This window comes from Microbacterium sp. CFBP 8801 (genome assembly GCF_014839455.1).
Lineage (GTDB): Bacteria > Actinomycetota > Actinomycetes > Actinomycetales > Microbacteriaceae > Microbacterium.
The window spans coordinates 114,075-171,029 of sequence record NZ_JACYNU010000001.1 but is presented as its reverse complement, the minus strand read 5'-3'; the positions used below and the strand labels follow the sequence as shown (position 1 = coordinate 171,029).

50 protein-coding genes, 3 tRNA genes, 1 other RNA gene and 1 pseudogene (2 of these 55 running past the window's edge) are annotated in these 56,955 nt (G+C 71.1%); 28 read left to right on the top strand and 27 right to left on the bottom strand.

Annotation, left to right across the window (positions count from 1 at the left end; all coding sequences use genetic code 11):
* Together IFR11_RS00795 and IFR11_RS00790 are read right to left on the bottom strand one after the other, a co-directional pair.
* A protein-coding gene (locus IFR11_RS00795) for an NUDIX domain-containing protein (RefSeq protein ID WP_191914915.1) crosses the window boundary here: on the bottom strand, nucleotides 1-469 show its 5' portion. 101 nt of this gene lie to the left of the window's left edge; the window shows 469 of its 570 coding nt (coding positions 1-469); its start codon is at nucleotides 467-469; its stop codon lies off the left edge, out of view.
* Nucleotides 470-580: 111 nt separating this feature from the next.
* A tRNA-Lys gene (locus IFR11_RS00790) sits at nucleotides 581-656 on the bottom strand.
* Between the two features lie 102 nt (nucleotides 657-758).
* Here IFR11_RS00790 and IFR11_RS00785 point away from each other — a divergent pair.
* Entirely contained in the window at nucleotides 759-1,580 is an 822-nt protein-coding gene (locus IFR11_RS00785; RefSeq protein ID WP_191914914.1) for an inositol monophosphatase family protein, read from the top strand.
* The gene (locus IFR11_RS00780; protein ID WP_191914913.1) at nucleotides 1,577-2,155 is read left to right on the top strand and encodes a hypothetical protein; all 579 of its coding nucleotides are present in this window, start codon (nucleotides 1,577-1,579) and stop codon (nucleotides 2,153-2,155) included. Before IFR11_RS00785 ends, IFR11_RS00780 begins: the two co-directional genes overlap by 4 nt.
* Nucleotides 2,156-2,203: 48 nt before the next feature.
* Here the strand turns inward: IFR11_RS00780 and IFR11_RS00775 are convergent, their stop codons facing one another.
* Entirely contained in the window at nucleotides 2,204-2,572 is a 369-nt protein-coding gene (locus IFR11_RS00775) for a hypothetical protein (protein WP_191914912.1), read from the bottom strand.
* 125 nt (nucleotides 2,573-2,697) lie between these two features.
* On the opposite strand from IFR11_RS00775, the gene IFR11_RS00770 reads away from it, so the two are divergent.
* Complete coding sequence (locus IFR11_RS00770) at nucleotides 2,698-3,237, top strand: YaeQ family protein (RefSeq protein WP_191914911.1); 540 nt, start codon at nucleotides 2,698-2,700, stop codon at nucleotides 3,235-3,237.
* 97 nt (nucleotides 3,238-3,334) lie between these two features.
* Here the strand turns inward: IFR11_RS00770 and ssrA are convergent.
* Nucleotides 3,335-3,698: a transfer-messenger RNA gene (gene ssrA / locus IFR11_RS00765) on the bottom strand.
* 326 nt (nucleotides 3,699-4,024) lie between these two features.
* Here ssrA and IFR11_RS00760 point away from each other — a divergent pair.
* Nucleotides 4,025-4,681, top strand: coding sequence for an SIMPL domain-containing protein (locus IFR11_RS00760; protein ID WP_191914910.1), 657 nt, complete (start codon nucleotides 4,025-4,027; stop codon nucleotides 4,679-4,681).
* A 183-nt stretch (nucleotides 4,682-4,864) separates the two neighbouring features.
* Here IFR11_RS00760 and smpB read toward each other — a convergent pair whose 3' ends face one another.
* The 4 genes from smpB to prfB form a co-directional block, all read right to left on the bottom strand.
* The gene (smpB, locus tag IFR11_RS00755) at nucleotides 4,865-5,341 is read right to left on the bottom strand and encodes an SsrA-binding protein SmpB (protein ID WP_055836395.1); all 477 of its coding nucleotides are present in this window, start codon (nucleotides 5,339-5,341) and stop codon (nucleotides 4,865-4,867) included.
* A 99-nt stretch (nucleotides 5,342-5,440) separates the two neighbouring features.
* Nucleotides 5,441-6,358 carry a permease-like cell division protein FtsX gene (gene ftsX, locus IFR11_RS00750; protein ID WP_055836391.1) on the bottom strand — a complete coding sequence of 306 codons (918 nt, stop codon included), beginning with the start codon at nucleotides 6,356-6,358 and terminating at the stop codon, nucleotides 5,441-5,443.
* Entirely contained in the window at nucleotides 6,355-7,386 is a 1,032-nt protein-coding gene (gene ftsE / locus IFR11_RS00745; protein ID WP_055939721.1) for a cell division ATP-binding protein FtsE, read from the bottom strand. Before ftsE ends, ftsX begins: the two co-directional genes overlap by 4 nt.
* A gap of 127 nt (nucleotides 7,387-7,513) precedes the next feature.
* Nucleotides 7,514-8,623 (bottom strand): peptide chain release factor 2, encoded by a 1,110-nt coding sequence (gene prfB / locus IFR11_RS00740; RefSeq protein WP_055939718.1) that lies wholly within the window; start codon nucleotides 8,621-8,623, stop codon nucleotides 7,514-7,516.
* 70 nt (nucleotides 8,624-8,693) lie between these two features.
* Here prfB and IFR11_RS00735 point away from each other — a divergent pair, with 70 nt between their 5' ends.
* Both IFR11_RS00735 and IFR11_RS00730 read left to right on the top strand, forming a co-directional pair.
* Nucleotides 8,694-9,965, top strand: coding sequence for an MFS transporter (locus IFR11_RS00735; protein WP_191915158.1), 1,272 nt, complete (start codon nucleotides 8,694-8,696; stop codon nucleotides 9,963-9,965).
* A gap of 203 nt (nucleotides 9,966-10,168) precedes the next feature.
* Complete coding sequence (locus IFR11_RS00730; RefSeq protein WP_191914909.1) at nucleotides 10,169-11,965, top strand: M20/M25/M40 family metallo-hydrolase; 1,797 nt, start codon at nucleotides 10,169-10,171, stop codon at nucleotides 11,963-11,965.
* A 141-nt stretch (nucleotides 11,966-12,106) separates the two neighbouring features.
* Here the strand turns inward: IFR11_RS00730 and IFR11_RS00725 are convergent, their stop codons facing one another.
* Nucleotides 12,107-13,132 (bottom strand): NADPH:quinone reductase, encoded by a 1,026-nt coding sequence (locus IFR11_RS00725; RefSeq protein ID WP_191914908.1) that lies wholly within the window; start codon nucleotides 13,130-13,132, stop codon nucleotides 12,107-12,109.
* A gap of 137 nt (nucleotides 13,133-13,269) precedes the next feature.
* Here IFR11_RS00725 and IFR11_RS00720 point away from each other — a divergent pair.
* Nucleotides 13,270-13,351: transfer RNA gene (locus IFR11_RS00720), tRNA-Leu, on the top strand.
* A gap of 48 nt (nucleotides 13,352-13,399) precedes the next feature.
* A complete protein-coding gene (locus tag IFR11_RS00715; RefSeq protein WP_055837845.1) occupies nucleotides 13,400-14,164 on the top strand; it encodes a DedA family protein in 765 nt (254 codons plus the stop codon).
* Here the strand turns inward: IFR11_RS00715 and ku are convergent, their stop codons facing one another.
* The gene (gene ku, locus IFR11_RS00710; RefSeq protein ID WP_055836375.1) at nucleotides 14,165-15,025 is read right to left on the bottom strand and encodes a non-homologous end joining protein Ku; all 861 of its coding nucleotides are present in this window, start codon (nucleotides 15,023-15,025) and stop codon (nucleotides 14,165-14,167) included. It abuts the gene before it with no gap.
* A gap of 81 nt (nucleotides 15,026-15,106) precedes the next feature.
* On the opposite strand from ku, the gene IFR11_RS00705 reads away from it, so the two are divergent.
* Nucleotides 15,107-17,602: an ATP-dependent DNA ligase gene (locus IFR11_RS00705; RefSeq protein WP_191914907.1), complete on the top strand. Its 2,496-nt coding sequence runs from the start codon at nucleotides 15,107-15,109 to the stop codon at nucleotides 17,600-17,602.
* A 79-nt stretch (nucleotides 17,603-17,681) separates the two neighbouring features.
* Here IFR11_RS00705 and IFR11_RS00700 read toward each other — a convergent pair whose 3' ends face one another.
* The 5 genes from IFR11_RS00700 to murI form a co-directional block, all read right to left on the bottom strand.
* A complete protein-coding gene (locus tag IFR11_RS00700; RefSeq protein ID WP_191914906.1) occupies nucleotides 17,682-18,599 on the bottom strand; it encodes a cation diffusion facilitator family transporter in 918 nt (305 codons plus the stop codon).
* Nucleotides 18,600-18,734: 135 nt separating this feature from the next.
* Entirely contained in the window at nucleotides 18,735-19,553 is an 819-nt protein-coding gene (locus IFR11_RS00695) for a glycosyltransferase (protein ID WP_191914905.1), read from the bottom strand.
* A gap of 16 nt (nucleotides 19,554-19,569) precedes the next feature.
* Entirely contained in the window at nucleotides 19,570-20,166 is a 597-nt protein-coding gene (rdgB, locus tag IFR11_RS00690) for an RdgB/HAM1 family non-canonical purine NTP pyrophosphatase (protein ID WP_191914904.1), read from the bottom strand.
* A gap of 2 nt (nucleotides 20,167-20,168) precedes the next feature.
* Complete coding sequence (gene rph / locus IFR11_RS00685) at nucleotides 20,169-20,894, bottom strand: ribonuclease PH (RefSeq protein WP_191914903.1); 726 nt, start codon at nucleotides 20,892-20,894, stop codon at nucleotides 20,169-20,171.
* On the bottom strand, nucleotides 20,891-21,745 hold the full coding sequence (murI, locus tag IFR11_RS00680) for a glutamate racemase (RefSeq protein WP_191914902.1): 855 nt from the start codon (nucleotides 21,743-21,745) through the stop codon (nucleotides 20,891-20,893). Before murI ends, rph begins: the two co-directional genes overlap by 4 nt.
* A gap of 447 nt (nucleotides 21,746-22,192) precedes the next feature.
* On the opposite strand from murI, the gene IFR11_RS00675 reads away from it, so the two are divergent.
* A complete protein-coding gene (locus IFR11_RS00675) occupies nucleotides 22,193-23,518 on the top strand; it encodes a nicotinate phosphoribosyltransferase (protein ID WP_191914901.1) in 1,326 nt (441 codons plus the stop codon).
* Between the two features lie 136 nt (nucleotides 23,519-23,654).
* On the opposite strand, the gene IFR11_RS00670 is transcribed toward IFR11_RS00675, so the two are convergent.
* The 3 genes from IFR11_RS00670 to IFR11_RS16235 are packed head-to-tail and all read right to left on the bottom strand — an operon-like array spanning nucleotide 23,655 to nucleotide 26,955.
* Nucleotides 23,655-23,921, bottom strand: a complete 267-nt coding sequence (locus tag IFR11_RS00670; RefSeq protein WP_055836348.1) for a DUF3039 domain-containing protein — start codon at nucleotides 23,919-23,921, stop codon at nucleotides 23,655-23,657.
* A 50-nt stretch (nucleotides 23,922-23,971) separates the two neighbouring features.
* Entirely contained in the window at nucleotides 23,972-25,534 is a 1,563-nt protein-coding gene (locus IFR11_RS00665) for a hypothetical protein (RefSeq protein WP_191914900.1), read from the bottom strand.
* Nucleotides 25,510-26,955, bottom strand: a complete 1,446-nt coding sequence (locus IFR11_RS16235; RefSeq protein WP_342030228.1) for an ABC transporter ATP-binding protein — start codon at nucleotides 26,953-26,955, stop codon at nucleotides 25,510-25,512. The genes IFR11_RS00665 and IFR11_RS16235 overlap by 25 nt, the downstream gene beginning before the upstream one ends.
* A gap of 88 nt (nucleotides 26,956-27,043) precedes the next feature.
* Between IFR11_RS16235 and IFR11_RS16705 the strand changes: the two genes are divergently transcribed.
* From IFR11_RS16705 to IFR11_RS00640, 4 genes are all read left to right on the top strand, one after another.
* Nucleotides 27,044-27,607, top strand: coding sequence for a hypothetical protein (locus tag IFR11_RS16705; protein WP_191914899.1), 564 nt, complete (start codon nucleotides 27,044-27,046; stop codon nucleotides 27,605-27,607).
* 184 nt (nucleotides 27,608-27,791) lie between these two features.
* Nucleotides 27,792-28,484 carry a phosphocholine cytidylyltransferase family protein gene (locus IFR11_RS00650; RefSeq protein WP_055836338.1) on the top strand — a complete coding sequence of 231 codons (693 nt, stop codon included), beginning with the start codon at nucleotides 27,792-27,794 and terminating at the stop codon, nucleotides 28,482-28,484.
* 157 nt (nucleotides 28,485-28,641) lie between these two features.
* Nucleotides 28,642-29,610: a hypothetical protein gene (locus tag IFR11_RS00645; RefSeq protein WP_191914898.1), complete on the top strand. Its 969-nt coding sequence runs from the start codon at nucleotides 28,642-28,644 to the stop codon at nucleotides 29,608-29,610.
* 70 nt (nucleotides 29,611-29,680) lie between these two features.
* Entirely contained in the window at nucleotides 29,681-31,018 is a 1,338-nt protein-coding gene (locus IFR11_RS00640; RefSeq protein WP_191914897.1) for a maltokinase N-terminal cap-like domain-containing protein, read from the top strand.
* Between the two features lie 12 nt (nucleotides 31,019-31,030).
* On the opposite strand, the gene IFR11_RS00635 is transcribed toward IFR11_RS00640, so the two are convergent.
* On the bottom strand, nucleotides 31,031-32,284 hold the full coding sequence (locus tag IFR11_RS00635) for a hypothetical protein (protein ID WP_191914896.1): 1,254 nt from the start codon (nucleotides 32,282-32,284) through the stop codon (nucleotides 31,031-31,033).
* A 42-nt stretch (nucleotides 32,285-32,326) separates the two neighbouring features.
* Here IFR11_RS00635 and IFR11_RS00630 point away from each other — a divergent pair, with 42 nt between their 5' ends.
* A complete protein-coding gene (locus tag IFR11_RS00630; RefSeq protein WP_191914895.1) occupies nucleotides 32,327-33,409 on the top strand; it encodes a glycosyltransferase family 2 protein in 1,083 nt (360 codons plus the stop codon).
* 61 nt (nucleotides 33,410-33,470) lie between these two features.
* On the opposite strand, the gene IFR11_RS00625 is transcribed toward IFR11_RS00630, so the two are convergent.
* From IFR11_RS00625 to IFR11_RS00615, 3 genes are all read right to left on the bottom strand, one after another.
* Nucleotides 33,471-34,928, bottom strand: coding sequence for a CDP-glycerol glycerophosphotransferase family protein (locus IFR11_RS00625; RefSeq protein WP_191914894.1), 1,458 nt, complete (start codon nucleotides 34,926-34,928; stop codon nucleotides 33,471-33,473).
* The gene (locus tag IFR11_RS00620; RefSeq protein ID WP_342030236.1) at nucleotides 34,925-36,130 is read right to left on the bottom strand and encodes a CDP-glycerol glycerophosphotransferase family protein; all 1,206 of its coding nucleotides are present in this window, start codon (nucleotides 36,128-36,130) and stop codon (nucleotides 34,925-34,927) included. Before IFR11_RS00620 ends, IFR11_RS00625 begins: the two co-directional genes overlap by 4 nt.
* A 95-nt stretch (nucleotides 36,131-36,225) precedes the next feature.
* On the bottom strand, nucleotides 36,226-37,767 hold the full coding sequence (locus tag IFR11_RS00615; protein ID WP_191914893.1) for a trypsin-like peptidase domain-containing protein: 1,542 nt from the start codon (nucleotides 37,765-37,767) through the stop codon (nucleotides 36,226-36,228).
* A gap of 276 nt (nucleotides 37,768-38,043) precedes the next feature.
* Here IFR11_RS00615 and IFR11_RS00610 point away from each other — a divergent pair, with 276 nt between their 5' ends.
* On the top strand, nucleotides 38,044-39,249 hold the full coding sequence (locus IFR11_RS00610; protein WP_055836316.1) for an aminotransferase class I/II-fold pyridoxal phosphate-dependent enzyme: 1,206 nt from the start codon (nucleotides 38,044-38,046) through the stop codon (nucleotides 39,247-39,249).
* Nucleotides 39,250-39,292: 43 nt separating this feature from the next.
* Here the strand turns inward: IFR11_RS00610 and IFR11_RS00605 are convergent, their stop codons facing one another.
* Nucleotides 39,293-40,099 (bottom strand): carbon-nitrogen hydrolase family protein, encoded by an 807-nt coding sequence (locus IFR11_RS00605; RefSeq protein WP_055939674.1) that lies wholly within the window; start codon nucleotides 40,097-40,099, stop codon nucleotides 39,293-39,295.
* Nucleotides 40,100-40,360: 261 nt separating this feature from the next.
* Between IFR11_RS00605 and IFR11_RS00600 the strand changes: the two genes are divergently transcribed.
* The 4 genes from IFR11_RS00600 (at nucleotide 40,361) to IFR11_RS00585 (ending at nucleotide 42,695) form a co-directional block, all read left to right on the top strand.
* A tRNA-Met gene (locus IFR11_RS00600) sits at nucleotides 40,361-40,434 on the top strand.
* 147 nt (nucleotides 40,435-40,581) lie between these two features.
* Nucleotides 40,582-41,070, top strand: coding sequence for a hypothetical protein (locus tag IFR11_RS00595; protein WP_070409722.1), 489 nt, complete (start codon nucleotides 40,582-40,584; stop codon nucleotides 41,068-41,070).
* 48 nt (nucleotides 41,071-41,118) lie between these two features.
* Nucleotides 41,119-42,039 carry an SMP-30/gluconolactonase/LRE family protein gene (locus IFR11_RS00590; RefSeq protein WP_191914892.1) on the top strand — a complete coding sequence of 307 codons (921 nt, stop codon included), beginning with the start codon at nucleotides 41,119-41,121 and terminating at the stop codon, nucleotides 42,037-42,039.
* Complete coding sequence (locus IFR11_RS00585; RefSeq protein ID WP_191914891.1) at nucleotides 42,036-42,695, top strand: SUMF1/EgtB/PvdO family nonheme iron enzyme; 660 nt, start codon at nucleotides 42,036-42,038, stop codon at nucleotides 42,693-42,695. Before IFR11_RS00590 ends, IFR11_RS00585 begins: the two co-directional genes overlap by 4 nt.
* Here IFR11_RS00585 and IFR11_RS00580 read toward each other — a convergent pair.
* Complete coding sequence (locus IFR11_RS00580) at nucleotides 42,679-43,110, bottom strand: MarR family winged helix-turn-helix transcriptional regulator (RefSeq protein WP_327037388.1); 432 nt, start codon at nucleotides 43,108-43,110, stop codon at nucleotides 42,679-42,681. The genes IFR11_RS00585 and IFR11_RS00580 overlap by 17 nt on opposite strands.
* Nucleotides 43,111-43,219: 109 nt before the next feature.
* On the opposite strand from IFR11_RS00580, the gene idi reads away from it, so the two are divergent.
* From idi to IFR11_RS00545, 7 genes and pseudogenes are all read left to right on the top strand, one after another.
* The gene (gene idi, locus IFR11_RS00575) at nucleotides 43,220-43,771 is read left to right on the top strand and encodes an isopentenyl-diphosphate Delta-isomerase (RefSeq protein WP_055836301.1); all 552 of its coding nucleotides are present in this window, start codon (nucleotides 43,220-43,222) and stop codon (nucleotides 43,769-43,771) included.
* Nucleotides 43,768-44,835: a polyprenyl synthetase family protein gene (locus tag IFR11_RS00570; protein ID WP_055836298.1), complete on the top strand. Its 1,068-nt coding sequence runs from the start codon at nucleotides 43,768-43,770 to the stop codon at nucleotides 44,833-44,835. Before idi ends, IFR11_RS00570 begins: the two co-directional genes overlap by 4 nt.
* Nucleotides 44,832-45,446, top strand: a pseudogene (locus tag IFR11_RS00565) (phytoene/squalene synthase family protein); the annotation flags it as partial. The gene IFR11_RS00570 and the pseudogene IFR11_RS00565, both read left to right, overlap by 4 nt.
* Before the next feature lie 162 nt (nucleotides 45,447-45,608).
* Entirely contained in the window at nucleotides 45,609-47,165 is a 1,557-nt protein-coding gene (gene crtI / locus IFR11_RS00560; RefSeq protein ID WP_191914890.1) for a phytoene desaturase family protein, read from the top strand.
* A 1-nt stretch (nucleotide 47,166) separates the two neighbouring features.
* Entirely contained in the window at nucleotides 47,167-47,535 is a 369-nt protein-coding gene (locus tag IFR11_RS00555; protein WP_055939661.1) for a lycopene cyclase domain-containing protein, read from the top strand.
* A complete protein-coding gene (locus tag IFR11_RS00550) occupies nucleotides 47,532-47,879 on the top strand; it encodes a lycopene cyclase domain-containing protein (protein ID WP_191914889.1) in 348 nt (115 codons plus the stop codon). Before IFR11_RS00555 ends, IFR11_RS00550 begins: the two co-directional genes overlap by 4 nt.
* Complete coding sequence (locus tag IFR11_RS00545) at nucleotides 47,876-48,769, top strand: prenyltransferase (RefSeq protein WP_191914888.1); 894 nt, start codon at nucleotides 47,876-47,878, stop codon at nucleotides 48,767-48,769. Before IFR11_RS00550 ends, IFR11_RS00545 begins: the two co-directional genes overlap by 4 nt.
* Nucleotides 48,770-49,756: 987 nt before the next feature.
* Here IFR11_RS00545 and IFR11_RS00540 read toward each other — a convergent pair.
* On the bottom strand, nucleotides 49,757-52,714 hold the full coding sequence (locus tag IFR11_RS00540) for a UPF0182 family protein (protein ID WP_191914887.1): 2,958 nt from the start codon (nucleotides 52,712-52,714) through the stop codon (nucleotides 49,757-49,759).
* 43 nt (nucleotides 52,715-52,757) lie between these two features.
* Nucleotides 52,758-53,885 (bottom strand): S16 family serine protease, encoded by a 1,128-nt coding sequence (locus IFR11_RS00535; RefSeq protein WP_191914886.1) that lies wholly within the window; start codon nucleotides 53,883-53,885, stop codon nucleotides 52,758-52,760.
* Between the two features lie 186 nt (nucleotides 53,886-54,071).
* Here IFR11_RS00535 and IFR11_RS00530 point away from each other — a divergent pair, with 186 nt between their 5' ends.
* Nucleotides 54,072-55,511, top strand: coding sequence for a zinc-dependent metalloprotease (locus IFR11_RS00530; protein ID WP_244630523.1), 1,440 nt, complete (start codon nucleotides 54,072-54,074; stop codon nucleotides 55,509-55,511).
* Between the two features lie 789 nt (nucleotides 55,512-56,300).
* On the opposite strand, the gene IFR11_RS00525 is transcribed toward IFR11_RS00530, so the two are convergent.
* Nucleotides 56,301-56,955: the 3' end of a UvrD-helicase domain-containing protein gene (locus IFR11_RS00525; protein WP_191914885.1), read on the bottom strand. It continues 1,097 nt past the right edge of the window; the window shows 655 of its 1,752 coding nt (coding positions 1,098-1,752); its start codon lies beyond the right edge, outside the window; its stop codon occupies nucleotides 56,301-56,303.

Sequence of the window (56,955 nt, the reverse complement as noted above, 5' to 3'; positions counted from 1 at the left end):
CCTTCCACCGCTGGTGCACGACGTCGAGCGTGACCCACTCGGCATCCAGAACCTCTTCCGGGTCGGGAATCGGAGTGACCTCGCTCGCCACCCGCGCGACCCAGAGGTCGAAGAGGGCGCTCGGCTCCACGACACGGCCCACGAGGACGAGGTCGTCCGGGGCCACGGCGATACCGGTCTCCTCCTCGAGTTCGCGGACCGCCCCGCCGCGGCTCGACTCTCCTCGAAGGGCACTGCCCGCGGGGAACTCCCACGCGAGCGGGTAGTCCTTCCCCTCGGCGCGTCGGCTCATCAGCACCCGACCGCTCGGGGCGACGACGCACACCGAGGCCACGATGTGGAACGAGCCCTCCGGCACCGGTCCATCCCCCCGGCGGTGCAGCCCACCCGTCGGAGTGCCCTGCACATCGGTCACGTCCCACAGTTCGTCGTCGGCCATGGCATCCCCCGTCTGCGCCGCGACGAGCACGCGCGGGCCCCTCCATCTTGCCGCGGGACAACCGACAGGCACCCGGAGAATCGCCCCGAAAATGCGAAAATCCCCCCTCGCCCTGGTGAGGCGAGAGGGGAATTTCGGAGGTGGTGCACCCCCTCGGACTCGAACCGAGAACCCATTGATTAAGAGTCAATTGCTCTGCCGATTGAGCTAGAGGTGCGTCTTCACAGTTCGAAATCGGCGTCTCGAACCGAGGGATTACGTTACCAGGCATGACGCGGCGACACCAAATCGTGCCAGGAGCGCCGGTTATCCTGGTGCGGTGTCCTCCACTGCTGCCCCCTCCGCGACCTCGACGGATCTGACCGACGACCTCGCCCTCGCGCTGCGGCTGGCCGACGCCGCCGACGCGGTCGCCATGGAACGCTTCGACGCGGCCGACCTCCGCATCGACACCAAACCCGACCGCACCCACGTCACCGAAGCCGACCTCGCCACCGAGCGCGCGATCCGCGCGATCCTCGATGCCGAGCGGCCCGACGACGCCATCCTCGGCGAGGAGTTCGGCACCTCGGGCGACACCGCGCGCCGGTGGGTCATCGACCCGATCGACGGCACCCACAACTACATGCGCGGCATCCCGGTCTGGGCGACGCTGATCGCCCTCACCGTCGACGGCGTACCGCAGATCGGCGTCGTCAGTCAGCCGGCGATCGGTCGACGCTGGTGGGCCGCCACCGGGCAGGGCGCGTGGACGACCACCGCCACCGGCGACGAGCGCCGCATCCACGTCTCGGGCATCGACCAGGTGTCGGCTGCGAGCATCAGCTTCCAGAGCATCGAGCAGTGGGATGACGTCGATCACCTTCCCGCTCTCGAACGTCTCACGCGAGCGGTGTGGCGCGATCGTGCCTATGGTGACGCATTGCCCTACATGTGGCTCGCCGAGGGTCGGCTGGAACTCGTCGCCGAATTCGGAGTCAAGGAGTACGACATCGCCGCCATCGCCCCCATCGTGCGCGAAGCCGGCGGACGTTTCACGGCGTTCGACGGCACCGACCGTCTCGACGCCGAGTCGTCATTCGCGACCAACGGCCTGCTGCACGACGCGTTCTTCGCCCTGCTGCACGAGGACGCCTCGTGAGGTGCCGTCCCCTCGCCCTCGCGCTCTCGACGACGACGCTGACCGCCGTCGCCCTCGTGGTCCTCGCGGGGTGTTCGGGACCGGCAGCGCCTCAGGAGGCACCGGCGGGAGCGGTCACCTCGACGCCGTCGGCCTCCGCAGCACCCGAGGCCACACCGACCACCGACCCCGTCGCAGAAGACCCGACCTGCCAGAACATCATCCCCCGGGCGACGGCCGACGACTTCGTCAGCCTGGGGTGGAGTGCGCAGTCCGAGCCGTTCCGCATCGGAAGCATCGAGCTCGACGAGGGCATCCAGTGCAAGTGGGGCGATCGGAAGATCACGACCGATCGCGTGCAGATGTTCGGCTGGGCACGCATCGACGACACCGACGCCGCGGCGGCCGAGAAGGAGCTCGTCGCCTCGGGCTGGCGTCGCGAGGTCGGCGACGCGGGCACCTACATCACCGAGGACCCCTCGTGGGCGATCAGCACAGACGGCGACGGGTACGGCATCACCTACCTGTTCGGTGACGGTTGGGTGAAGCTCGCCGACACCCGGCAGAGCCTGGTGCTCGTCGAGGGTCCCCAGTAACGCACCCCCCGCCTCGGTACACCCGGTCGAGGGCGTCCACTCGGACGGTCACCGGTACGGGTTGACCGCAGCCGCATCGCGCGCGGCCCCGAACCCCTCGTCCCAGGCGTCGCCACGCGCCTCGACCTCGCGCCACAGCGCGTCCGCCTGCACGACGCGGTGCGCGAACGCGACCCAATCCGCCCACGAGGCGGTGATCCCGGATGCCGAGTCCCCCAACTGCTGCGGAGCGTGCGAACCCGAACCCGGTTCCCCGTCGTCATCGGCAGCGGTGATCCCGGATGCCGGCGCACCCCCGCTCTGCCCGGGACCGGTCCCCGTGCCACGGCGCGCGAGGGCGGTCCAGGTTCCGGCGTTCGGGGTGGGAGCGAGGTGGAACGGACCGACGTCGATCCGTGCGGCGCGGGGGTCTGGCATCCCTCGACGCTACGGTCGGGGCGGCATGCGCGGCAACCGTCCCGCAGCCGATCGACCACCGGGGCGGACCGCCCCGCGTCGCGCGAGCCTTTTCCCCGCCCCGTCCTGACGTAGGCTCGAGCCTCGTGGCTATCGGCGCGACCATTCACACGTTCACCGTGCAACTGTCCGACGTGGACCGCGGCGTCTACGAGGAGCTGGCCCTGCGCGTCGCGCGGCATCCCTCCGAGACCGCCCCGTACATGCTGACTCGCGTGCTCGCGTACTGCCTCGAGTACGAAGAGGGCATCACGTTCAGCGAGGGCGTCGCCGCCACCGACGAGCCCGCAGTGATGGTGCGCGACCTGACCGGCTCGATCGTCGCCTGGGTCGAGGTAGGTGCCCCGGATGCTGCCCGCCTGCACACCGGCAGCATGAAGGCCGAGCGCACCGTGGTCTACACGCACCGCGACCCCGAGAAGGTCGCCGCCGCGTGGGCGGGCAAGCGCATCCACCGCGCCGAGGACCTGCTTCTGTACAGCTTCGAGCCCGGCTTCGTCGAGCGCGTCTCCGAAGGCATCGAGCGGCGCAACACGGCCACCCTCACCCGCACCGAGGGGCGTGTCTACCTCGAGCTCAACGACGTGTCGGGCGAGAGCGACGTGCACACCCGCACGGCCGCCTGAGCGCCCAGACCACGCGCTCGGTTCGATCCCGAAACCAAGAAAGCCCTCGTCCCCGCCGAAACGGGCGGGAACGAGGGCTTCCTCACGTGACAGTGACTCGTGGAGCTGGGGGGAATCGAACCCCCGTCCAACGCTGGGTCTCCGCGTTTTCTCCGGGCGCAGTCTGTGCAGACGTTCTACTCGGCTCCGACCTTTGTCACAGACACCTAAGTCGACAAGCCCAGCCTGGGAAAAGTCCCGTGTGACGTCCAGACGCCATCACACAGCAAGACCCCTAAATGACGCCAGGATCCGTGGCGGGGTCGCACACGGTCTGACGGACTATCGGGCTCGCTTACGCAGCGAGGGCGAAGTCAGTGCGCTTAGCATCGGCACTTATTGTTTTGCAGGGAGCGTTTACGAGATAACCCCACATCCTCGGCCCGCTTTCTCGCGGGTTCGCAGACGCTGTCGAAACCGACNAGGGAGCGTTTACGAGATAACCCCACATCCTCGGCCCGCTTTCTCGCGGGTTCGCAGACGCTGTCGAAACCGATCAGCCCCGTGAACTCCGTATGGACCGGCCACTGTCACGCTGTTGAATTACCAATCCGGATGCCGAAGCACCGGAGCCTCACAGTCTACAACGCTCCGACACCCGGCGCATTCCGCGTGGCCCGCGGCGGTGGCGAGGTGGGGCCGGGAACTCCACGCGACCCCGCGGCGGTCAGCACCACGAGCGGCCCCTGCACCCCTCCCCCTCGATCTCATCCGCAGAACGACCACACCCCTCGCGTAGGCTCACCGCATGAGCGAGGTCGTAGTCACCGTCCGAGGAGAGAGCGAAGCACGCGTGCGCGCCGAAGAGGCCGCCGTCCGCGTGACGGTGTCGACCGACGGGCCGTCGCGCGGACCCGTGATCGAAGGCGCTCAGGTACGAGCCTCGTCGGTGCAGGACGGCCTGGTGGCGCACCTGCGCTCCGGCGAGGTGTCGGAGTGGTCGAGCGCTCGCGTCTCGGTTTGGTCGGATCGACCGTGGAACAGCGACGGAGCGCAGCTGCCGCTCGTGCACCACGCGAGCGTCGAACTGTCGGCGACGTTCACCGACGCCGGGGCCTTGTCGTGGTGGCTCGGCGATGTCACCGAGTCCGACGACGTGCAGGTCATCGCCGTGGAATGGCGCCTCTCCCCCGCCACACGCGTACGCGTCGAAAGCGACGTGGCCGCCGCCGCGGTACACGTCGCCGTCGAGCGCGCGGGCGCGTACGCGGGCGCTCTGGGCTTGGCCTCGGTGTCACCGGTCGAGATCGCCGACGCCGGCCTGCTGGGGTCGCGGCCGGAGCCGACGGCACCCCTGTCGGCGCGCTTCGCCGCGGCCTCGGACTCGAGCGGCCCGTCGTTCAGCCTGCAGCCGCCCGAGATCGTCGTGAGGTCGGTCGTCGAGGGGCGCTTCCGCGCGGAATGACCGCGTCACACGCGGAATGACCGCGTCACGCGGCAGCCAGGCGCGCTGACCGCGTACGAACGTCACGGCCACGAACGTCGCGGCAGCGAACGATACGGCAACGAACGTCACGGCAACGGACCGAACCTCAGTCGCCCCGGTCGGTTCGCGGCGCGCAGGAACGAGACCGCGACGAACCCGACCTCAGTCGCCCAGCCGGTTCTTCGTGCGCATGGCGCGCTCGGCTTCGCGCTTGTCTTCGCGTTCGCGGATGGTCTGACGCTTCTCGAACTCGCGCTTGCCCTTGGCCACCGCGATCTCGACCTTCGCGCGACCGTCGAGGAAGTACAACCGCAGCGGAACGAGCGTGTACCCACCGGCCGACACCGCGTGCGAGAGCTTCACGATCTCTTCGCGGTGCAGCAGGAGCTTGCGCGTGCGCTTGGCCGAGTGATTCGTCCAGTGACCCTGCGAGTACTCGGGAATGTGCACGGCGTCGAGATACGCCTGCCCGCCGTCGATGTAGGCGTACCCGTCGGTGAGGTTCGCACGGCCCTGCCGCAGCGACTTGACCTCGGTTCCGGTCAGCACGAGACCGGCCTCGTAGGTCTTCTCGATGGCGTAGTCGTGGCGCGCCTTCTTGTTCGACGCGATCAGTTTTTCACCCTGCTCACGAGGCATGGTGCCACCTCCTCATGATCATGGGCACACAGAGCCCTCCAGCGTACAGGATGCCGGGGTCACCGGCATCCGGGATCCGATGCCGGACAACGCAGGGGTTCAGGCGCGCAGCCAGCGACGGATCGCGAAGCTCGCGCTGAGCGCGGCGAGGATCACGCCGATCACCACGATGACGGGGATCACGAAAGCGACGTCGGACAGCCCCACCCACGACGTGATGAAGCCGATGCGGTCGCGCAGGTACTGATTGACTCCGACCCCCACGATCGCCCAGACGGCCACGCTCGCCAGAGCCGACCCGATGAGGGCCGCCAACACGCCCTCGACGATGAACGGCGTCTGGATGAAGCGGTTGGAGGCGCCGACCAGGCGCATGATGCCGAGCTCGCGCCGTCGGGCGAACGCCGACAGGCGAATGGTCGTCGCGATCAGCAGTACCGCGGCGATGAGCATGAGACCGGCGATGCCGACGGCGACGTAGGTCGCGACCGTCAGCGCCTGGAACAGCGGCTCGAGGTACTGCATCTGGTCCTTCACCTCTTCGACGCCGGTCTGGCCGCCGAACGCTTCCGAGATGACGTCGGCCTGATTCTGGTCCACGAGGTTGATGCTGAAGGTCGCGTTGAACTGGTCGGCCGTCACCACGTCGGCGATGTCGTCGGACAGCAGGCTCTTCGCGTTCTCGAACACCTCGTCGCTCGTCGAGTAGGTGTAGTCGCGGATGAGCGGGGCGAGCGCCTCGCCGTCGAGCGTCGCCTTGACGGCGTCGATCTGCTCCTGCGTCGCGGCTTGCCCCGGGGTGCAGGTGTCGACGTCGGACACCGCGGCGCACATGAACACCGCCACCTGGGCACGATCGGCCCAGTACGACTGCATCTTGCCGATCTGCATCTGCATGAGCATCGCGGCGCCGACGAAGGTCAGCGACACGAAGGTGACCAGGATGACCGAGATCACCATGGAGGCGTTGCGACGCAGGCCGGTGAAGGCCTCCGAGAGGATGAGCCCGAACCTCATGACGTGGGTCCCACTTCGTCGTTGCGGTCTTTCTTCTCGCCCAGTCCCAGCCGGTCGGCGAGGCCCAGGGCGTCGACGTCGGGCGTAGTGACCGGGATGGAGCGCGTGTTCGTGCCCGGTTCGCGCGGGGCGTCGGCGGACGGCGTGGTCACGGCGGGCGTGGCGCCCGGGGCCGCCGCGGGCTCGGCGGACGGGGCCGGAGCCGGCGCGCCCTCGGGGCCGCGCAGGGGCTCGACGGGGCCGGAGATGTGGGTCACTTCGCGCTGCACCTCGAGCACGGCCGTGAGGGCGGCGACCGCGGCCGCACCCTTCTCGACCTCGGGGGCCAGGCGGGGCAGGCTCGACGTGTCGCCGTAGCCGCCGTGGCGCTCGTCGCGCACCATCTCGCCCCCGCTCAGCTCGATCACGCGACGCTGCATCTGGTCGACGAAACCGGCCTCGTGGGTCGCCATGACCACCGTCGTGCCGCCGGCGTTGATGCGGGCCAGCAGCCGCATGATGTCGATCGACGTGCCGGGGTCGAGGTTTCCGGTCGGCTCGTCGGCGAGCAGCACCTGGGGACGGTTGACCAGCGCGCGGGCGATTGCGACGCGCTGCTGCTCACCGCCCGACAGCTCGTGGGGAAGGCGCTTCTCTTTGCCGTCGAGGCCGACGAGCGCCAGCACCTCGGGCACGGCCTGCTGGATGAACCCGCGCGAAGCGCCCGTGACCTGCAGAGTGAAAGCCACGTTCTGATGCACGGTCTTGTTCGGCAGCAGGCGGAAGTCCTGGAAGACCGAGCCGATGTGGCGACGGAAGTAGGGAACCTTGCGGTTCGACAGCGTGCGCAGGTCGCGACCGAGCACCACGACACGACCGTCGCTGGGGGTCTCGGCGCGCAGGATCAACTGCAGGCACGACGATTTGCCGGAACCCGAGGCACCGACGAGGAAGACGAACTCCCCGCGCTGCACCTCGAAGTCGACGGCGTTCAGGGCGGGCTTCGCGGTGCCGCGATACCGCTTGGTGACGTTCTCGAACCGGATCATGGCTCGATGAGCCTAAGCGGGTGCCCCGACGACCTCGACAGGACGCGCCGTGTCCGCAAACCAAGAGAGTCCTATGGATGCCGGGGTGACGGCATCCATAGGACTCTCGGACCGCGGGGGTCGCGGATCAGTCGTCGTCCTTGCGCTTGCGCCACCGGATGCCGGCGGCGATGAGCCCGTCGAGGTCGCCGTCGAAGACGACCGCGGGGTTACCGACCTCGTACCCGGTGCGGAGGTCTTTCACGAGCTGCTGGCCGTAGAGGAAGTAGGAGCGCATCTGATCGCCCCAGCTCGCGGTGATCGTGCCGGCGAGTTCCTTCTTCTTCGCGGCCTCTTCTTCGCGCTTGAGCAGCAGCAGTCGCGTCTGCAGCACGCGCATGGCGGCCGCACGGTTCTGGATCTGCGACTTCTCGTTCTGCATCGACACGACGAGGCCGGTCGGGAGGTGCGTGATGCGCACGGCGGAGTCGGTCGTGTTGACCGACTGTCCGCCGGGGCCCGACGAACGGAAGACGTCGACGCGGATGTCGCCCTCGGGGACCTCGACCTCGACGGCTTCTTCCATCACGGGGATGACCTCGACCGCGGCGAAGCTCGTCTGGCGCTTGTCGGCGCCGCCGAACGGGCTGATGCGGGCCAGGCGATGCGTGCCGGCCTCGACCGACAGGGTGCCGTAGGCGTAGGGGACGTCGACCTCGAAGGTGGCCGACTTGATGCCCGCGCCCTCGGCGAAGGACGTGTCCATGACCTTCACGGGGTACTTGTGACGCTCGCACCAGCGCAGGTACATGCGCAGCAGCATCTCGGCGAAGTCGGTGGCGTCGTCGCCCCCGGCGCCGGAGCGGATCGTGACGACCGCCGAACGCGGGTCGTACTCGCCGTCGAGGAGCGTCTGCACCTCGAGCTGACCGATCACGTCTTTGAGCGAAGCGAGCTCGCGTCGCGCCTCGTCGGCGGATTCGTCGTCGTCCATCTCGATCGCGAGACCGACGAGCACCTCGAGGTCGTCGAGGCGCTGCTCGATCTCGGTCACGCGCTTGAGTTCGGACTGGCGGTGGCTGAGACGGCTGGTGATCTTCTGAGCGTTGTCGACGTCGTCCCAGAGGTTGGGCGCGCCGGCCTCTTCGCTGAGGCGAGCGATGTCGGCGGTGAGTGCATCGACGTCGACCACGGCCTGGATATCGGCGAAGGTCGAGCGAAGTGCCTGGATGTCGGCGGTCAGATCGAGTTCGAGCATTTGGATTCAGCCTATCGTGGAGACGGTGACAGCCGACTCTCCCCGGAACGTGCTGGTGCGCTTCGCGCCGATGATCTACGGCCCCACCCTGCTGTTCGCCCTCGGCGAGGGGGCCGTCATCCCCCTCATCCCGGTGATCGCCGACCGCCTGGGGGCCGACGTCGCCGTGGCCGCGCTCGTGGCGGCGGCCCTGGTCGTGGGCCAGCTCTGCGGAAACATCCCCGCCGGATGGGCGGTCGCGCGATTCGGCGAGCGCCTGACGATGGGGGTCGCCGGCATCGTGATCCTGGGCGGTCTGACGGGGGTGGTCTTCGCGAACTCCCTGCTGTTGTTCGCCGCGGCCGTGTTCCTCATCGGATTCTGCGCCGCGGCGTTCGCCCTCGCGCGCCATTCCTTCATGACCACCCGGGTGCCCCTGCACTTCCGCGCTCGCGCGCTGTCGCTGCTGGGCGGGACCTTCCGCCTCGGGATGTTCGTCGGGCCGTTCATCTCGGCGGCACTGTTGGGCATCTTCGGCGACGAGACGGCATCCATCGTCTTCTTCGCCGTGTGCCAGGTCGCGACGATCCTGCTCGTGTTCTTCGGCCCCGATCCCGAGAAAGCCGTGCCGGTGGGTGCGGGCTCCGTGAGCCGACGCAACGAGGGCGACTCCCGCGACCCCGACTCCCGCGAGGCCGACTCCCACGATGCCGAAGACACCGGTGAGCCGGTGACCGGAGCCATTCCCGTCGTCGAGCGGGTGGGGGTGTTCCGCACGATGTGGCGCTTCCGCGGTGTGCTCGCGCGCCTGGGGCTCGCGGCGGCCTCGCTGTCTGCCGTCCGCTCGGCGCGTCAGGTGGTGCTGCCGCTCTGGGGCGTGTCGCTGGGGTTGGATGCCGGGACCATCGCCGTGGTCGTCGGAGTCTCGGGCGCCATCGATTTCGCGCTGTTCTACGCCAGCGGCCAGGTCATGGACCGCTTCGGACGCCTGTGGGCGGCGTTGCCCGCGATGGTGCTGATGGGGGCGGGCTTCCTCGCGCTCTCGTTCACCCACGACCTCGGCAGCGCGGAGATGTGGTTCGCCCTGTTCGCCGCGGTGCTCGGCGTCGGCAACGGGCTGTCGAGCGGCATCCTGCTCACCCTGGGTGCCGACATCGCCCCGCCGACGGAGCCGGCCGCGTTCCTCGGTTCGTGGCGCACGCTCACCGACGCCGGGGGCGCGATCGCCCCGCTGCTGGTATCGGCTCTGACCGCGCTGGTCTCGCTGTCGGTCGGCGTGGGGGCCATGGGATTCATCGCCCTGCTGGGCGCGGTCGGGTTCGTGCGGTGGGTGCCGCGGTACGTCCCTCGAAGCCGCCCCTGACGCGCGGGAGCGCGCCGGAACGGCCGCCGCCCGATACCCCGACGACCTCGGGGACGTGTTTCGGGACGGTAAAAAATCCGGCGGACTCTGGCCATCTGATGAATTTCCGATGAGAATCGGTCACGCGATCGCCATTTTCACGGTGACGTGTCATTCCCCCTGGATGAAGCGGGCGATGGTGCCCGCGGAGAGGTTTCCCCATCGTGCCCCGGAACACCCTGCACCCCACTGCCTCACGCGCTCGACGCGCGTCGGCCGTGCTGGCGACGAGCGCTCTCGTCGGCGGCGCCCTGATGATCGCCCCCGCGGCGTTCGCCGCACCCGCCCCCGGCGAGGCCCCCGACGACCTCGGCCTCACCGGCGCCGACGTCATGACCCACCTGACCGAGCTGGCCGACATCACCGAGTCGTTCGCCGATCAGGGCTACCGCACCTGGAACGGTCCGGGCTACGAGGCCGCGGCGCAGTACGCCGAGCAGATCCTCGAGGGCACCGGGGCGTTCACCGTCTCGCGGCAGACCTTCGACGTGCCGTACTCCGAGCTGGGCGAAGCCTCGCTGACCGTCGATGGCACGACCTACACCGGCTCGCACTTCGACAACAGCGAAGGCACCGACGAGCCGTACACCGCGACTCTGGCGCTGCCCCTCGACGCCGAGGGCACGCACATCGGCTGCGCCGCGACCGACTACGCCACCGTCCCCGCCGGCGCCATCGTGCTGATCCAGCGCGGCGTCTGCACCTTCGAGGAGAAGATCGACTTCGCCTCGGCCGCCGGAGCGGGCAGCGTCTTCGTCTACAACAACGAACGGCCGGCCGAAGAGGGCGTCTCGCCCGACGACCAGCTGACCAACGTCGGCTCGGGTCCCCGCAACGAAGAGGACTCCCCCGCGGCGACCCTTCCCCAGTCCGCCGGCGACACGCTCGCCGCTCTCGTCGAGGCCGCTGCCGCCGACGCGCCCGTCGAGGCCACCGCCGTCATCGAGAAGCAGTTCCTCGTCTCACAGACCTTCAACGTCATCGCCGACAGCATCGCGGGCGACCCCGAGGACACCGTCGTCATCGGCGCGCACCTCGACGGCGTGGCCGAAGGCCCGGGCGTGAACGACAACGCCTCGGGCTCGGCCGCCGTGCTCGCCCTGGCCGAGAAGGTCGCGGCATCCGAGGTTCCCAACGACAAGCGCATCCGTCTGGCGCTCTGGGGCGCCGAGGAGATCGGCCTGCTCGGCTCGACCGCCTACGTCGACGACCTGGTGCAGAACGACCCCGCCGAACTCGCGCGCATCTCGGCGTACCTCAACTACGACATGATCGGCTCCGAGAACTTCACGGTGGGCGTGTACGACGCCGATCGCTCGACGTTCCCCGCCGACGGGGTGACCATCCCCGACGGTTCGGTCGAGATCGAGAAGATCTACACCGACTACTTCGACTCGATCGAACAGCCGTGGATCGACTCCGAGTACTCGGGTCGCTCGGACTACCAGGCGTTCATCGACAACGGCATCCCCTCGGGCGGCCTGTTCTCGGGTGGCGACGACATCAAGACCGACGAGCAGGCCGAGCTCTTCGGCGGCACCCCCGGGGTCTTCATGGACCGCAACTACCACACGGTCGACGACACCCTCGCGAACGTGAACCGCGACTCGATCGACATCTTCACTCCCGCGATCGGGCACGCCGCCTTCGCCCTGGCGTGGGACGCCGCCGTCGATCCGGAGCCCACTCCCGAGCCCACGCCCGGCGAGCCCTCGCCCGACCCCACCACCGAGCCGACGCCCGAGCCCACGGGTGAGCCCACGGGCGAGCCGACGGCCACCCCGAGCCCGGTGCCCACGGCGACGACGGGTCCCGGCGCGAACGGCCCCGGCGGCAACCTGCCGCGCACCGGTTCCGACGTCGCGGGTTCGCCGCTGCCCGCCATCGGCATCGGCATGCTCGCCCTCGGAGTCATCGTGGCCGCCGGCACCGCCGTCGTCCGCCGACGTCCGCAGCAGTGACGAGGACCGGGGCCGCGTGAGACGCGCGGCCCCGGAACGACCGTACCGCCGGGATCCGCACCGAAAGGTGCGTGATCCCGGCGGGACGTCGTCGTTCGGGGCGGGACGATCCGTCCCGCTGCGCTGCGCGTCGGCCGGGGCTCAGTCCTCGTCGGCCACGCGGATCAGGACCTTGCCGGTGACACCCGACTCGACGGCGTCGTGCGCGGCGGCGGTCTGGTCGAGGGGGAACCCGCTGAGGGGCAGTCCGGCCTCCTCGCCCACCGGGAGGGCTCCGGCCGCCACCGCGGCCGAGACGTCTTCGGCGGCCGCGGCGAGCGCGCGCTCGCCCACCGTGTACAGCAGCAGGCCCTGCCACCGGACGTTCTTGGCGAAACTCGCGCGCACGGCCGCCGTGAAGGCATCGCCCCCGTTGTCGGCGTAGTACCCGATTGTGCCGTGGTTCGCGATCACCTCGACGTCGAGACCGGCGTTGTCGGCGATGGCGACCTCGACGATGTGCTCCACGCCGTTCGGGGCGAGCTCGCGGATGCCGTCGGCGAGCCCCGCGTTCGGGTAGCGCAGGACGTGGTGGGCGCCGGCCGCGCGCGCCAGCGCCTCTTTCGCGTCGCTGCTGACCGTGGCGATGACGGTGGCGCCGGCCCAGACGGCGAGCTGGATGGCGGCGTGTCCGACCGCTCCGGCCCCTCCCTGCACGAGCACGGTTCGACCGGACAGGGCGCCCGGGGCGAGGCGCGACGGGCCGTCTTCGTGCACGGTGAGGGCGCGATGGGCCGTCATCGCGGGAACGCCGAGGCTGGCGCCGAGCTCGAACGACGCCGCGTCGGCCAGCGGGACGACGCGCTCGGCGGGGAGCACCGAGTGCTCGGCCGCGGTTCCGGTCGGACGCTGGTGCGCGGCGAGGTACACCCACACCCGCTGGCCCACCGAGAGACCCTCGACGCCGTCGCCGACGGCATCCACGATTCCCGCCCCGTCCTGGTTGGGCGTCACCTCGTCGAACGCGAGCGGCCGGTCGGTGCTGGCCCGGGCCTTCCAGTCGGTGGGGTTCACCCCCGATACGACGATGCGCACGCGCACTTCGCCCGCACCGGGTTCGGGAAGCGGGCGCTCCACGAGCGAGAGAACGGAGGAGTCACCGGGCTGGGAGTACGTGATCGCCTTCATGCGGAAGACAAGCACGCGATCGACGCCCGCATTCCCCCGGCGTGTCGCCCCCGCGCACCACCCGCGGGTGAGGTCGCGGCAGTTGAGGGCCGCTTCACACGTAGCGCCGCTCACGCGGACCTAGAATGAACCCATTCGCGGGAGTGGTGGAATCGGTAGACACGCAGGATTTAGGTTCCTGTGCCTTCGGGCGTGGGGGTTCAAGTCCCCCCTTCCGCACGATTCTCGCTGCTCCCCGCACCGATACTCCGACCCGACGGGACCGATGTGATCCACACCACCAGCGCGCTGCTCCCGTGGCTCGACCCCGCGACGATCATCACCAACTCGCAGCCCTGGGCGCTGCTGGTCGTGTGCTTCATCATCTTCGCCGAGACCGGTCTGCTCATCGGATTCCTGCTGCCCGGCGACACCCTGCTGATCATGGCCGGGTTGCTCTCGCACTCCACCCCGCAGGCACCCAACGGCGTGTTCGGACTGAACGCCTGGTGGGTGGCGCTCGCCATCGGTGTGGCCGCCTTCATCGGCGGTGAAGTCGGGTACTACATCGGGCACAAGGCCGGGCCCTCGATCTTCGAGCGCAAGGAATCCGGCATCTTCAGCCGGAAGAACGTCGAGCGCACCAACGCGTTCTTCGAGCGGTTCGGCGGTCTCACCGTCATCCTCGCCCGCTTCGTGCCCGTCGTGCGCACGTTCGCCCCCATCGCCGCCGGCGTCGGCCACATGCCGTGGCGCAAGTACACGCTGTACAACCTCATCGGCGCCATCATCTGGGGCATCGGCCTCACCATGCTCGGCTACGTCGTGGGATACATCCCGTTCATCCGCGACATCGTGACGGAGTACATCGACGTCATCCTGCTCGCCGCCGTCGCGGGCACGGTCGTGTTCATCGGCATCCACTACTTCCGCGAACGCGCCGCCGCCAAGCGCGACGCCGCCGCGGGCCACGGAGTGGTGACGCACGCCGAGGCCGAGGCCCTCACGCTCGACCCGAAGACGCTCGAAGACGGCGACCAGCCCGCGCGCTGATCAGGACGCCTTCGAGCTCTTCTTCTTCGCCGGCGCCTTCTTGGTCGGCGCGTCGTCGGCCTTCTCGGTGCGGGCTGCGCGGCTGCGCTCGACGCTCGCGCGCAGGGCCTCCATGAGGTCGATGACCTCGCCGCCGTCGTCGTCGCTCTCCTGCTCGCCGAAGGTCGCCGCGGTGTCGATGGCGTCGCCCTGCTCGAGCTTGGCGTCAATCAGGGTGCGCAGCTCGGCCTGGTACTCGTCGGTGAACTCCTCGGGGTCGAAATCCTTCGAGAAGCTCTCGACCAGAGAGGCCGACATCTCGAGCTCCTTCGCCGAGATGCGCACGCTCTCGTCCAGCGCGGGGAACGCCGCCTCGCGCACCTCGTCGGCCCAGAGCAGCGTCTGCAGCACGAGCACGTCGTCGCGCACGCGCAGGGCCGCGAGCCGCGTCTTCTGACGCAGCGAGAAGCGCACGATCGCGGTGCGGTCGGTCTGCTCGAGCGTCTTGCGCAACAGCACGTACGCCTTCGGCGACGACGAGTCGGGCTCGAGGTAGTACGCCTTGTCGAGGGTCAGCAGATCGACCTGATCGCTGGGGACGAACTCGACCACCTCGATCTCGCGACTGCGTTCGCTCGGCAGCGACGCGAGGTCGTCTTTGGTCAGCACGACCGTCTGCTCGCCGTCGTCGTACGCGCGATCGATGTCGGCGTAGGGCACCACCTCGCCGTCGACCTCGCAGATGCGCTGATACCGGATACGCCCGCCGTCCTTGTTGTGCACCTGGTGCAGAGAGACGTCGTGGTCCTCGGTGGCCGAGTACACCTTCACGGGCACGTTGACCAGGCCGAAGGTCAGGGCGCCCTTCCAGATCGATCGCATGGGAACAGTGAACACCGAAAGAGGGGCGGATGCCGAGGGGGTTGCCGCGCGAGGAACTCGCCCCCGCTCTACGCTGGGGCGATGACGGAGCAGACAGTGCGCATCGGTGGACGCCGCCTGCGTCTGTCGAACCTGGACAAGGTTCTGTACCCCGAGACCGGGACCACCAAGGGCGAGGTGATCGACTACTACTCCCGCATCGCCCCACGCCTGCTCCCCCACGTGCGGGATCGTCCCGTCACGCGCAAGCGGTGGCCCGACGGGGTCGGCACCGACGCCGACCCGGGCGAGCCCTTCTTCGCCAAGGCCCTCGAACCCGGAGCGCCGGCCTGGGTGCGGCGCCTGCCGATCGACCACTCCTCGGGCGCCAAGGACTACCCCCTCGTCGACGATCTGCCCACCGTCGTCTACCTGGCGCAGGTCGCGAGCCTCGAGCTGCACGTGCCCCAGTGGCGGTTCTCGCCCGACGGCGAAAGGCTCCACCCCGATCGCCTGGTGCTCGACCTCGACCCCGGACCCGGCGTCGGCCTGGCCGAGTGCGCCGAGGTGGCCCGGTGGGCGCGCGTCATCCTGCAGGACATCGGTCTCGACCCCCTGCCGGTGACGAGCGGCAGCAAGGGCATCCACCTCTACGCGCACCTCGACCGCCGCCAGTCCAGCGACGCCGCCAGCGCGATCGCGAAAGAGCTCGCCCGGGCGATCGAAGCCGACCACCCCGACCTGGTGGTCAGTCAGATGTCGAAGTCCGCGCGCCCCGGCAAGGTCTTCATCGACTGGAGCCAGAACAACGGCTCGAAGACCACGATCGCGCCGTACTCGCTGCGGGGACGATCGCACCCCACCGTCGCCGCCCCGCGCACGTGGGAGGAGCTCGACGACCCGGGCCTACGTCACCTGCTGTTCACCGAGGTGCTGGATCGCCCCGGCGATCCGCTCGCGCCGGTCGAGCGCGACGCGGGACCGCTGCGTGCGTACATCTCCAAGCGCACCGCGGGTGCGACCCCCGAGCCCGTGCCCGATGCCCCGCACGCCGACGCCGCACCCGACGGTCTTCCCCGCTTCGTCATCCAGGAGCACCACGCCACCCGCCTGCACTGGGACGTACGGCTCGAACACGACGGGGTACTGGTCAGCTGGGCCGTCCCGAAGGGAGTCCCCCCGACGACGGCGAAGAACAGCCTCGCGGTCATGACCGAGGACCACCCGATGCAGTACCTCGACTTCGCCGGCGAGATCCCCCGCGGTGAGTACGGCGCCGGCATCATGACGGTGTGGGACACGGGCACATACGAGCTCGAGAAATGGCGCGACGACGAGGTCATCGCCACCCTCGAGGGCAGGCCCGACGGGCCGCTCGGCCGAGTGCGTCTGGCCCTCATCCGTACCGAGGGCGCGGGCGAGAAGTCGCAGTGGCTGCTGCACCGGATGAAGACGGATGCCGAGGGTCGGCCGCAGAGCGAGGGCGACCCGGTGGTGGCCCTCGATCACGGCCGCGCGGATCGGGCCGCGGTGACGGTGACTGCGACGGAGAGCGACGAGGCGCCCGAGCCGGAGCCCGCGCCCGAGCCGGCGCCCGGCACCTCGACGCCGCCGGCTCCCCCGAGTCCCGCGCAGCTGCGCCCCATGCTGTCCACCGCCGCCACCGCCGGGATCGCCCGAGCCGCCGCCGACCGCTGGGGCGAGCCGTGGGTCGAGATGAAGTGGGACGGCATCCGGGGCATCGGCCTCTGGGACGGCGAACGACTCCGCCTGCGATCGCGCAACGGCAACGACCTCACCGCCGCCTACCCCGAACTCACGACCGTCGACCTCGGACTCGGCCCGGAGCCCGCGGTCATCGACGGCGAGATCGTCGCGCTCGACGCGCAGGGACGCCCGAGCTTCCCCCTGCTGCAGAGGCGGATGAACCTGGCGCAGCCCCGCGAGATCGAGCGCGAAGCGCGGCGGACACCGGTGCAGCTGTACCTTTTCGACGTGCTCTCGGTGGGCGAGCGCGACGTCGCCGCCCTGCCGCTGGCCGAGCGGCGCGGCATCCTGGAGGCGCTCGCGCAGGATGCCGGGGCCCCCGTCGTCGTCCCGCCCGTGTTCGACGACGTCGACTCCGCCGTCGCCACGAGCGGCCGATTCGGGCTCGAGGGCGTCGTGGTCAAGGATCCCGGTTCGGCCTACCGCCGCGGCGAGCGTTCGGAACAGTGGCTCAAGGTCAAGCACTCGCGCACGCAGGAGGTCGTGATCGGCGGCGTCCGCCCGGGCAAGGGAAACCGTTCGGGCACGATCGGGTCGCTGCTGGTCGGTGTTCCCGGACCCGACGGCCTGCACTACGCCGGCCGCGTCGGCTCGGGTTTCGGCGAGCAGACGTTGGCCAGACTCGGCGAGGTGCTCGGCGCGCTCGGCAGCGACACCGACCCATTCGTGGGGGTGCCCGCCGCCGACGCCCGCGACGCCCTGTGGGTGCGGCCCGAACTCGTCGCCGAGGTGGAATTCGCGGAGTTCACCCCCGGCGGCATCCTGCGCCAGGCACGCTGGCGGGGCCTGCGGCCCGACAAGGATCCGCGCGAGGTGGTGCGAGAGGCCTGAGCGCGGGCTGGCTGAGCGGGATGACCGGGCGCGTCGACGCCCTCGCCCGCCCGGACCGAGCCGGGCGGAATCCCCGGCGCTACGCGTGCCGCGAGTCGTGCTCGACGTGCCCGGCGGGCTCGAGCTGGAACGTCGAGTGCTCCACGTCGAAGTGTTCGGCGAGGCAGCCCTGCAGCGTCGCGAGGATCGCGGCGGCGCGACCGTCCGACAGCGCCGCGTCGTCGACGATCACGTGCGCGCTGAACACCGGCGCGCCCCGCGTGAGCTGCCAGACGTGCACGTCGTGCACGTCGACCACGCCGTCGGCCTCGCGCAGGTGCTGCCGGATCTCGGCCACGTGCACGCCGACGGGCGCCGACTCGGTGAGCACGACGACGACCTCGCGCAGAAGACCGATGGCACGCGGCACGATGAGCACCGCGATGAGCAGTGAGGCGATGGCATCCGCTTGCGCGAATCCGGTCGTCACGATCACGATCGCCGCGATGATGACCGCGATCGACCCGACCAGGTCGCCCAGCACCTCGAGATACGCGCCGCGCACGTTGATGCTGCGCTTCTGCGCGCGACCGAGCACCCACATCGACACGGCGTTGGCGATCATGCCGACCGTCGCGACGACGAGCATGAGCCCGCCCTGCACCTCGGCGTCGGCCGGCGCGAGCAGCCGCTGCACGGCCTCGACGCTCACCCAGGCGCACAGCGCGATGAGGATCACGCCGTTCGCGAGCGCGCCGAGCACTTCGGCACGCTGGTATCCGAAGGTGCGGCGGTCATCGGCCGGGCGGGCGGCGATCGCCGTGGCGATCAGCGCCACCACGAGCGCGGCCGCGTCGGTGAACATGTGCGCCGCGTCGGCCAGCAGGGCGAGCGAGCCCGACAGGATCGCCCCCACGATCTGCACGACCATGACCGTCGCGGTCAGGGTGAGAGCGATGGTGAGCAGACGTCTGTTGCCGGCATCGCGGATGCCGCCGGCAGGCGCGTGATCGTGCATGGTTACAGGCTAGGCCGCGCACAGCGGGGGCTGCGTGTCATCGCGGTAGTCGGGAATGAGAACCGGTGTCGGCTCCCCCGCGGCGACCCGACAGGGTTGTCCCGGCCCGACGCGGTCGCCCGACCGCCCTCTCGGTCAGCGCCGACGTGCGTTCAGCTGCGCCTGGATCCGCCGATGCGCCTGCAGCGCCGGGTACACGCCGAGGAACACCGCCATCGGAGCCCGGAGTCGCACGTCGCGGATGCCGTGCGCGGCGTACGTGTTCTCGAAACGGTCGATGTAACGCCGGAAGTCGCGGGGGCGGTCGTCGAGGCGCCGCGCGCCGATGCCCGCGACCATCCGCGAGAAGTAGCCGATCCGACGCCCCCCGAGGGCGAGGTGGATGGCGATGTCGAGGTCTTCGTGCATCACATCGGCCTCGTCGTCGCACAGGAACTCCCGCACGTCGTGCCACGCCTCCCGCCGCACGGCCATGTTGCTGCCGAACAGGAACACGAAGTCGCCGGCGAGCTTCACCTGCAGGCGTCGGAAGGCATCGTCGATCTGATGTCCCACCGCACGCAGAGGCAGGTCGTAGTACTCGACGGGTCCCGACGCGGCATCCACGTCTGTCGACGCGAAGATGTGCGAGACCCGGGCCACCCACTCGGGTTTGAGGACGGTGTCTGCGTCGATCCGCGCGAGCACGTCGCCGGTGGCGGCATCCATCCCCAGATTGCGGGTGGGCACCAGTCCCTGGCGGTCGTCCTGACGCAGCAGACGGATGCCGGCGTCGGGATGCCGAGCCCTCACGCCCTCGACCACCGCGCGCGTGCCGTCGGTCGAGCGGTTGTCGACGACGAGCACCTCGGTGGCGGGGAGCGTCTGGCCCACGATGGCGTTCAGGCACTGCTCGATGACCGCCTCTTCGTTGTAGGCGGGGACGATGATCGACACCGACGGAAGAGGGCTCATCGGTCCTCCTCCACGCTCAGAGGGACTCGAGGAGCGGCGCGAGGGCGACGAAGGCGCGGGACCGGTGCGACGACGCGTTCTTCTCGGCCGCGCTCCACTCGCCGACCGTCCGCTCGGCATCGGCGGGCTGACCGTCGGGCACGAAGATCGGGTCGTACCCGAACCCACCCGGTCCGGCCGGCTGCATCGCCAGGCGGCCCGGCCAGCGTCCCTCGATCGTCTCTTCGGTGCCGTCGGAACGCACGAGCGCGATCACCGACACGAACTGCGCCGTGCGGTGCGGATCGGCGACGTCGGACAACTGATCGAGCAACAGCTCGAGGTTGGCCGCGGAGTCCTTCTTGTGCCCCGCCCAGTAAGCCGAGAACACCCCCGGTGACCCGCCGAGCACGTCGACGGCGATCCCGGAGTCATCGGCCAACGCGGGCAGCCCCGTGTGGGCCGCGGCCGCACGGGCCTTGATCAGCGCGTTCGCCGCGAACGTGACGCCGTCCTCGACCGGTTCGGGACCGTCGTAGGCGACGACGTCTAGATCGGGGCGCACCTCGGCGACGATCGCCTGGAACTCCTCGACCTTGTGCGGGTTGTGCGTGGCGAGCACGATGCGCGGCATGGTCAGCCTTCGAGCGTCGCGATCTGGATGCCGTGCAGCTCGGCGCAGCCGTTCACGCCCAGCTCGAGCAGGCGGTCGAGCTCGGCCTTGTCGAACGGCGCCCCCTCGGCGGTGCCCTGCACCTCGACGAACAGACCGCGACCGGTGACGACGACGTTCATGTCGGTCTCGGCGCGCACGTCCTCGACGTAGGCCAGGTCGAGCAGCGGTTCGCCGTCGACGATGCCGACCGACACCGCCGCGACCGAGTCGCGCAGCACCTCGGAGCGCTGCGCGATGAACTTCTTCTCGCGGCCCCAGGCGATGGCATCCGCCAGGGCGACGTACGCGCCCGTGATGGCGGCGGTGCGGGTGCCGCCGTCGGCCTGCAGCACGTCGCAGTCGATGACGATCGTGTTCTCGCCCAGCGCCTTGGTGTCGACGACGGCGCGCAGCGCCCGGCCGATCAGGCGCGAGATCTCGTGGGTGCGGCCGCCGACCTTGCCCTTGATGCTCTCGCGATCGTTGCGGCTGTTCGTCGCGCGCGGCAGCATGGCGTACTCGGCCGTGACCCACCCCTTGCCCTTGCCGGTGAGCCAGCGGGGAACGCCGTTGGTGAACGACGCCGTGCACAGCACCTTGGTGCCGCCGAAGGTGACGAGGGCCGAGCCCTCGGCGTGTGCCGACCATCCGCGTTCGATGGTGACGGGGCGGAGCTGATCGGCGGTACGGCCGTCTTTACGGGTCATATGTCCTCCTCGGACGAAAGGGATGCCGTGCCTCGGCGCGGCAGGTCGATGGCGCCGGTCTGCACGAGCTGCACCTCGCGCACCTCACGGCCCATGAGGCGGTGCGCCAGGCGCAGGAAGTCGTCGGCCGACGACCCGGTGGCTTCGTAGCGGTGCGTCGGAACGGCATCCGGCCCCGCCAGGAGGTCACGCGAGACGAGTTGGCGATAGACGTCTTTCGCCGTCTCGCTGTCGCTCGACACCAGGCTGACCTCAGGACCCATCACGTAGCTGATGGCGCCCTCGAGGAACGGGTAGTGCGTGCAGCCGAGCACGAGCGTGTCGACCCCGGCGTGCCGCAGCGGCGCGAGGTACTGCTCGGCGGTGGCGAGCACCTCGGGCGAGTCGGTGACGCCGGCCTCGACGAACTCGACGAAACGCGGGCACGCCTCGGCGAACACCGTGAGGTTCTCGTTGACCTCGAGCATGTCCTGGTAGGCCCGCGAGCCGATCGTCCCGGCCGTGCCGATCACGCCGATGCGACCGTTGCGGGTCGTCGACATGGCGGTGCGCACGGCGGGGCCGATCACCTCGACCACGGGCACGTGGTAGCGCTCGCGCGCATCGCGGAGCATCGCCGCCGACGCGGTGTTGCAGGCGATCACGAGCATCTTCACGCCCTGATCGACGAGGGTGTCGAGCACCTCGAGCGCGTACTTGCGCACGTCGGCGATGGGCTTCGGGCCGTAGGGAGAGCGGGCGGTGTCGCCGATGTAGAGGATCGACTCGCGCGGCAGCTGCGCCGACACGGCCCGGGCGACGGTGAGACCGCCGACTCCCGAGTCGAAGATCCCGATCGGCGCGTTGTCCATAGGTGCCCAGCCTACCGGGCGGGGCCGACACGGATCGGTGCGGGGCGCGGGGGCCGCACGCCTGCGGCGGGGCGCGGGGGCGGTGCGGGGCGCGGGGGCCCGGGCGGGGCGGGGCGGTGCGGGGCGGGGCGGGGCGGGGCGTGTGCCAAACTCCTGAGTTTCGGGCGCGCTGCGGCCTCGGAGGGCGCCCAGGGCCGTCTGCGAACGCAGAACTCAGGAGTTCGGCACGGCCGACCGCCGCGTCACGCGCGGAGACCGCCCGCGCGCAGGTCGCAGGGCGCCGGCGGCGGCGCGTGCCGAACTCCTGAGAACTTGCGCGCGCCGAAGCCGATCCAGCCCTCAGGGGTGTTCGCGGGCGCAGAACTCAGGAATTCGGCACAGCGCAAGGTCGTACCAATACGCGCACAAACTCCCGAGCTGCCCACGACGCCGGAATAGGCTGGCGCGATGAGCCGCAGCACCGCCCTGCACACCGACCGCTACGAACTGACCATGCTCGACGCGGCCCTCCGCGACGGCACGGCCTCGCGACGCTGCGTGTTCGAGGTGTTCGGGCGCCGCCTCTCGGGCGGACGCCGCTTCGGTGTCGTCGCGGGCACCGGCCGGCTGCTCGAGGCGATCCGCGACTTCCGCTTCGGCGACGACGAACTGCGCTACCTGCGGGACGCGAGAGTGGTGGATGCCACGACCCTCGACTTCCTGGCCGATTACCGCTTCACGGGATCGGTGACCGGCTACCGCGAGGGCGAGCTGTACTTCCCCGGCTCCCCCCTTCTGACCGTGGAGGGAACCTTCGCCGAGGCGGTGCTGCTCGAGACGCTCGCGCTCAGCATCCTGAACTACGACTCCGCCGTCGCCACGGCGGCAGCGCGCATGAGCATCGCCGCCGGCGACCGACCGCTCGCCGAGATGGGCTCGCGTCGCGCGAGCGAAGAGGCAGCGGTCGCCGCCGCGCGTGCCGCCTACATCGTCGGCTTCTCGGCCACCAGCAATCTCGAGGCGGGGCGCCGCTGGGGCGTGCCGACGATGGGCACCGCCGCCCACGCGTGGACCCTGCTGCACGACAGCGAAGAAGACGCCTTCCGTTCGCAGGTCGACGCGCTGGGCAGCGGGACCACCCTGCTCGTCGACACCTACGACATCGCCGAGGGCGTGCGAACTGCCGTGCGCGTAGCCGGTCCGCAGCTCGGCGGTGTGCGCATCGACTCGGGCGACCTGCCGATCGTCGCGGGCGAGGTGCGGGCGCTGCTCGACGAGCTCGGCGCCACGGGCACGCGCATCACCGTCACGAGCGACCTCGACGAGTACGCGCTCGCCGCGCTCGCGGCCTCTCCGGTCGACTCCTACGGCGTCGGCACGTCGGTCGCGACCGGCTCCGGCGTTCCGACCGCAGGTCTGGTGTTCAAGCTCGTCGCGCGCGAATCTGCCGACGGCTCATGGGTGGGTGTCGCCAAGGCGTCGGCGCAGAAGGCCTCGCACGGGGGCCGCAAGGCGGCGTTCCGCACCCTCGAAGCGGGGACCGCGACCTCGGAGCTCATCATGGTCAGCGACGGGTTCGAAGAGCTGTCCACCGCCGCCGAGCATCCCGATGCCCGTCCCCTCCAGGCCACGCTCATGGTCGACGGCGAGGGGGATGCCGCGATCCTCGGCCACGCGGGTGTCGAGGCCGCACGCGCGCACCACGCCCGCGTGCGGCAGGAGTTGCCGGTGCGGGCGCTCGCACTCAGCGGGTCGGAGCCCGCCCTGCCGACGGAGTACCGCGAGGCGGGCTGAGCGGCGGGAAGAAGTCCGTACCTCCCCACTCGACGGGGTCCACCCGTTGCCCGTGGGGACCTATCGCTTCACGCTGGCGCTGTACGGCTCCGACGGAACCACCTCGGCGACGACGACCGTCGAGGTGGCCTGACGCTCATTTGATGAGCGACTCGTAGATCTCTTTGCACTGCGGGCACACGGGGAACTTCTCGGGATCGCGGCCCGGGGTCCACTTCTTGCCGCACAGTGCCCGCACCGGCTTGCCGGTGAGGGCCGACTCGAGGATCTTGTCTTTCTTGACGTAGTGCGAGAAACGCTCGTGGTCACCGGGCTCGATGTTCTCTTCGCGGATGAGCTCTTCGAGCTCTCGATCCAGGGTCGCGAGACCCCCGCTGTCAGGACTGTCGAGAGGCGTGCTCATGGTCAGCCAGTGTAGCCGCGGACCGCGCCGAAGGGACGGTGGAGCCCACGTCAGGTCGCTTCGGCGAACTCCATCAGACGGGTTCCGCGGCGCTCGAACAGGGCCGCTCCGATCGCCACACCCGCGACGAGCACGACGAGCCCCGCGCCGACGCCGACCGCCAGCGCGAACATCGCGTCGATGGAGTCGCCCGCCACGGCACGCCAGGTGAGCCAGATCGCGGGGGCCGCGGCCAGCAGCGCTCCCACCATCACGAGGCCCTGCGCCATGACGCCCCCCGAGCCCGACCGCTGAGGCTGCTGGAACGGGCTGTCGCCGGGCCGCGACACCGCGTAGGGCGCCACGACCGACGAGATGCTCGAGAGGCCGAGCCCCGCCAGGAACAGGGCGGCGCACACTCCGACCAGGGCGGGGAAGACGGCCCAGCGACCGTGGGCCACCACCGCGAGGGGAAGGGTGAGCGCGAGGACCGGCAGGCCGATCAGCAGCACCGGAACGAGACGGCCGATGCGATCCGGCGCACCGCGCACGCCCGAGGCGATGTGCATCCACAACGCGGTGGAGTCGTAGGCGAGGTCGTTGTGCGGGAGCCATCCGAAGAACAACGCCATGATCGGCACGGGCAGCAGCACCGCGATCTCGAAGGGCACGCCCGCGACCAGCAGCGGCACGGTGGACACGACGGCGGCGACGGGCACGATGATGACGTTCACGATGTAGCGGCGGTCGCGCAGCCAGTACGACAGGCTGCGGGCGGCGACCGCTCCCCCGGGCGTGCCGGGGAGGATCGCGAACCATCCCATTCCCCCGCGCTCGCGCGCGGCGACGGGACGACGGGTCGTGGTGAGCAGGCGGTCCACCAGGACGAACCACGCGACGGCCAGCACACCGACCGTGGCGAGGGCGACGATCAGGCTGCCGACGGCGGCCCCCGCCGACGGTGCCAACGCGATCCCCCAGGCGGCGCCGATCGGGGTCCACGCCAGGATCTCGGCTGCCGAGGCGAGCTGCGAGGGAACCGCCCCCCGCCATTCGAGCGAGCCGAGGAACACCCCCACCGGCACGACGACGACGAGCACGGCCACGAGGTACACGCCCATGAGCTCCCGCGATTGCCGCGGGCGCTGCACGAGCGCGCCGAGCGCCATGCTGACGCGGGCGAACAGCACGCACGTGGCGAGACCGAGCACGACCGAGGCCACGCTGGCGACCGCCGCGGCACCATGGGCGCCCCACGCGACGGCGAGGCTCACCCCGAGCACCAGCACGACGAGAACCGGGACGCTGAGGAACCCGGCGAGCAGGAGGGCGCCGGCGAGCGGCCGCGGCTCCGGCCCGACCACCGCGAATCGTCGGGGGTCGAGCGGGTCGATCGAGGCGGTGACGGGCGGACCCACCGCGAAGCCGAGCGTGACCGCCGACCCCGCGAGCACGGTGACCACGGCGGTGGTCAGGCGATCGGCATCCGCGAGACCCGCGGCACTCACGGCCGCGACCGCCGCCGCAGCGACGAGGAGGACCACACCGATGACGCGCCGGACGACCTCGCGGGGGTCGCCCCGCAGGGCGCCCCACATCATCGCCAGTCTCAGGCGGAGAACGTGTGCAACCACTCCAGGCCCTCCACGTCGCCCAGACCACCCGCGAGCTCGAGGAAGCGCTGCTCCAGCGTCGCCTCGCCGCGTACTTCGTCGACGGTGCCCTCGGCGAGCACCTGGCCCGACACGATGACCGCCACCCGCGAGCAGACGCGTTCGACGAGCTCCATGCCGTGGCTGGAGAGGATGACGGTGCCGCCGTGGTCGACGTACGTGCCCAGGATGTCGAGGATGACCGCGCTCGAGACGGGATCGACGGCCTCGAACGGCTCATCGAGGACGAGCAGTCGCGGCGAGTGGATCATCGCGCCGGCGAGCATGACCTTCTTCGTCATACCGGCGGAGTAGTCCGAGACCGGCCGGGCGAGGGCGTCGACGAGATCGAACGCGCGCGCCAGGTCGGCGATGCGACTCTCGACCAGGGGCGCGGGAAGACTGCGCAGCGCACCGTAGTACGACAGCAGCTGCCGACCCGTGAGCCGGTCGAAGGTGCGCAGACGGTCGGGCAGCACGCCGATGAGCTTCTTCGCCTCGCGTGAGCGGCGGGCGGCGTCGACACCGTTGATCTGCACGGTGCCGCCGTCGGCGCGCAGCAGGCCGGCGATGATCGACAGCGTGGTCGTCTTGCCCGCCCCGTTCGGCCCGACGAGGCCGTAGAAGGAACCCGCCGGCACGGTGAGGTCGATCGCGTCGACGGCCCGCAGCTCGCCGAACGTCTTGGTGACACCGCGCAGCGTGAGCGCCGGGACGGCGTCGGCGGTGTGCTGGTCGGCATCGGCGGTGTCGGCCGGCGCGGAGCCGGAGTGCGGGGTGGTGAGGGGTGCGGGCTCGGGCTCCGGATCGGCTGCCAGCTCGGGCTCGTCGCGCACGGTCTGGGCGTCGTTCTCGGGCGAGGACTCCGTCTCGCCCGCCGACCCGGCCTCGGACGCGAGGGAGGCCTCCCGCGTCGCGTCGGCCTCGGACGCGAGGTCGATCTCGTCTGAAAGGACGACATCGTTCTCGTCAGCGACCCGGACATCGGGAGGCGTCGGATCGGAGAAGGGCTCCGCGGGTTCGGGTTCCGTTGCCTCGAGCTCGGTCGGCGCGGGCTCGGTGGTGGCCTCTTGCTCGGTCGCCTCGGGCTCAGCCGACTCGGACTCCCCCGAGGCGTCGTCGGCCACCGAAGGGGTGAGCGCGTCGGCGGGGCCCGTCTCGCTGTCGGCGAGAAGCGTATCGACCACGATGTCGGGGTGAGCGGCGGAGATCGGCGATCCCTGGTCGGCCGGCGCGTCGATCGCGGTCTCGTCCTCGTCCGTGGCGCTCGCAGCGTCGGCACCAGGGCCACCGGGAGCGGCCTCGGAGACGACGGGCTCCTCGACGGCGACGTCGGCGGGAGTGGGATCGGCGGGCACAGCATCGGCGGTCGCGGGATCCGCGAGCACAGCATCGGCAGGCACAGCGTTCTCCGCCACAGCGTCCGTGGTCGCGGGATCCGCGGGCACGGCGTCGGGGGAGATCGCGTCTGCGGAGGCGCCGGAATCCGTCGTGCGCACCGGGAGCGGAGGGCGCGGGGGGATCACGAGGTCGGGCGACAGAGCCGCCGCGTCGGGCGTCGTGGCGGCGTCGACGCTCGTCTCGGTCGCCGCAGACGCGCGGGGCGTCGCCGGCTTCTTCGCCGTGGGGCGCTTGGCTGCGGGCTTTCTCGCGGCCGTCGTGCGCGGGGTGGATGACGTGGATGCGGACGCTGCGGAGGTACGCGGTGCGGCCGGCTTCTTGGCGGGGGTGCGCGGCGCCGCGCCCGTGGACTCGGCGCGGCTGGCGGTCGTGCGGGGAGTTCGCGGCTTCGGCGCGGGCTTCGGCGTGTCGACGGCCTCGGACGGGTCCGCGGACGCGTCGGTCGCGGCGTCTGCCGCCTCGACCGTCGCCTTCGGACGAGCGGGAGTGCGACGAGGAGCGCGGGGTGCGGTGGCACGCGGGGCGCGTGGGGCACGCGGTTTCGCGGCCGGCTGCGCAGACTCGGAGGATTCGGCGCTCGCCGCGGCGGCCTCGGTGTCGGACGAGGAACTTTCGGGGGGCTGCGGCAGCGACGCTGTCATCACCCCAAACTAGCAAGCACCTCCGACATCGCCCGACGTCGGGTCGCGGGACGCAACCCCAGGACGGCATCACGAAACCACAACGACCGGCGCGAATCATGCCACCTCACAGGGCCTTTTCGCTAGCATCGGTCGAACACGAAGGCGTGACATTCCGGTGAACCGGACATGACGACTCATCCCCCCAGGAGCCAGCCTTGACTGTTCAGATCGTGATCCTCGCCGCGGGCATGGGCTCGCGCCTCGGCCGCAGCCTGCCGAAACCGCTCACCGTGCTCGCCGACGGCCGCAGCATCATGCAGCAGCAGCACGACAACATCCGCGCCGCATTCGGCCGCACGGCCCGCATCACCAGCGTCGTCGGCTACCGCGCCGAGACCATCGTCGACACGTTCCCGCACGTCGACTACGTCTACAACGACCGGTACGACCAGACCAACACCTCGAAGAGCCTCCTGCGCGCGCTGGCCAAGAGCGGTCGAGGCGGAGTGCTGTGGATGAACGGCGACGTGGTCTTCGACCCCCGCGTCCTCGGTCGCGCAGTCGAACTCATCGACGCGGACCGTTCGTTCGTGACCGTCGACACGGCCAATGTCAGCGACGAAGAGGTGAAGTACACGGTGGATGCCGAGGGCTTCATCGCCGAGCTGTCGAAGGTCGTCGTCGGCGGCATCGGCGAAGCCGTGGGCATCAACTACGTCTCGGCGCGCGACAAGAAGGCCCTGCAACGTCAGCTGCAGCGCGTCGACGACCAGGACTACTTCGAACGGGGCATCGAGCTCGCGATCGCCGAGGACGGCATGCGCGTCGAACCGCTCGACATCTCCGATCTCTACGCGGTCGAGGTCGACTTCGCCGAAGACCTCGAGCGGGCGAACCTCTTCGTCTGACCGTCGCGGTCAGTCGTCGGGGTCCTCCGGCGGCACTGCGCGGCGAAGGCCTCACCCGACCGTCATTCGGCAGGGCCCCGAACCTCTCCCCCGCACGCGCCGACACGTCATCGTCAAGTCGCCCTCGCCTCGGCGCGCGACGAGCAAGGATGGTTCCATGTCCGAGAAGGTGCACCGCATCCACTCCCTCCCCGACGACGCGCCCTGGAAGGGCGGGCTCCCCCCGGCAGGGTCGGAGGAACACCCCCGAACCGTCCGCATGCTCGACCGCGTGCTCGCCGTGCAGCGCCCCGCGGTGCTCGCGCATCTCCGCAGCATCCGGCTGCGGCATCCGGACGCCGCTCCCGACGAGATCCTGCGGATCCTCGAGCGCCGCTACCTCGCCGCCGTCACCACCGGAGGCGCGGCCGTGGGGGCGACCGCGGTGGTCCCCGGTATCGGCACCGGTGTGACTCTCGCGCTGAGCGGGGTCGAGACCGTCGGTTTCCTCGAGGCCACCGCGCTGTACGCGCAGTCGGTCGCCGAGGTGCACGGGCTCGTCGTGGCGGACCCCGATCGAGGTCGGGCGCTGGTTCTCGCTCTGCTGCTCGGCAAAGAAGGCGTCGACCTCGTGTCGCAGCTCGCCTCGCAGGCCGCGGGTCGCGGGGGCACCCGCGCGAGCTACTGGGGCGAGATGGTGACCAAGACGCTGCCGCGCGCCGCGGTCGGTCCCCTCGTCGACCGCCTCAAGACGATGTTCGTGCGCCAGTTCGCCACGCGCGGCGGAGCGTCGTGGCTCGGGAAGGCCCTCCCCTTCGGCGTGGGGGCCGTCGTCGGAGGTGCCGGGAACCACCTCCTCGGCCGGCGCGTTCTCGTCAACGCGCGACGGGCCTTCGGGTCTGCCCCGCTCCAGCTCCCCGCCGACCTCGAGCCGAGGCCCGGTGCCGAGACGGTGGAACGCGCGACCCTGGGCGGTATCCACCGCGTGGGCGGCGCGATCGCCGAAGTCGTCGGCGGCGCGGGTCGCCGCACCGGCTCGGCGGCCCGAAAGGCCCTGCCTCGTCGGCACCGCGCGGGTGCGGAGGGTGCACGCGATGACGACACGACGGGCGAGACCGCCGGCGACGGCCGCGGCGCGGCATCCTGACCCATCTCACCGACACGGCCTCCGGCGCAAGTCCCGCGCGTCGTTCGCCCCGGCGCGTTAGCCTCGCCGCATGGGCGACCTCCTCGATCTCCTCGCGGTCTGGATGCCGCGTCAGCGCTGGTACGGCACGAAGGGCCGCGATCCGCGGCTGACCATCGTGGCCGACTGGGCACTCGACGCGACCGACACGCGACTGCTTCTCGTGCGCGACGACGCCGCGGCGCCGGCGATCCTGTACCAGGTCCCTGTTGTCGTGCGGGCCGAGGGTTCCGTGCTGCCGGGCAGCCTGATCGGCGCGGCCGACGAGGGGCGGGTGTGGGCGGACGCCACCACCGACCCCTCCTTCACCGACCTGCTGTACTCCTGGGTCACTCGCGGCGGAGCGGCGGGAACCCCCGACGACGGCCTCACCGCCTTCGCCCTCGCCTCGCCGGACGGTGAGGCGCCTGCGCCCCGCGCCACCGCCCGCGTGCTGAGCGGCGAACAGTCGAACACCTCGCTCATCTTCCGGCCCGACGATGCCGGCCTTCCCGTGATCTGCAAGCTCTTCCGGCAGGTGCATCCGGGCATCAACCCCGACGTGGAGCTGCAGTCGGCTCTCGCCGCCGCCGGCGCGGCGTTCGTGCCCGCCGCGATCGGTGAGGTGCGCGGATGGTGGGTGACGCCCGAGGGAGTTCCCGTCAGCGGGTCGCTCGCCTTCGCGCAGGAGTTCTTCGACGGGGTCGAGGACGCCTGGCGCGTCGCCCTCGACGCCGCGGCCGCCGACGACGACTTCGCTGCGCGCGCCCACGCGCTCGGCGCGAGCGTCGCCGGCATGCACGTCTCTCTCGCGCGGGCGTTCCCCACGCGTGAGCCCGACGCCGATGACCGCGCGGCCGTGGTCGGTGCGTGGGAGCGGCGTCTGTCGATCGCCCTCGCCGAGGTCCCGGCGCTGGAGCCGTACGCCGACCGCATCCGTGCCGTGTACGCGGCCGCCGCCACCGCCCCCTGGCCGGCGCTGCAGCGCGTGCACGGCGACCTGCACCTCGGGCAGGTGCTCGACACCCCCCGCAACGGCTGGGTGCTGCTGGACTTCGAGGGCGAGCCGCTGCGTCCCATCGCCGAACGCCTGCAGCCCGACGTCGCCGTGCGCGACGTCGCCGGCATGCTGCGCTCGTTCGACTACGTCTCGGGCGCCGTGGCCGACGACGACGGCGCCGCGGTGCGCGCGTGGGTCATCGCCGCCCAGCAGGCGTTCCTCGACGGCTACGCCGAGACCGCCGGCCCCCAGAGCACGGACGACGAGACGCTGCGTGCCGCGTTCGAACTCGACAAGGCCGTCTACGAGGCGATCTACGAGACGCGCAACCGCCCCGACTGGGTCGGCATCCCCCTCGCCGCGATCGGTCGGCTCGCTCCGCTGGAGTGACGACCCGGAGCCTCAGTCCGAGGGCGGGGTGTCGTCGCGCGATTCTTCGCGCGCGTGCCAGGTGTCCCAGCGCGCCATGAGCTCCGCCACCGCCGCCTCGAACCGCTCCGTGGCCGATCCCGGCGTGCTGTCGCCGAAGTAGTGCCGCACCCAGTGCGCGAGACGCTCACCCGACGCGGGGTCGTCGAGCACGCGCTCGGCATGACCGACGATGTCGCCGGATGCCGCGGCATCCAGCCATTCGCACGCCGACAGGTATCCGCCCTCGTCGACGACGGCCGCGGGGTCCACGGGCCGCGTGATGAGCAGCGGCTTGCCCACGGCGAGACGGTCGTAGACCATCGCCGAGATGTCGACCACCGCGAGGTCGGCCGCGGTGAGCTGCCAGCCCATCTCGGCGCCGGTGTCGTGCACGTGGCCCGCGCCGGGGTCGGCGCGGTTCGCGGCCTGAAGTGCCGCCGCGATGCGGGCGTTCGCCGCCCCGTACGCCGGATCGACGATTCCCGACCGCGGGTGCGGGCGGTAGATCACGCGATGACGTCCCGTCGCGAGCAGGGCCGCGACGAGGGACTCCCCGTGGGTGACGACCGAGCCGTACCGCGCCGAGGGCCGGTCGCCCTCCCACGTGGGGGCGTACAGCACCACCGTGCGCTCGTCGGGCGGGAAGGGGGGCTCACCGCCGTAGTGGTCGGCCTGCGGGCGCCCGATCGAGAACGTGCGGCGGTCGAGGTCGTAGTCCCACAGCTCCCGCGACAGCCGCTCGCGGGCCGCGTCTCCGGCGACGAAGGCGTAGTCGTACGCCGTCACCTGGTTCGTGGTCATGTACATCTTGTCGGACTCGCCGTGGTTGATGAACACATGCCAGCGCCGCCCGTAGCGGAACATCTGGAAGTTGCGGGTGTTCTGGTTGACGTAGAACACCACGCGGATGTCCTGCTCGCTCAGCACCCGCTCGACGTCGGCGATCGTCGGCGCGTACGCGACCGGCAGAGCATCGTCGCGCAGGAGCGCGTCGGCGCCGCGGATCGCCCGGCTGATGACGACGACCGGCCAGCGTTCGGCCAGGTGCTGCAGGGGCGCGTACCACTGCCGCATCTGGTACATGTTCGCGGCGCCGTCGGCGAAGTACACCGCCACGTGGAACCGCCCCTCGGGCAGGGGACCGCGGCCATCGAGCGCCGCGCGCAGGTCGCGGCGAGCGCGGCGGGTGGCGAGGGCTTTGCGGAGCAGGCCCACAGCGAGCCGGGTGTCGCGGGCGAGGGGCATCGTTCCAGGGTACCGGCCAGCCTCTCGTGACAGGATCGACGGATGCCCCTTTCGACCCCCGGCGAAAGAGACGCGCCCGTTCCTCCCGACGATGCCGGCGTGAGCTTCGTCATGCCCGTGCTCAACGAGCAGCGGTACCTGCGTCGCGCCGTCGCCTCCACCCTCGCGCAGGACGTCCCCGGACCCGTCGAGCTGGTCGTGGCCCTCGGCCCCTCCACCGACGGGACCGACGCCCTCGCTCGAGAACTGGCGGATGCCGACGACCGCATCGTGCTGATCGAGAACCCCGCCGCCGACATCCCCGTGGGACTGAACCGTGCCATCCGCGCCAGCCGGTACCCGACCATCGTCCGCGTCGACGCCCACTCCGAACTCGCGCCGGGCTACGCGCGGCGGGCGCTGCGGACCCTCGCGCGGGTGCAGGCCGCGAACGTCGGCGGAGTGATGCGCGCCGACGGGCGCTCCCCCTTCCAGCGCGCCGTCGCCCGGGCCTACAACTCCCGCGTCGGCCTGGGCGGGGGTGCGTACCACGGCGGCACCGAGGAGGGCCCCGCCGAGTCGGCGTACCTCGGCGTCATGCGGCGTGCGGTGCTCGACGAGGTCGGATTGTTCGATGAGAGCATCCGCCGCGGCGAGGACTGGGAGCTGAACCTGCGCATCCGGCGCGCCGGTTACCGCGTCTGGTTCGACCCGCGGCTCGAAGCGGTGTACTGGCCGCGCGAGAGCTGGACGCGACTCGTGCGCCAGTTCCGTGCCACGGGGGCGTGGCGGGGCGAGCTCGTACGCCGCTACGGGCGTGGCAACTCCCTGCGGTACTTCGCTCCCCCGGCGCTGGTGGGCGCGGCGGCGGTCTCGGCGGTGACGGCCGGCGTGCAGCTCGGCCGCCGTCGGCGGGGGCGCTCCTGGGTGCTGCATCTGCCGGTCGCCGGGTACGCCCTGCTCATCGCCCTCGTCGCTCTCGGTCGGGGCGGCGGCCGCGGGTGGCGCGACAAGGCGTGGACGGCCGCCGTGCTGCCGTCGATGCACGTCTCGTGGGGGTGGGGGTTCGTCTGGGCGCTCGTGCGCGGTGCGCGCGACACCGTCGACACGTCGCGCCTGGACGGCCGGAATACGCCTCTGCCCTAGCCCTGCCCCGTCCGTCGAGGCGTCCGGTCGCTCTCGTGAGGCGCGGGCATCAGCGAGGGCATCAGGCGCGGTCGACGAAACCCTGGTCGAGGATGCGCGCCACGACGCGTTCGGCGGCGTGCCCGTCGTCACGGGCGGTGAACTCGCGCTGCCAGCGCGCGTACCGCTCGGTGAAGACGTCGGGGTCGACCTCGGCCAGGGCTCGCTCCAACTCGTGCTGCGTGCGCACGACGGGCCCGGGCGCGGCGTCGAGAAGGTCGAAGTAGAACCCGCGCAGCTCGCCCCGGTAGTGCTCGAGGTCGGGCACGAGGAAGTACAGGGGTTTGCCCGTCACGCTGAAGTCGAACATCACCGAGGAGTAGTCGGTGATCAGTGCGTCGGCGACGGCGAGCAGGCGGCTGGTGTCGGGGTACCCGGTGACGTCGATGACCCGCGCCCCGTCGGCGTCTCGGCCCGGCTGCAGGGTGCGCGTGTGGCCGCGCACGAGCACCACGGCGTCGGCGGCGCGGGCGAGGGCCGCCGGGTCGACGAAGTCGACCATGGCCTCGCGGTCGTCGCGCCAGGTGGGGGCGTACAGCAGCACCCGTTCGTCGGGGCCGATGCCGAGGCGTCGGCGCGTGAGCGCGCCGTCGTCGGTGCGCAGGGCGTCGTTGCGCGGGTAGCCCTCGATCCACACCGGTCGGCGCAGGAACGCGTAGGCACGGGTGAGCACGCGCGCCGCGTACGGGCTCTGCGCGAGCAGCACGTTCCACCGGCGGCTCTCGCGCAGCACTGCGAGCGCACGACGCGGGTCGAACCCGGGCCGGTGCAGCGCGAGGCGCTTGAGGGGCGTGCCGTGCCAGGTCTGCAGCACGACCTGCCCGCGGCGGCGCACGAACCGGCGCCGCAGCCAGTCGTTGACCACGAGCAGGCGCGACACCCCTCGGGCACGCCACCACTCGGGGCTCCCCTCGACGACGGCGACGGCTCCGGCGGGCACGTCGACGGAGTGGTCGACGACGCTCCAGTAACGGGTCACCCCCGGTGCCACGCGGGCGAGCTCGCGGTCGATCGCGAGCGGGTTGCAGCCGGCGGTGCGGCCGTAGAAGCTCTCGAAGAACACGGCGTTCTCGAGCGGGTCGCGCTCGCGCGCGTATCGGCGCTCGAGAGCGGCCTGGCCCGCGGGCGTGCGGTCGGCGGGGTCACCGGGAGGGCTGATCACGACCGTGCCGTCCGACAACGCCGCGCGGAGCCCCGCAAGGGCGACCTCCGGCAGGGTCGTCGCCGGAGGCGCGGCATCCGGAGCCCCGTCCGCGTCGATGCGCAGGCGGTACCGGCCCGACGGCAGGGGCAGGGCCGATCCACCCCACCGCGCGGCCCGCAGGGGGATGACCGCGCGCCAGGTGCGCCCCCGTCCGTGCAGGCGCCCGGTCGATCGGGCCCGCGCCCCGACCAGATCGACGGATGCCGGACGGGCACCCGTTCCGCTGAGCTCCAGCGCGGGAGTGCCGTCGTCGTCGAAGAACCGTGCCTCGGTCATCGCGTCGCCTTTCTCGTCGTCCGCCGGCGCGCGCCGAGCAGGATGCCGGTACCGGGTGTCGCGCCGCGGGCATCGAGGCGGTCGCGGATCCGGCGGTGCACGCGCTCGGCGTTGCGCCCATCGCGGTGCGCGTGCACGGTGGCGCCGCGTGCGACGGAGGCGGCCAGCGCGTCGGTCGGGTCGTTCACGACGGCCTCGATGGCGGCGACCGCCGCGCTCCACGTGCGGGCGGGAACGTCGCCGGCGACGTCGGCGTAGCGCCCGTACAGGCCGCGGCGGGCCGTGTACGCCTCGAGGTCGGGAGCGAAGAAGACCACCGGCAGGGGCACGAGGGCGGCGTCGAACGCGAGCGAGGAGTAATCGGTCACCAGCACGTCGAGACCGGGGAGCAGGGGCGTGACATCGGCGACGACGTCGCTGCCGAGCGAACGCACCCGATCGGTGGGCCAGGGAGGTCGGTACTCCCCCGCGCCGAGGGGATGCGAGCGCACGAGCAGCATGCCGTCGTGGCGGTCGAGCACGGCGCGAATGGCCGCCCACTCGTCGGCCGTGGGAATCGCCGGATCGGGGTCACCGTCTCGCCAGGTCGGGGCGTAGAGCACGACGGGACGTTCGCCGAGCAGCGTGCCCGTGAGCGTCTGCAGCGCCGCGCGGGCACGGGCACGGCGCTCCGCCGCTTCGCTGGAAGACAGCACGTCGACGCGGGGCTCCCCCGTCACGGGAACCTGGGCGTCGGTCAGCGCGAACGCCGTCTCGAGGCGGCCCCGCACGAGATGCGAGGCGGCCGGCACCAGGTCGATTCGACGCGTGGTGCGCCGGTACAGCAGCCGCAGCACCGGACTCAGCACGCTCGGCAGCACGGGAGCGCGCGTGGTCTCGGCCGAGTCGAGGCCGATGCGCTTGAGCGGAATGCCGTGCCAGAGCTGCACGACGAACGCCCCGCCGACGGCGTAGCGCTGCACGTCGCCGAAGCCGTGCGTCACCACGATCACCCGGGCGCGCGCGGTGCGCCACAGACCGCGTGCCGAGTCGCGCCTGACCCACCGGATGCCGAGATCCCGGGCCGTCCGCGCCTGCCCGTCGTCGGCGACGAGCCACGTCGTCTTCTCACCGTGGTCGGCGGCGACCCGGTGCAGGGCCAGCGCGCCGTCGGCGACGCCGACCGCGCTGCCGAAGACCCATTCGTCGTGGGACCGCGGCACCAGCAACGTCAGGAGCCGACCCGCGAGATACAGCGGAAGACGGCGGAGTTTCTGCGCNGCGGCGGGCGACGGGCCGACGACGGCCCGATCCGAGGTCAGTTCTGCATCGTGCCGAGGGTGACCTCGACGGTCTTCTCCTGACCGTTGCGGTTGTACGTCACCTCGGCCTGGGCACCCGCGGCGAGCGCGCGCACCTGGGCGGTGAGGTCGATCGAGTTGGTGACGGGCACGCCGTCGAACGCCGTGATGACGTCGCCCTTCGTGAGGCCCGCGGCCTGGGCCGCACCGCCGCTGGTGGCCTCGGCCACGTACGCGCCGGTCGTGGTCGCTCCCTGGATCGACGCGGCATCCTGGACCGAGGCGCCCAAGAGGCCGTGGGTGGCGGAGCCGTTGTCGATGATCTCCTGCGAGATGCGCTTGGCGATGTCGGAGGGGATCGAGAAGCCGACGCCGATGTTGCCCGACTGCGCACCCGACGACGAGCCGCCCGCGCTGGCGATGGCGACGTTGATGCCGATCAGCTTGCCCTCGTTGTCGACGAGTGCCCCGCCGGAGTTGCCCGGGTTGATGGCGGCGTCGGTCTGGATGACGGCGATCTTGATGGTCTGGGTCGCCTGCTGCGACTGCTGGCCCTGGCCGAAGTCGAAGCGGAACGGGCTCTCGCCTCCGGGCTCGGTGCCCTGGTCCTGCTCGGATCCGTCCTTCGGCGCGGCCGACGACGCGACCTGGATCGACCGGTTCAGCGCGCTGACGATTCCGGTGGTGACCGTGTTGGGCAGGCCCAGCGGGGCGCCGATGGCGGTGGTGGCGTCGCCGACGTTGAGCTTCGACGAGTCGGCCCATTCGATGGGCGTGAGGTTCGTCGCGTTCTCGAGCTTGATGACGGCCAGGTCGTACGTGGGGTCGGTGCCGACCACCGTGGCGGCGTACACGTGACCGTCGGAGGTGGTGACCGAGATCTTGGCGTCGCCGGTGGCCCCGTCGAGGGTGACGACGTGCGTGTTGGTGAGCACGTAGCCGTCGTCGCTCAGGATGACGCCCGAGCCGGTGCCGCCCGACGAGGTGCCGGTGGCGCTGATGGTGACGACGCTGGGGACGACCTTGGATGCCACGGCCGCGGTCTCGTTGACGTCGTCGGTGTCGTTCACGGTCACGGCCGTGGGGCCGGCGACGGTGGAGCTGTCGGATCCGCCCCACATGCTGAGGCCCGCGTAGGTGCCCCCGAGACCGGCGGCGCCGCCGACGAGGGCGGCGGCCACCACGAGGGCGGCGATGCGCGGGACCGAGCTCTTCTTGCGCGGCGTGGCGTGCGCGGCGTTCTCGGGCAGCACGAGGGTGGGGTGCGCGCCCGACGCGGCGGGGCCGAAGGCCTGGCCGGTGGGCGAGGTGGCGCCCGAGGGGGCCGAGGCGTAGCCGTGGGTCGGCTGCGGCGCGGTCGGCTGCGGCGCGGCGCTGCCCGCGACGGGCGGCGGCCAGGCGGCGGCGGCCGCGGCGGGCGAGCGCGTCGGCTTCGGCGGCACGTTTGACGCATCGGCGCGGGGGGCCTCGGGCTGCGCGGGCGTGGGCGCGGCGGCGTCGCCCGCGGGGGTGGTGCTGTCGTCGTGACCGTCAGGACGGTTGTTCGTGGTGTCGCTCATGGGGTGCTCCTTCTTCCAGGCGCTTCAACGATGACCGCGCATCCTGTGGTCTACCTATGACGCGCGTGAGCCCTCTCTATGGGTGTAACAGCAGTCGCCCGCGGGGCATGCCCCGGTTGCGCACGAGGGCGCGACATGCCGCCCCCTCTCGCACCGCCCGACGTCGGCGGCGCGGATGCCGTGGCTCCCGGCATCCGGTTGTCCTCGGTCGCCGGCCCCGACCGGGGCTCCGCTACGGTGAAAGCCACCCGCCCCGTTCCTTCGGAGAGCCCCACCATGCAGCAGATCCCCGGCGCCTGGCAGCGCACCGCCCGCGGAGCGGGCCTCCTCTCGCCCGACGGCAGCGCCGTTCCCACGATCTTCGCCGAGATGAGCGCGCTCGCCGCCTCCACCGGTGCGCTCAACCTCGGACAGGGCTTCCCCGACGAAGACGGGCCCGAGCCCGTGCTCGAGGCGGCTCGCCGCGCCATCGCCGACGGGGTGAACCAGTACGCCCCCGGGCGGGGGTTCCCCGACCTGCTGGCCGCGATCGCCGAGCACCAGCGGCGGTTCTACGGCATCGAGCTGGATCCGACGCGCGAGGTTCTCGTCACCGTCGGGGCCACCGAGGCGCTCGCCGCCACCCTGCTGGCTCTCGTCGACGGCCCCGACGACGAGGTCGTCGTGTTCGAGCCCTACTACGACTCGTATGCGGCGTGCGTCGCCCTCTCGGGTGCACGCCTCGTGCCGGTGCCGCTGCGCTGGCCCGACTTCCAGCCCGACCTCGCGCAGTTGGCGTCCGCCGTCACCGACCGCACGCGCGTGATCCTCGTCAACGATCCGCACAACCCCACCGGCACGGTCTTCTCGCGCGAGGTGCTCGACGAGATCGTGCGTCTCGCGCACCTGCACGACGCGATCATCGTCACCGACGAGGTGTACGAGCACCTCGTGTTCGACGCACCCCACGTGCCGCTGGCGACCCTTCCCGGCGCCGCTGAGCGCACGCTGTCGATCTCGTCGGCCGGCAAGACGTTCTCGCTGACGGGGTGGAAGACGGGGTGGGTCACCGGTCCCGCCGCCCTCGTGTCGGCCGTGCTCGCGGTGAAGCAGTTCCTCACCTACGTCGGGGCGTCGCCCTTCCAGCCCGCGATCGCGGTGGGTCTGCGCCTCCCCGACGCGTTCTTCGCCTCGGTGGCGGCGGAGATGGCCGCCAAGGCCGCCCTGCTCGGCACGGGCCTGCGCGCCGCGGGGTTCGACGTGTCGACGCCGGGGGGTTCGTACTTCACGGTGGTGGATGCCGCCCCGCTCGGCGCCGTCGACGCCGACGCGTTCTGCCGTGAGCTCCCCGCTCGCGCGGGCGTCGTCGGCATCCCCCTCACCGCCTTCGTGTCGCCGCCGCATCGCGGGCAGTACGCCACCCTCGTGCGCTTCGCCGCCTGCAAGCGCGTCGAGGTCCTCACCGACGCGGCCGAGCGGCTCGCGGGGATGTCGCGCGGCTGACCGGTCGGGCGGCCGCCCAGGCGCAGCACGCCGGCGACGACCGTCAGCGCGGCGTCACGCGGAATCGTCGCAGCGCGAGGGCCGGATTCACCCGACGCACCCGGGCGATGGCATCCGGGTCGATGTGCGCGACGGCGACGTCGGTCGCCGTGCCCACCTGCGCGAGGGCGACGCCCTGGGGGTCGACGATCATCGAGTGCCCCACGCCGAGGGGCGGCGGGTGGTCGGCCGCCGCGACGAAGAACGTGTTCTCGATGGCCCGTGCCTGCACGAGGGTGCGCCAGTGGTGCTCCTTGAGCGGCCCCCGCACCCATTCGGCCGGCACCAGTGCGACCTCGACGCCGGCGTCGGCGAGCGTGCGCGCCACCTCGGGGAAGCGCAGGTCGTAGCAGGTCATCAGACCGAATCGCAGGCCGTGCGCCTCGAAGGTCTGCGGCGGCGAGATCTCACCCGGCTCGACCCAGTCCGACTCGCGCTGGCCGAAGGCGTCGTAGAGGTGCAGCTTGCGGTACACCGCGCGGATGCCGTCTCCCCCGACTGCCACGACGGTGTTGCGCACCCGCCGGCCGTCGTCGGCCCGCTCGAGCAGCCCCGCGACGACGATCACGTCGAGCTCGGCGGCCAGGGTGGTCAGCGCCGAGACGAAGGGGCCGTCGAGGTCCTCGGCGTTCTGCGCGAGCGAGTCGTCGAAGGGGTCGACGAAGTAGCTCGAGTACTCGGGGAACACCACCACGCGTGCACCTCGCGACACCGCGGTGCGGGTGGTGGCGTCGATGTCGGCCAGGTTGCCCTCGCGGGAAGCGGCCGGCGCGAACTGCGCGACGGCGACGCCGACGGTGTCGTGGCTCATCGCGGGTTCTCCTCTCGCCGGCGCCCGGTGAACGCCGGCGCCACGACCCACAGTACGAGGATCACCAGGGCGCGCACGACCCCGTCTGTGCCGCGGGCAGCACGGTTCACGACGACATCGACCGCAACCACGCCGGTCGACGCCCGTGAGACCCGAAATCCCCGAAGCTGCCGCTCACCGGGACATTATTTTGCAACACGCCCGGGCCACCCCTGCGGATTTGTGCTCCGGTTCATCTCGGCGTAATGTTTTCTCTTGTGCCGCGGGGTGGAGCAGCTCGGTAGCTCGCTGGGCTCATAACCCAGAGGTCGTAGGTTCAAATCCTGCCCCCGCAACAAGAAGAAGGCCCCGGATCGTCAGATCCGGGGCCTTCTGCCTTTCCCGGCGACGCTTCCCGCCCGGCGCCATTCGCACACCACGACATCCGCGCGCGCGCCGTCAACCCGGTCCCTCCCTCGCGGCCTCGTTGCTTGACTCGGGGCATGCGCACCACGACCACCACTCCGCTCGACAATGACGGACGCGATGAGAACAACCCGCCGGCGCTCCCCTTCGTGCACATGTGGACGGGGCTCGACGGCCGGAGCCGCCTCGACGAGTCGATGCTGCGCGGCTTCGGGCTGCAGAGCGTCGGGGGCGGCGCCGACCCCCAGTGGATGCGCCCCTTCCCCGGCGAGGTGTCGGCGGTGCTGTTCGCGGCGCTGCCGGTCGGATGGGTCGGTCAGTGGCATCCCTCTCCTCATCCGCAGTGGGTGATCCCGCTCCGCGGTCGGTGGTTCCTCGAGACGCAGGACGGCTCCCGCGTCGAGATGGGACCCGGCGACCTGCACTTCGGGCAGGACACCGAGACCACCGAGGTCGACGGCAGCACCGGACACCTCTCGGGCACGGTCGGCGACGAGCCGTGCCTGCAGGTGCTCATCCAGTTCGCCGCCTCGCCCGGTGCTCCCACGCCGAACCCGTTCGGCTGAGCCGTCAACCCGGTCTCGCCGCATCGGGGCACGCGGTTGACTGAGGGCATGCTCCGCTTCTCCCTCGACGGCCAGGTCCTGCAGAACCCGCGGGAGCCGCAGCCCGTCGACGTCGCTCCCCCGCGCGTGTGGGACGACCGCCTCGCGTCGGTGTTGCCCGAGTCATCGCGCCTGCTCTCGCTATACGCCGACGCGACGTGGGCCGAGGGCCCGGTGTGGTGGCCCGCCGAGCAGTCGCTCGTCTTCAGCGACGTCATCGGTCGCCGCACGCTCGCGTGGCGCGAAGACGGCGCCATCGTGACCGTGCGCGATCGCTCGGAGTTCGCCAACGGCAATGCCCTCGACGCCCAGGGGCGCCTCGTACAGGCCGAGCACGGCCGTCGCGCGATCAGCCGCACCGACGCCGAGGGCACGACGGTTCTGACCGACGCGTTCGAGGGCCGGCCGCTGAACAGCCCGAACGATCTCGTCGTGGCCTCCGACGGGGCGATCTGGTTCACCGATCCCACCTACGGCATCTCCGACCCCCGCGAGGGGTACCCCGCGGATCCGGCGATCGACCACCAGAGCGTGTACCGCTGGCGAGAGGGCGAGGCCCTGCAGCGCATGATCGACCTCGACCAGCCCAACGGCCTCGCCTTCAGCCGCGACGAGCGCACCCTTTACGTCGCCGAGTCACGCGCCGACGGTCTCCCCCGCGTCGTCGCGTGCAGCTGGGACGGCGAGACGCTCGGCGCCCCGCGCACCTTCGCGACGGTGGATGCCGGCATCCCCGACGGTTTCGTCGTCGACAGCCGAGACTGGCTCTGGATCTCGAGCGAGGCGGGCGTCGTGATCGTCGACGACACCGGTCGGCGCCTCGGCGTCATCCCCACTCCTCACGTGGTGAGCAACTGCACCTTCGACGCCGACGAGAAGCGCCTGTTCATCACGGGCGACAGCGACCTGTGGATGGTGGAGCTCGCGTGAGCGACGTCGAGATGACCCGCATCCCCGCGGGCACCGTTCTGCGGGGCGACCAGCGGGGAGCCGAGCGGCGTGAGATCACCGTCGCGGACTTCGAGATCGGCGTGTACCCGATCACCGAGGAACAGCTCGCCGAGCATCTCGGGGTGTCCGCGCGGCATCCCCGGCGCCCTGCCGTCGAGGTGAGCTGGTTCCGCGCGATCCGCCTCTGCAACGCGCTGAGCGAGTGGGAGGGACTCGACCCGGTCTACTCGTTCGACGGAGAGGTCGTCGACTGGGATGCCGAGGGCGACGGGTTCCGCCTCCCCACCGAAGACGAGTGGGAGTACGCGTGCCGCGCCGGGGCGACCGGATCGACCTACGGCCATATCCGCGAGATCGGATGGACGGCCGCCGATCGCCTGGGCTCCCCCGTCGATGTGGGCCTGCGTCTGCCCAACCTGCACGGCCTGTTCGACACGCTGGGAAACGTGTCGGAGTGGTGTTGGGACCGCTTCGACCCCGAGGGCGCGAGCGGGACCCGCACGTTCCGCGGCGGTGGCTGGGCCGACAGCGCCGCACAGGTGCGCGCGGCCACCCGTCGCGCCGGTCGTCCCCGCGACGCCTACGACGACGTCGGCGTGCGCGTGGCGCGCGGCGCCCTCAGCCGTCGGTCGTGATGGCCTCGGTGAGCGAACCCAGGAAGTCGTTGATCGTGGAGAGCTGGGCGTCGTCGTACCGCGCGGCGACCTCTCCCATCGCGCTCAGGTGAGCACCGAAGTGCTGGAAGAACTCCCGCCGCGACTTCTCGGTCAGCACGACCACACGCGCGCGACCGTCGGACGGGTGCGGCCGGCGCTCCAGGTGGCCGGACGCGACGAGGCGGTCGATGAGCTTCGTGGTCGACGCGGTCGAGATGCGCAGGTGCGTCGCGACGTCGTGCGGACTCACGCTCTGCCCCCGGTATTCGCGGATGGTCAGCATGCGCAGCGTCGCGAGATCGCTCGCGTTCATGTCCATGTCGCCCTTCATGCCGCTGTGCATGCGGTCAAGGGCGTCACTGAGGGTCTGAACCGCACGTAATGTGTCGGTCACAGCGGGTCGCGTACCAGACGCCGAAGCGGGTTTCCTCACGGTGGACACCCCCTTTCCGGCTGGGTATAGTCGCTGACATCGCTAGCTAAACTAGCAAACAGGAGGCACGATGAGCGAGACCGAGTATGTCGTCCTTCTCGATGACTTCGGCAACGAAATCGGCACCGCGCCCAAGGCGAGCGTGCACGACACCGATACCGCATTGCACCTGGCCTTCTCGTGCCACGTCGTCAACGCCGCCGGTGAGGTGCTCGTCACCCGCCGGGCTCTGCACAAGAAGACGTGGCCGGGCGTGTGGACGAACTCCTTCTGCGGGCACCCGGGACCGGCCGAGCCCGTGGCCTCGGCGGTGCACCGCCGCGCGGAGTTCGAGGTCGGCCTCCCGCTGCGCGACCTCGAGGTGGCGCTGCCGCTCTTCCGCTACCGCGCCGTCGACGCCAGCGGGATCGTCGAGCACGAGATCTGCCCCGTCTACATCGCGCGCACCGACGCCGAGCCCCAGCCGAACCCCGACGAGGTCGCCGAGTACCGCTGGGTCGACCCCCTCGAGCTCGCCGCGTCGCTCGAGGCGACTCCCTGGGCGTTCAGCCCCTGGCTCGTCCTCCAGGCCCAGCAACTTCACCTCTTCGACTCCTCTCCCGCCGTGCGGCGCGCCTCATGATCGCGCTGTCGACGACTCCCGTCGCCCGTGAGGGCATCGACGCCGCGATCGAAGCGGCACTGGCCCGCCTCGACAGCCGCGTGGCCGATCTCGGAGACGGCGCCCGGGCGCTGGCATCCGCGATCCGTCGCGCCGCCGAGGGCGGAAAGCGCTTCCGCCCCCTGCTCGTCGTCGCCGCCTTCGACACGCTCGACGGCCCCGACATCGCGCGCCCCGCCCTGTTCGAGGTCGCCGCGGCCTTCGAGCTGCTGCACACGGCGTTCGTCGTGCACGACGACGTCATCGACCACGACACCGAGCGCCGCGGCGTCCCCAACGTCGGCGGCGAGTTCCGCCAGCGCGGACTGCGTCGGGGGGCAAATGCCGTGGGCGCGGCCCTGCTCGGAGACGCCGCCGCGATCCTCGCCGGCGACCTGCTGCTGCACGAAGCCGGACGCCTGGTCGCCCTCGCCGAGATCCCCGCGCCGATCCGCGCCGAGTTGCTGCGCCTGATCGACGACGCCGTGCTCATCTCGGCGGCCGGAGAGCTGTCCGACGTCGAGAATGCCGTGTCGGGCGGTGAGGTCGACGCGGAGTCCATCCTGCGCACCACCCACGACAAGACCGCCGTGTACTCCTTCTCGGCTCCCCTCGAGGCGGGCGCCGTCATGGCGGGCGCCGACGCGCCGCTCCGACACGCGCTGTCGCGCTTCGGTCAGCGTCTGGGCTTGGGCTACCAGCTCGTCGACGACCTCATCGGTGCGTTCGGCACCTCCGCTGACGCGGGCAAGGACGAGGGCGGCGACCTCCGCGAGGCCAAGAAGACCCACCTCATCTCCCTGGCCCGCGAGAGCGAGAACTGGCCCGTCGTCAGCGAGGCCCTGGCGCACGCCCACACCGGCCCGGTGGCGGTGCGCGCCGCGCAGGTGGCGCTGTCGGCATCCGGTGCCCGCGCGCGACTCGAGGATCTCGTGCGCGAGACGCTCGACGAGGCTCGAGGCATCGCCGCCGCCTCCACGCTGCCGCCCGCGTGCCAGTCCATGCTGCTGAACCTCGTCGACGCCGTGCAGGGGCGCATGCCGTGAGCTCCGTCCCCACGGGTCTGGCGCTGTACTCCCAGACCGCCGACGACGCGGCCGCCGCCGTGATCAACCGGTACTCGACGTCGTTCGGCATCGCGGCCCGGCTGCTGGGCGCGCGACCCCGCCCGCACGTACGCAACATCTACGCCCTGGTGCGCGTCGCCGACGAGATCGTCGATGGTCCCGCTCACGACGCCGGCCTCACGCCCGAGCGGGAGCGCGCCGTTCTCGACGGTCTCGAGACCGAGGTGATGGATGCCATCGTCACCGGCTTCAGCGCCAACCTCGTCGTGCACGCGTTCGCCCGGACCGCACGGGAATGCGGCATCGGAGCCGATCTCATCGCCCCGTTCTTCGCATCCATGCGCACCGACCTCGACACCGCCGCCCACGACGACCTGTCGCACGACGCCTACGTCTACGGCTCCGCCGAGGTCGTCGGACTGATGTGCCTGCAGGTGTTCCTGAACGCCGGCATGTCGGCGCCCGCCCGGCCCGCGCCCGACCTCGTCGACGGCGCGCGACGCCTCGGCGCCGCCTTCCAAGACGTCAACTTCCTGCGCGACCTCGCCGACGACGCCGACCGACTCGGGCGCGACTACCTCGACGGCGCGNTGCCGCGCGGCGGTGATCACGGCGCACGACCTGTTCGCCGAGCTGTCGCGTCGACTGCGCGCGTCTCCCGCCGGCGCCCCCCGCGTCCGCGTCCCCGACGGTGTCAAAGCCACCCTCGCCGCCCGCGCCCTCCTCGGGCGTCCCCCGAAAGGTTCACGCTCATGAGCGCCCAGCGCATCGTCGTCGTCGGAGGCGGGATCGCCGGACTCGGCACCGCCGCCCTGTTGGCCGACCGGGGTCACCACGTCCAGCTCTTCGAAGCCCGAGACGCCCTCGGCGGCCGAGCGGGGTCGTGGGAGAGCGACGGCTTCCGCTTCGACACGGGCCCCAGCTGGTACCTCATGCCCGAGGTGTTCGACCACTTCTTCCGCCTGCTCGGCACGAGCGCGGCGGAGCAGCTCGATCTCGTGCGTCTCGACCCGGCGTACCGCGTCTACGGCCCTCCCGGAAAGGGCGAGCCCATCGACATCGTCTCGGGACGCGAAGCGGTGCGCGCACTGTTCGAAGAGCAGGAGCCGGGCTCCGGCGACAACATCGACGCCTACCTGGACTCCGCCAAGGACGCCTACGAGCTGTCGACCTCGAAGTTCCTGTACGACCCGTATTCGTCGACGAAGGGCCTGCGCGACCCCGCGCTGGTCAAGCGTCTGCCCACGCTCATCCCGCTGCTCACCCGCACGCTGTGGAAGCGCGTGACGACGGACTTCAAGAACACGCGACTGCAGCAGATCCTCGCCTACCCGGCGGTGTTCCTCGGCGGTTCCCCGTTCGAGGTGCCGAGCCTGTACCACCTCATGAGCCACCTCGACCTCGGCGACGGCGTGCTCTACCCCCGGGGCGGCATGACCGAGATCATCACGGCCATCGAGCGGCTCGCGCGTGAGCGCGGCGTGCAGATCGAGACCTCGTCGCCGGTGGATGCCATCATCACCGAGTCGGGTGTCGCGCGCGGCGTGCGTCTGGCCGACGGCCGCGTCATCTCGGCGGATGCCGTGGTGTCGGGCGCCGACCTCCACCACACCGAGAACGACCTGCTCGAAGAGAAGGACCGCCAGTACCCCGAGAAGTGGTGGAAGGACAAGGTGCCCAGCCCCGGCGCCCTGCTGCTGCTGCTGGGCGTGAAGGGCGAGCTTCCGCAGCTCACCCACCACACCCTGCTGTTCACCGACGACTGGCACACCAACTTCGACGCGATCTTCGGCGAGAACAAGAAGATCCCCGACCCCGCCTCGATCTACATCTGCCGCCCCAGCGCCTCCGACGACTCCGTGGCACCCGAGGGACACGAGAACCTCTTCGTGCTCGTCCCCGTGCCCGCCGACCCCGTGAGCGGACGCGGAGGCGTCTCGGGAGCCGGCGACGAGCGGATCGAGAAGGCCGCGGACCGTGTCATCGCGCAGATCGCCGAGTGGACCGGCATCCCGGATCTTGCCGAGCGCGTGGTCGTCCGCCGCACGATCGCCCCCGAGGACTTCGCGAACGACCTGCACGCGTGGCACGGCAACTCGCTCGGACTCGCGCACACGCTGAACCAGAGCGCGATCTTCCGACCGAAGAACCGTTCCCGCAAGGTGCGCAACCTGTACTACGCGGGCACCTCGGTGCTTCCGGGGATCGGCCTGCCGATGTGCCTGATCTCGGCGGAGCTCGTGGTCAAGCGCCTGACGGGCGACACCTCCGCCGGTCCCCTCGCAGAGCCCGTGCACACGGCGGTCTGAGGTGCCGGGGATCTACCTGGGCGCGATCCTCTTCTCTTTTGCCGGCATGATCGCGATCGATCTGAAGTTCGGTCTGGCCCTGCGCGTCGCCCCGGTGCGCACCAGTGCCGCGGTATTGCTGTCGACGGCGTTCTTCCTCGTCTGGGACGTCGTCGGCATCGTCACCGGAGTGTTCGTCAAGGGCGAGAGCCCGCTGTTCATCGGGGTCACGCTCGCCCCTCACCTGCCCCTCGAGGAAGTCTTCTTCCTGCTGTTCCTCAGCTACCTGTCGATCGTGATGTTCGCGGTGTTCGAGCGGCGGGCGGCGCGGCGACGGGGGCTCGGCGTCTCGGCGCGGCACCCCGCGGGGGCGCCCGGGGAGCGGCCGTGACGTACCCGCTGATCGTGCTGCCGTTCGTGATCGTCACGGTCCTCGTGACGCTCGCCACGCTCCGGCGTCCGCGTTTCGCTGAGCGCATGGCCTCGTCGGGGCTCACTGCCCTCGTCCTCGTGGGTCTCACCCTCGTGTTCGACAACCTCATGATTGCCGTCGACCTGTTCTCGTACCCCGAGGAGCACCTGAGCGGGCTGCGTCTCGGCCTCGCCCCGATCGAGGACTTCGCGTACCCGCTGTGCGCCGCGTTCCTCGTGCCCGCGGTGTACACCCTGCTCCCGTCGCGGTCTCCGTCGCCGCAGCCCTCACCCTCGCGTTCGTCGCGGAAGGACCCCGCATGACCACCCCCGTCGCCCTCACCCCCGCGCGCGTGCTGCGCGAGCTGTTCGTGTCCTCGCGGCCGGTGAGCTGGATCAACACCGCCTTCCCCTTCGCCGCGGCGTACCTGCTCACGACCCGGCAGATCGACGCCCCGCTCATCGTCGGCGCGATCTTCTTCCTCGTGCCGTACAACCTCGCGATGTACGGGGTGAACGACGTCTTCGACTACGAGTCCGACCTGCGCAACCCCCGCAAGGGCGGCACCCACGGCGCCGTGCTCGACAAGCGCATGCACCGCATCACCCTGTGGGCCTCGGCGCTGTCGTGCGTGCCGTTCGTGGTGTACCTCGTCGCCATCGGATCGCCGCTGTCGTGGCTCGTGCTGGCCATCAGCCTGTTCTTCGTCGTGTTCTACTCCGCCCCTCCCCTGCGGCTGAAGGAGCGCCCGTTCGCCGACTCGATGACGAGCAGCATCCACTTCTTCTCGCCCGCCGTGTACGGCCTCGTGCTCGCCGGGGCGACGTGGACCTGGCAGCTCGTCGCCGTGCTGGTCGCCTTCGCACTGTGGGGCATCGCGTCGCACGCCTTCGGCGCCGTGCAGGACGTCGAAGCCGACCGCGCCGCCGACATCTCGTCGATCGCCACGGCGCGCGGCGCCCGCTGGACCGTGCGCTTCGCCCTCGTCGCCTACGCCCTGGCCGGAGTCGCCATGCTGCTCACGGCGTGGCCGGGGCCGCTGGCCGCCGTGCTCGTCATCCCGTACCTCGTCGTCTGCTGGCCGTACCGCAACGTCACTGACGCCGAGAGCGACCGCGCCACCGCCGGATGGAACCGCTTCCTCTGGCTCAACCAGATCGCCGGCTTCGGCACGACGATGCTCCTGATCTGGTGGTGGTTCCTGAGCGCCTGACGCGTCGCGGGCGCCGCGCTCGGCCCGCGCGTCCGTCCGCGTGCGCGAACGGGTGCGGGGGTGGCGGCATCCCCACCGTTGAGTGTCCGAGACACGCCGTTGCGGCGCGGGGCAATGCGGCGTGTCGTGGACACTCGGCGGGGTGGGCAGGGCGGTGAGCGCGGCGCGGGGAGCGGTCAGCGTGGCGTCGCGGTCGGCAGCGCGGCTGTCACCGCGCATGAACGGGCCTGGGATGCCGGCACCCCACCGTTGAGTGTCCGAGACACGCCGTTGCGGGCCGGGGTGATGCGGCGTGTCTCGGACACTCGACGGGGTGGGCAGCGCGGGGAGCGCGGCGCGGTGAGCGTGGCGTCGCGACCGTCACCGCGCACGATCGGGCGCGGGATGCCGGCACCCCACCGTTGAGTGTCCGAGACACGCCGTTGCGGGCCGGGGTGATGCGGCGTGTCTCGGACACTCGACGGGGTGGGCAGCGCGGGGAGCGCGGCGCGGTGAGCGTGGCGTCGCGACCGTCACCGCGCATGAACGGGCCTGGGATGCCGGCACCCCACCGTTGAGTGTCCGAGACACGCCGTTGCGGGCCGGGGTGATGCGGCGTGTCTCGGACACTCGACGGGGTGGGCAGCGCGGGGAGCGCGGCGCGGTGAGCGTGGCGTCGCGACCGTCACCGCGCACGGGCGGGCGCGGGATGCCGGCACTCCACCGTCGAGTGTCCGATACACGCCGTTGCGGGCCGAGGTAACGCGGCGTGTCGTGGACACTCAACAGGGTGGGCGCCGCGGTGAGCGCGGCACGGTGAGCGCGGCGTCGCGGCCGTCACCGCACATGAACGGGCCCGGGATGCCAGCACCCCACCGTCGAGTGTCCAAGACGCGCCGTCCCGGCCCGGGGCGACACGGCGTGTCTTGGACACTCAACGGGGATCCGCGGCGGCAACGACGACGCCGGCGCCCCGCGTGAGCGGAGCGCCGGCGTCGGTGAGCGGAATCAGCCCGCGGGAGTGGCCTCGGGGGTCGGGGTCGCCGACGGGTCGAGCGACACCGTGCCGCCCTGGCCTTCGCTCTCGAGGTCGAGCAGGCGCTGGACGGCCGCGGTGAGGCGGGCGTCCTGCGTCGCGAAGGCCGCGAGGTCTCCGCTCGTCAAAGCCGACTGACGCGCTTCGAGGGCGCTGCGTGCCTCGGCCAGCGCGGCCGCGTAGTCGCCGGCCGGAACCGTCGGGGTGGTGCCCCCGGTGTTCCCGGTGCCGTCGCCCTGGTCGGTCGGGGTGACCGTCTCGTCGCCGGTGTTGGCTCCGGAGTCGCCGCCGAACAGGGTGTCGAGCGCTTCGCTCAGGGTGTTCTCGAACGCGATCTTGTTACCGAACGCCACGAGGACTCGCCGCAGCTGCGGGAGCTTGGTGTCACCCGACGACTGCACGAACACCGGCTGCACGTAGAGCAGACCGCCACCGACCGGCAGGGTCAGCAGGTTGCCGTTGAGCACCTGCGACTGTCCCTGTTTCAGGATGTTGATCTGCGACGACACGTTGGTGTCGGAGTCGAACGTGTTCTGCACCTGTCCGGGTCCGGGCACCGTGGTCGACGAGTCGATCACCAGCATGCGCAATCGTCCGTAGTCGTCGCGCTTCGTGCCCTTCTGATCGCCCGCGTTCGAGTCGACGGCGAGGTAGCCCGTCAACACGTTTCGAGCCTGCCCGCCCTGCGAGGCTGGGATGAAGCTCGTGAACATCGAGTACGACGGGTCGTCCTGGCTCGGCATCTTCATGGTCAGGTAGTACGGCGGCTGGAAGGCGGCCGGGTCCTGCGGGTCGTTCGGCGTCGTCCACCGGTTGTCCTGCTGGAAGAAGGAGCGCGCGTCGTCGACGTGGTAGACGCCGAGCATCGAGCGCTGAACCTTCATGAGGTCGGTGGGATACCGCACGTGGCTCATGAGATCGGCGGACATGTCGGTCCACGGCTTGATCGTCGTGGGGTAGATGTTCTGCCACGCCTTGAGCAGCGGGTCTTCGTCGTCCCAGGCGTAGAGGCTCACGGAACCGTCGTAGGCGTCGACCGTGGCCTTGACCGAGTTGCGGATGTAGTTGATGTCATCCAGCGCGTAGGTGGGGGCCGGGTTGTTCGAGTCCGCGATGGCCTGCGACAGCGACACGCCCGACGAGTAGGGGTAGTTCGCGCTCGTGGTGTAGCCGTCGATGACCCACTTGATGCGTCCGTCGACGACCGTGGGGTACGGGTCGCTGTCGAGGGTCAGGTAGGGCGCGAGCTTCTGCACGCGCTCCTTCGGGTTGCGGTCGTACAGGATCTGCGACTCGGAGTTGACGTAGTCCGAGAACAGGATCTGCTCGGACTGGAACTTCAGCGCGTAGATGAGCCGGTTGAACACGTTGCCGACGCTCGGTCCGCCGTCGCCGGCGAAGGTCGTGCGGGTCTCGCTGCCCCCGTCGGCACCCAGCGGGTAGTCGAGCTCGATCTGCTCGCCGCCCTCTTCTCCGCCCACGATCGAGTACGCCGGCGACTGCTCGCCGAAGTACACGCGCGGCTCGTACTTGAGGTCGGTGAGGAAACCGGTGCCGGGGATGGCCTGCTCAAGGAAGACCGGGTCGCCGTCGGCGGTGCGCTCGTTGCCCGCCGCCGCCACCATGCCGTAGCCGTGGGTGTAGACGAGGGTCGTGTTCTGCCACGACGCGGCATCGCCCAGCTGACCGATGTTCAGTTCGCGCAGCGACACGACGGTGTCTTGCGTCTGACCGTCGATCGTGTACCGGTCGACGTCGAGCGGGGTGTTGAACTGGTAGTACGCACGGTACTGCTCGAGCTGACGCACGGTGGGGCCGATGATCGCGGGGTCCATGATGCGCAGCTGCGCGGTGGACTCGGCGTCGTTGCGCAGCTGACCGGCCTGGGCCTGCGTCTCGGCCTGGAAGTCCTCTTTCTCGACACCGTCGATGCCGTACGCGGCCTTCGTCCCGTCGAGGTTGCGTTGGTAGTACTGGCTCTCGAGGGCGAGCTCGTTCGGGCGCACCTGGAAGGTGTTCACCGCCCACGGGATCGCGGCACCGACGACGATCGCCGAGACGACCAGCAGCGCGGTGGCGATGAGCGGGTAGCGCCAGCGGCCGATGAATGCCGTGACGAAGAACGCCGCCGCGACGATGACCGCCGCGATCGCCAGGATCGTCTGTCCGGGGATGACGGCGTTGGCACCGACGTAACCCGGTCCGGTGATGCGCTCCGACGGCTCGACGAGCGTGCGGAAGCGGTCGAGCCAGAGGCTCGCACCCTGCAGCAACAGGTAGACACCGGCGAGGATCGCGAGCTGGATGCGCGCGGCCTTCGAGATGCGCAGTTCGCGCTGACCGACCCGCACCGAGCCGTAGAGGTACGACACCACGGCGGTGAGCAGCAGGCTGACGAGCACGACGGCCGAGGCGAAGCCGAGCGCGGCCGCGTAGAACGGCATCCCGAACAGGTAGAAGCCGGTGTCGAGGCCGAACTGGGGGTCGGTGACCGAGGTGGCGACCCCGTTGAACCACAGCCAGGTGGTCTCCCACTGGGCGGATGCCGCGAACCCGGCGAAGAAGCCGAAGAAGATCGGGATGCCCCACATCGCCAGGCGGCGCAGCGGCTCGACGACCTCCTGGTAGCGGTCGAGCTGCGAGCTCAGACGCGCGTAGACGGGGCGGAGTCGGTAAGCGAGCTGGATGACGCCCCACACAGGCACCGCCATCGCGAGGAAGCCCACGACGAACATCACGGTGCGCCCGATCCACTGGGTGGTCAGCACCTCCGTGAAGCCGAGCTGGGCGAACCACAGCCAATCGGAGTACAGGTTCGCGAAGACGAAGAAGGCGACGAGGAGAGCTGCGATCACCGCCAGGGTGATCGAGATGATCCGTCGTGAGCGGTTCGGGGGCGTGGCCTGGTTCGGCGCTGGGGTCGTGGTCACTCCCCCATCCTAGGCGCGCCCTTCTCGGGGTACGCCGTGAATGCTACGATCCCGAACCACACGTCGGGAGGGCGTCGAGATCGCCTCCGTCACGGATCGTCTGGAGCACCGTGAGCGACTCCTGGAGCGTCGAGGTGGAGAACACCCGGATGCCGTCGGGCACGTGGCCGACGACCTCGTTGCAGTTCGCCGCGGGTGCGAGGAACCAGGTGGCCCCGGCATCCCGTGCTCCGTAGAGCTTCTGTCGGATGCCGCCGATGGGGCCCACGTTGCCGTCGGCGTCGATCGTGCCGGTGCCGGCGATGTGCTGCCCGCCCGTGAGGTCGCCCGGGGACATCTTGTCGATGATGCCGAGGGCGAACATCATGCCGGCGCTCGGGCCGCCCACGTCGTTCAGCTGGATCTTGACGTCGACGGGGAGGTCGAACGAGAGCATGAGGCCGACGCCCAGCAGGTACTGCTGCTGGCCGTTGACGTCGGTCTGGCGCGGGGTGATCTCGACCGTCCCGGCTGCGCCGTCGCGCTCGTAGCCGATCGTCACCGGCGCACCGGCGGCCGCCTGCACCGCCGCTCGCACGGCGTCGACGTTCGGCGCCGTGACCCCGTCGACCGTGGTGAGGACGTCGTTCTGCTGCAGCAGGCCGGCCGCCGCACCCGAGTCGTCGACGGTTGCGACGGCGATCTGCTGCGGCACGTCGTAGCCCAGCGCCCGCAGCGCCGCGCCCGAGGACTCGACCTGCGAGTCGGTCATGAGGGCGGCGTTCTCGGTGTTGCGCTGCTCGGTCGTCTGCCCGGCGGGGAAGATGCGGTCGATCGGCACCACGGCGCGCGAGCGGTCGAACCAGGCCAGGGCGAGCTCGATCCACGACGGTGTGCGCTCGCGGTTGCCGCTGACCTGCACGGTGAGCAGGTCGAGCTGACCGGTGGAGGTGTCGTCGTCCTCGTCGGGCACGCTGATCAGCGGCACCTCCTCGCCCTCGGCGTTGGTCGAGGTGCCGAGGGTGTCGAACACGGGGCCGGGCTGCTGGATGACGTACGCCGACGGCAGGAAGGTCATCACGAACAGCAGGATCACGGCGATCGCGAGCGACCACAGGCCCGCGACGGTGCTGCGCCGCCACCGCTGCGGCGATGCGGGCACGACGGAGGCGTTGTCGTCGAACAGGGTCACGGTCTCAATCCTTTGCCGGGTCGTTCGCGCGCGGCGTAAGCGGCGAGGAGCCGTGCCGGGGGAAGCGGGGAAGCGTGCGACTAGCGTAGGTCGTGATCCCGATGACCCGGCTGAAAGGCGGCTGAAGTGGCAGACGACGACCGAGGCGCCGACGACCGGAGCCCCGAAGAAGAGTTCCAGGAACTCATGCGTCGCCTCATGTCGGGCGACACCAGCGGCATCGACCCCGAGCAGTTGTCGCGCCTGTCGGGCATGCAGATCGACCCGGCCATGCTGCAGCAGGTGATGAACCAACTGCAGGGCGCTTTCGCCGGCACGCAGGAGGGCGTCGACTGGAGCCTCGCCGAACGCCAGGCCCTGCACATCGCCAATCAGGACGGCCTCGGCGTGTCGACGGGTCAGCGCACCGACATCGACCAGGCGTTCACGCTCGCCGGTCTCTGGCTCGGCGAGGCGACGACGATCTCGGACCTTCCGCGTCCCCCGCGCGTGGTCACCCGCGGCGCCTGGGTGAGCGCGACCCTGCCCCTCTGGCAGGAGCTCGCCGAACCCGTCGCGACCAGCATCGCCGACGCGCTGACCGAGGCCCTCGGCCAGCAGGCACCCGACGACATGCAGGAGATGATCGCGGGCGCCGGGCGGCTCATGCGCACGGTCGGCGGTTCGCTCTTCGCCACGCAGCTCGGACACGTCGTCGGTCGCCTGTCGACCGAGGTCGTCGGCGGCGGCGATGTGGGCATCCCGGTCATGCCCGAGGGCGACGCGGCGATCCTGCCGCAGAACTTCGCGGACTTCGGTCGCGATCTCGAGATCCCCGACGACCAGCTCGCGCTGTACCTCGCCACGCGCGAGCTCGCGCACGCCCGCCTCTTCCGGCACGCCCGGTGGCTGCGGCTGCACGTCATCGCGCAGGTGCGCGACTTCGCCCACGGCATCCGCGTCGACACCGACGCCCTCGAAGACCTCGCCTCGCGCTTCGATCCGTCGCAGCCCGAAGAGCTGCGCGGCGCGCTCGAGAGCGGCGCGCTGCTGCCGGCGCGTTCCGAGGAGCAGACGGCGGCGTTGACGCGTCTCGAGAACCTCCTGGCGACGATCGAGGGCTGGGTCGACGTCGTCACCGAAGACGCCACCTCGCGCCTCCCGTCGGCCGCGCGCATCGCCGAGGCCGTGCGTCGACGCCGTGCCGTGGGCGGGCCCGCCGAGCAGGCGCTCGGTTCGCTCGTCGGGCTCGAACTGCGTCCGCGTCGCATGCGCGAGGCCGCCGCGATGTGGCGCTCCGTCACCGACGCCGTGGGTGTCGCCGGACGCGACGCACTGTGGGACTACCCCGACCTCATGCCGTCGGCCGACGACATCGACGACCCCGCCGCCCTCATCGCCCGTCTGACCGCCGCATCACGGGGCGAAGCGGCTCCCTCGGATGCCATGGACGACGCTCTCGCCCAGCTCATCGCCGAAGAGACCAGTGGCGACGGCCGCGACGGCGCGCCGGATGCCGATTCCTCGGCGGACGAGGCCCTCCCCGGCGACGTGCTCCCGGGCGATGTGCTCCCCGGCGACGACGCGCGACGCGACGACGACCGGCGCGACGACGACGGCACCCCGGGCGACCAGCGCCCCGTCTGATCGGTCGGCTCGGGTCGGCCGTCGCGCCGACCCGGGCATCGGTTCCCCGTCCCGTCCTCCCCACGCGCAATCCGGCGAGGATGGCTGGGGATAACGGCATCCGGGGTCAACCCCTGCGTCATGCTCGGGCGATGATCAGACTCGACCCCTCCGCTCCCCCGCTCTGGCGCCCCGACGGCAGCGTGCAGTTCGGCGCTCCGGCGATCGCGCGCATCCCCCGCGCCGACGCCTGGGTCGACGCCTGCGTCGCCGCCCTCGAAGAGGGCACGACGGCCCAGGCCCTGCGCGCCCTGACGCGTGTGCACGGCGGAACCGATCGCGATGCCGACGCCCTGCTCGCGCAGGTCTCGCCGGCGTTGCGCCGCGCTGGGCGTCACGCGCCGTTCGTGCTCCAGGCCGGCGACGACCTGTCCGCACGGGCGGTGCAGGCGGTGCTCGCGGCGCTCCCGCCCCGCACGCGCCTGATCGCCTGGGCGGGGCGCGTGACCGAGCCCGTCCCCCGGGGGACGCGGGTCGTCGTGCTCGCGTCGCACCGTGTCGATCCCCGCCGCGCGGCGATGTACGTGCGCGACGACGTCGTGCATCTGCCGCTCGCGCTCGACGGTGCGAGCGCCACCGTCGGCCCCGTCGTCTCCCCCGGGCGCACCGCGTGCCTCGCGTGCCTCGACGCGGTGACCCGCCACCACGACGAGCAATGGCCGACGCTCGCCGCGCAGTTGCTCGCGCGGCCCAGACCCGACGTCGACGCGGCGCTGGCTGCCGAGGCCGGACGCGCGGCGCGCTCGCTACTCAGCTCGCCGATCGCCGAGACGACACGGTCGGTGCGGCTGCGCGTCGATTCGTTCCGGCGGGTCTGGCAGCTGCATCGACCGAGTGCAGACTGCCACTGCCGATCTCTCGAAGGAACCTCGACGGCGAGCGTTCCATCCGGCCGCGTCCCCGTGCCCAGCTGACCGAGAGCGTGCGCGCGGCACGGGTGACCCCGACGTAGGCGAGTCGACGTTCTTCGTCGACGGCCTCGAAGGTCTTCGCGTACGAGATCGGCAGCAGGCCCTCGCTCACCCCCACGAGGTAGACGTGATCCCATTCCAGACCCTTGGCCGCGTGCAGCGTCGCCAGCGTCACCGTGCGCGTCGTCGGCTCGTGCTGGTCACGCGCGCGCGCCTGCAGGTCGTCGGTGAACGCACGGAGGTCCATATCGTTCGGGGCCTCTTCGGCCAGGCGCAGCAGCGCCGCCCGTGCCTCCCACGCTTCGCGGAGGGCGCCCCCGGCCTCGGGGGGATCGTCGGTGAGCCCCATGCCGCGCAGAACGTCACGGACCGTGGCGTGGAAGCCCGTCTCCAGCGGCGCCACCGACGCCGCGCGCAGGGCCATGAGCGCCTGCCGCACCTCGGGGAGGTCGAAGAACTTGCGCCCGCCCAGGACGGATGCCGCCACCCCCACC

Coding starts and splice junctions, on each gene's coding strand:
- IFR11_RS00775 (WP_191914912.1), bottom strand. CDS start 2,572: ATGCCAGACCCCCGCGCCGCACGGATCGACGTCGGTCCGTTCCACCTC.
- IFR11_RS00760 (WP_191914910.1), top strand. CDS start 4,025: ATGAGCGAGGTCGTAGTCACCGTCCGAGGAGAGAGCGAAGCACGCGTG.
- smpB (WP_055836395.1), bottom strand. CDS start 5,341: ATGCCTCGTGAGCAGGGTGAAAAACTGATCGCGTCGAACAAGAAGGCG.
- ftsX (WP_055836391.1), bottom strand. CDS start 6,358: ATGAGGTTCGGGCTCATCCTCTCGGAGGCCTTCACCGGCCTGCGTCGC.
- ftsE (WP_055939721.1), bottom strand. CDS start 7,386: ATGATCCGGTTCGAGAACGTCACCAAGCGGTATCGCGGCACCGCGAAG.
- prfB (WP_055939718.1), bottom strand. CDS start 8,623: ATGCTCGAACTCGATCTGACCGCCGACATCCAGGCACTTCGCTCGACC.
- IFR11_RS00735 (WP_191915158.1), top strand. CDS start 8,694: ATGATCTACGGCCCCACCCTGCTGTTCGCCCTCGGCGAGGGGGCCGTC.
- IFR11_RS00725 (WP_191914908.1), bottom strand. CDS start 13,132: ATGAAGGCGATCACGTACTCCCAGCCCGGTGACTCCTCCGTTCTCTCG.
- ku (WP_055836375.1), bottom strand. CDS start 15,025: ATGCGATCGATCTGGAAGGGCGCCCTGACCTTCGGCCTGGTCAACGTG.
- IFR11_RS00705 (WP_191914907.1), top strand. CDS start 15,107: ATGACGGAGCAGACAGTGCGCATCGGTGGACGCCGCCTGCGTCTGTCG.
- IFR11_RS00700 (WP_191914906.1), bottom strand. CDS start 18,599: ATGCACGATCACGCGCCTGCCGGCGGCATCCGCGATGCCGGCAACAGA.
- IFR11_RS00695 (WP_191914905.1), bottom strand. CDS start 19,553: ATGAGCCCTCTTCCGTCGGTGTCGATCATCGTCCCCGCCTACAACGAA.
- rdgB (WP_191914904.1), bottom strand. CDS start 20,166: ATGCCGCGCATCGTGCTCGCCACGCACAACCCGCACAAGGTCGAGGAG.
- rph (WP_191914903.1), bottom strand. CDS start 20,894: ATGACCCGTAAAGACGGCCGTACCGCCGATCAGCTCCGCCCCGTCACC.
- murI (WP_191914902.1), bottom strand. CDS start 21,745: ATGGACAACGCGCCGATCGGGATCTTCGACTCGGGAGTCGGCGGTCTC.
- IFR11_RS00675 (WP_191914901.1), top strand. CDS start 22,193: ATGAGCCGCAGCACCGCCCTGCACACCGACCGCTACGAACTGACCATG.
- IFR11_RS00670 (WP_055836348.1), bottom strand. CDS start 23,921: ATGAGCACGCCTCTCGACAGTCCTGACAGCGGGGGTCTCGCGACCCTG.
- IFR11_RS00645 (WP_191914898.1), top strand. CDS start 28,642: ATGTCCGAGAAGGTGCACCGCATCCACTCCCTCCCCGACGACGCGCCC.
- IFR11_RS00640 (WP_191914897.1), top strand. CDS start 29,681: ATGGGCGACCTCCTCGATCTCCTCGCGGTCTGGATGCCGCGTCAGCGC.
- IFR11_RS00635 (WP_191914896.1), bottom strand. CDS start 32,284: ATGCCCCTCGCCCGCGACACCCGGCTCGCTGTGGGCCTGCTCCGCAAA.
- IFR11_RS00630 (WP_191914895.1), top strand. CDS start 32,327: ATGCCCCTTTCGACCCCCGGCGAAAGAGACGCGCCCGTTCCTCCCGAC.
- IFR11_RS00625 (WP_191914894.1), bottom strand. CDS start 34,928: ATGACCGAGGCACGGTTCTTCGACGACGACGGCACTCCCGCGCTGGAG.
- IFR11_RS00615 (WP_191914893.1), bottom strand. CDS start 37,767: ATGAGCGACACCACGAACAACCGTCCTGACGGTCACGACGACAGCACC.
- IFR11_RS00610 (WP_055836316.1), top strand. CDS start 38,044: ATGCAGCAGATCCCCGGCGCCTGGCAGCGCACCGCCCGCGGAGCGGGC.
- IFR11_RS00605 (WP_055939674.1), bottom strand. CDS start 40,099: ATGAGCCACGACACCGTCGGCGTCGCCGTCGCGCAGTTCGCGCCGGCC.
- IFR11_RS00595 (WP_070409722.1), top strand. CDS start 40,582: ATGCGCACCACGACCACCACTCCGCTCGACAATGACGGACGCGATGAG.
- IFR11_RS00590 (WP_191914892.1), top strand. CDS start 41,119: ATGCTCCGCTTCTCCCTCGACGGCCAGGTCCTGCAGAACCCGCGGGAG.
- idi (WP_055836301.1), top strand. CDS start 43,220: ATGAGCGAGACCGAGTATGTCGTCCTTCTCGATGACTTCGGCAACGAA.
- IFR11_RS00570 (WP_055836298.1), top strand. CDS start 43,768: ATGATCGCGCTGTCGACGACTCCCGTCGCCCGTGAGGGCATCGACGCC.
- crtI (WP_191914890.1), top strand. CDS start 45,609: ATGAGCGCCCAGCGCATCGTCGTCGTCGGAGGCGGGATCGCCGGACTC.
- IFR11_RS00545 (WP_191914888.1), top strand. CDS start 47,876: ATGACCACCCCCGTCGCCCTCACCCCCGCGCGCGTGCTGCGCGAGCTG.
- IFR11_RS00530 (WP_244630523.1), top strand. CDS start 54,072: ATGCGTCGCCTCATGTCGGGCGACACCAGCGGCATCGACCCCGAGCAG.